The following is a 57,671-nucleotide window of genomic DNA, read 5'->3' on the forward strand; positions in this document are numbered from 1 at the left end:
TTTGTAATGCATTTCAGAAAATGCACTCTTCATTTGTGTAGTAACTTGAGGATGTTAATCGTGTCAGAAAGTTGAGTAAGTGTAGTTGCGGTGTTATTTTTAAATGGTGTACCCCGCAGCTTCTACCTCCTATCTTTAGGAGCGCAAGAGACCTTAAGCATTTGCGATTAGTTACAAATTAACCATTACCTTCACACGTTGAACTCATATTTTCATTAAATTGCATCTCATAGAGACGTTTATATAGGGAACACGTTTGTAAAAGCTCATCGTGGGTACCCTCACCGATGATTTTTCCCTTGAACATGACAATGATCCTGTCCGCTGAAAGGACAGTTGACAACCGGTGGGCAATAACTATGCTTGTCCGCTTGCGCATGAGATTGTCCAGTGCCTTTTGTACTATGCGTTCAGACTCTGTATCCAGGGCGCTGGTGGCTTCGTCCAGAATAAGCAGCGGAGGATTTTTTAAAAGAGCTCTAGCTATGGTGAGCCTTTGTTTTTGTCCACCAGAGAGTTTGACTCCTCTCTCGCCAATAACAGTGTCATATTTTTCAGGCAGTTCCATAATAAAATCGTGTGCGTAGGCTGCTTTGGCCGCAGCAATAATCTTGTCTTCCGTCACCCCGGCAAGTCCATAGGCGATGTTTTCTCTAATGCTGCAGTTGAATAAAAAGTTGTCTTGTGAGACTATGCCCATAAATAGGCGCAAGCTTGCCAGGGTATATCTTTCTATGGGATGGCCGTTAAGAATTATTTCTCCCTGTTGATGGCAGTAAAAGCGGGGCAAAAGATGAACCAAGGTAGTTTTTCCTGAACCGCTCGGGCCGACAATAGCGACCTTTTCGCCTTGTTTAATTTTTAGGCTTACGTTGTCCACAGCTGGGGTGCTACATCCGTTGTAACTAAAGGTGACATTTTTAAGGATTAATTCTTGGAAAGGCGGTTTAAGGGTTAAATTGCCGGATTTTTCTGTTTGAAGCTCTTTGCTGTCAAGAACTTGAAAGACTCTTTCTGCTCCTGCCAGAGCTTTCTGGATGTTCAGGTTGGCGCTGTTCAATTTTTTTATGGGATCATAGAGCATAATGAGGGCTGTCATGAATGAAAAAAAGGTACCTGGGGTGGATTTTCCGGCAATGACCAGGCTGCCTCCGTACCAGACAACGATCCCAGCGCCTAATGCTCCGATTAGCTCCATAACAGGGGAGGACAACTCATTATATTTTATTTCCTTGATAGCAATTTTAACCAGCCTTGAATTTTCCTGATTAAACTTTTTTTCTTCCTTTTTTTCCGTGGCAAAGGCTTTGACCACTTTTATACCACTAAAAATTTCCTGCAAGAAAGAAGCAATATCAGACACTTTACTCTGGTTCTTGCGCCCCAGTTTGCGTAATTTTTTACCAAAATAGATAAATGGATAAATAGCCAGAGGCAGGACCAGGATAGAGATAGAAGCCAGGTAAGGGTCGCGGTAAAAGACAACAAATAACAGGCCCAGCATGGTCAAAATTTGCCTGGTAAGCATGACTATACTAGGCAGACTGGTTCGGATTAAGGTAACATCACTAAGGATTCTGGACATGAGCATGCCGGTTTGGTTGTCGTCAAAGAAGTTTACAGGCAGGGAGATAATTTTGGAATGCAGTTCATTGCGAAGGCGTTCCAGCACTTTTAAACCACAATAATTCATCTCATAATTTTGTAAAAATCTGAACACTCCCTTGACGATAAAGACGATAATTAAAAGAATGGGGATGTACATAAGAGCTTGTTTGTCTTTTTTGATAAAAATGTCGTCCAGGGCAGGTTTGACCAGAAAGGCTGCAGCAGCTGAACATGCAGCCACTATGGACATGGAGACAATTGATATGAAGATTCTCAGCTTATATGGTTTAAAGTAGCCTAGACATCTCTTGAGTAATTTAAGGCTGTTTACGTTAGACCAGTCAGATTTTAGCTTCATTTTCCCCTCATTTATGATCTTTTTTGCGGAAAAATTTGAAAAAGATTCTGGAGCCCAGCGCATTGGCGTGCATATACAATCTTGTTTTAAGCCATTTGTGGTCTTTTTTGCGACCTATTCCTATCCTGTGGATTCTGAATGGATCTGTGCCTGGACCATTGTAATATCTTTCCAGACTAAAAGCGCCGGCAAATCCAGTCTCTTTAAGGGCGGTCAAGGATAATTTATCGTAGTGTCCCCAAGGCCAGCAAAATAGTTGCAGGTTGGATTTATTGATTTCCCTGATTGTTTCATAAGAGCGCTTAAAATCACTCAGGCAAAATTTATATCTCTCTTCGTCTGAGCGTGGTCTAAAATGCATTCCGCCTGCCTGAAAAATTTTGCCTTTTTGATGCAAATTAAAATGATCATCCGTTGAATTTTGAACGTTGAACCTTGAACGTTGAACTTTGAATGTTGAACCTTGAACATTTTCTACGGGCCAGTAGCCATTGTAAACATAGGCGCTACCAATTTCGAAGACAGGGTACTCTGGTCGGGGTTCTTTATAGATGCCATAGATGGACCAGTGTCCACCCTGGCTTAATGTACTCACCAGCTTTGTGTTTTTAAAGCATCCCTGATGTCTTGCTGAATGAGCATAAATTTCCATCCCAAAGTCTTGCATAGCTGATTTTAATTCACCTAAATTCATAAATTGAGAGTAATCTTTGTCTCTCAATGCCTTGCGAAAGGAGTCGGATAATTTGTCTAGTTTTGTAATGTTATTAGGGTCTCTGGCTGGCCCCTCATCAATAAAGTCTGTTATTGTGAAAAATACACCTCGCATATTTTCTTTGGCCAGAAGCGGGATGGTGTGCACCCAATTACTGATATGGCAATCATCAAAAGTAAGGACAATATATTTGCCATCCAGTTTTTTTTGGCCCGTCAAAATGGCATACAAATGACTCGCAGTAATGGTTTGAAAGCCAAGTTCTTTGATAGTTGCCAGATGTTTTTTAAATGTCTCCAGGTTATGTCCACCAGGAGTACCCATGTCATGGTAGCATAAAACAGGTATGCTGCGGATTATTCTATCCAACATGTGTATTGTCTCTTTTTGAGATCAGGTTTCGGTATAAATTTTCCAGGGCCCTTGCTTTTGTTTGGGGCAAAAAAAGTTTTTTTAACGACAAACTTTTTTGTCGCAAAGAGTTCCTGAGAGCTGGAGAGGAGATAAGTTGTTTAAGGTGATGGGTCAATTGTTTGCTATCCCCCGCGGGGAATAAAAGCCCATTGCCTTCCAGAACCTCCGGGATACCTCCTACATTTGACGCCACAATTGGAAGCCCGAAATGGGTTGCCTCCAAAAGTGTGTTGGGCATGCTTTCACTAAAAGATGGTATGCAAAAAATATCAAAGAGTTGTAAATAATCAGCGATGTTTTCTTGATGCCCCAGGATATGAGTGAAGGTATGGATATTTAATTGATGACAAACAGGAAGCCATTTTTTTGTAGTTCCCCCAATAATTATCAGCTCAAAATTGGTGTCATCTAATCTTGCTATAGCCTGTAAGAGTACATCAATTCCCTTGTTTGGTGAGTCTCCACTTATTGTGCCTATGATCACCTTTTTTTTGTTAATTCCAAGTTTTTTTAGAATAACATCAGGTGGGTTGGCCGGAAGGACTCTTTGAGGAGGTAGACAATTATAAATAACTTTGACTTTTTTTCTTGGCACACCAATGCTGGTCAGCTTTTTAGCACAAGCGTGTGAATTGGCAGTAAAACAATCAATGCCTGGTGACCAGTAGGGAAGTGGGTTGTTTGGCCTGAATACAACCCCTCGATGAGCAAGGGATAGGAAATGATATTTTTTTTTAAAGAGCAAGCTCCACCAGGAAATTTTTTTTACGGCCTTATTGTGGAAGGCATGGACAATGTCTGGTTGAAATTTTTGTACAGTGTCTAAAAAGGTTTTTTTCCACAAATTTGCCTTACCAGGAAGTTCTATCCAGTCTATATCAGGACCTTTATCAATGATACTCGACTTGGATGGGACAACAAAAATAATTTCATGGCCCAACTTTTGAAGTTCCTGGGCACTGTATAATGCTTGCCTTGTGCCGCCACTGCTTGTTTGAGATGATGAAAAAAATATTATTTTCACTGTTTCTTAACTTTTATTCTTATGCAAAATCTTTTTTGTCCCGTTGTTTTTTAAGACAATCTTACTTTTTTATTGGTTTATATCCAGATCTCGCAAGATGCATATCAGGAATTTTTTTGGTATCTGTTAGTATATTTTAGTCGTTTTATTTTTCTTGTTGCTACAGACTTAAAATTAGACGCTTCTTGCTTTGTAGTTTTGATTAGAATTTTTTTTAATTTTAAATATGAATTATAAAGAGAATATTTTTTTGATTTTTTTTATTGCGTTTAGTGAAATATTAGTTAAATCAATTCTTCCAGAAAAAATATTAGTTATAATAGATTTTAGGTCGTCGTTATCTTTACAAAGAAATCCATCATAACCATCAGATATTAATTCATTGTTAAACCCGACATTACTCGCGATTCCAATTAATCCGTTCGCCATATATTGGATTAACTTGAATCCGCACTTGCCTTTCGTGTATTCATTGTTTGGTAAAGGCATTAAACCAATATGACATTCTTTTAGAAGTTTTTCTTCCGTAATAATAGACCATTTATGGTATAAAAACTTAAATTTAAAATAATCATTGTTTATATTGTCTAAGTTTGAACATATTATTATATTAAAATTAAATTTGCATTGTAATTTAGCTAAACTGTTCTCCCATATTTTTAGATAATTTAAGTTGTATTTAGTACCTATCCATAATATATTAATTTTACTTAACGTGAATTCTTTTTTGTCGCGGTTCAGTGTGGGTGGTTCATAAGGAGTAGGAAGTATTTTAATCTTCGTCTTGGTATACTTTTTTAAAAAACTATAAAGATAGCTATTTCCACATAACACCAAGTCGATATTATCAGCCAGTCTTTTTATTTTGGCAATTTTTTTTTGTTTAATTTTTTCGCCCAGGTTTAAGTTTGTTTTGGTCCAAATAGCGTCATCAAAGTCAAATACAATTGTTTTGAAGAAGCTTTTAAATAAAATAATGTCAAACATACTTGGTATTTTTTTTTGTATAAAAAGTATATCTGCATTAAAATTGCGAATACAAATTTTTAGCTTTTGAAAAAATTTTTTAGGATAACGCACTGCAAAAATATCAATACCATCCCGGTTGAATAAATCTAGGTATTGGAAAACTCTAAATCTTGAGCTAGGATGATTCCTATCGCCTTGTGTTAAAAAAACTATTTTCATGATACATACAGGAAAATACCGTGATAATATTAATTATTTCATTTTTTTACAAAATGACACGGACCATTTTATAAGCGTGTATTTTTTTTTTTTTTTTTTTTTTTTTTTATCTAATACCCATATTTTTATTATTGTTGTTCAGCCTGATTTATTTAAGGAGCGATGTTTTTGCAGAATGGTAGCTCATAGTGAATGTTACTCTCACTACTTGAATTAATTCATTAAGATTGTTAAGGTTTATTTACATAAAAAATCCATGGATAATATTAATTTCCATTTTCTTCTCGTTGAATTAAAGTACATCCTCCCAAAACAACCCCTATAATCGACATGGCCATGCCAAGCCACCATGTTCTAAAGTAGTTATGGGCGCTGAATGCCGTCATTAGGTAACCAGCATAGGAAGACCAGAAAAAAATAATTAAAAAATAATTATGATAGTCATATTCTAATAATAATCTTATCTTTTTTAAAGACCAGAGGAGGTTTCCAAACAAAAATAACATGAGCAATGTGAAGCCTATGATGCCACCTTCTGCAAGAAATTGGCAATAAATATTATGAGGATGCGGTATCTGGTTAGAGTTTTTTTGGTGTATGATACCAAGTTTATTGAATGCATTTGGATAAGTATTAAAGCCTGAACCAAATACAGGATAGTGAGTAAAGATCTTCAGGGCAGTATGCCACAACTCGAGTCTGGGAGCCGAAGATAGAGTTTTAATGTTAATTCTGTCAGGCCCAAAGATTAGTATTGAGGCTACAAATAATAATAACACGATGGTTTTTTTGAAATTCCAGCCATATCTTATATAAATAAAAGCGATAATGGCGATGAAGAAACCAAACCAACCACTTCTTGCTTTTGCTCCATGTAATAAAAAAATCGGAGGAATTAGCAAAATTAGATAGATAATAAAGGCAACAGTTATGCGACAATAGTTTTTAATGATAAAATAAGAGCCTGCTGCAATGGGCACGATTAAAGACATCAAATTTCCAACTCTAGGTGTGGAAAGTGAGCCAGTTAATCTCCCCCAATCGGACAATTTGGTTCCTTGAACTAGATCATAACCCAGGATAGCTTGAAAGACGCCATCTAGACCTTCATAAAATCCCATTATGGCAAATGCTACTACAAGTACTTGTAAATCTTTAGGAGAGCGTATAAATTCTATACCTGCGAAGATTAATATAAAACCTTTATACAAATTGTGAGATATAGCATACCATGATTCGTGGACATTTATGCTGACAAAAAAAGAGTTTACGATTAAGTATAATATAAATATAAAGTATATCCATTTAAGTTTCCACTTTTTTAGGTTGCTTGTTCTATAATTTGTTGAGTAGTAAAAAAATAAGCCTATGGCAGCTCCACATGATCCAATTTCTCTAAATGCTATGCCCAATGGAAAAAAAAGTATATAAAATACAAAAAAGAATCGCATTAAGCGATATGAAATTGTGGCAATGTTATCCTTAACAGAAAGATTATTATACATGATCATTTTTTAAAGACTCTCTGGATTTTGATTGCGTGTTTAATCATAGTGTTACGAAGGTATATAATTCTCAAGTTCAGTTATCTTTATTTGAAAGTTAATTTTTTTATAAGATGTATCCCAAACTATTTTTTTGATTTTTAAAATGTCATAATCTGTCATTTTTAAGACTGTTCTGATAATCTGCTCAAATTCTTTTTTTCTGGCTGAATAGGGGAGTAGAAATTCTTGCATTCCATCAGGCCACACCTCTTTCACTCCCCCAACATCCCTGGCAATGGGAACCAGCCTCTCGGCCATCGCTTCCAGTAAAGAGTTAGGCAGACCCTCACTGTATGATGGCAAAAGAAAAATATCTGTCTGTCTTAAAAGTTTACGCACGTCCTTTTGAAATCCATGCCAGGTAATTCTATCTTGCAGACCAAGGGTTTGGGCGAGTTGTTTTAATTCATTTTCTATTTTGCCTGTGCCAACAATATGATAATGAAAATCATACCCTCGTTTTTTTAATCTACTAAACGCATATAAAACATCTTTATGTCCTTTATCCGGATTGAGTTGGCTTGTAGAAATAAACTGGAGAGGCCGATGTACTTTGTTTGGCGGCTCTGGTGATGGTTCTTTGCCCGTGAGGATCACTGTTATCTCTTCTGGTTTGAGAAATGGCAGGTTTTTGAGTAGGCCATTTTTAATATACTCACAGGGCACAAGGATTCTGGGTTTAATCCAGAAATGCATAAGTTTGACATTCCACTTATTTTTCATGTCTCCGGGAAGGCCTACCCTGTGGATTACCGGAATATTCAGAAGCCTTGCTGCTACTCCGGCAGTGCGCATATCCTTGCCAACATTAACTAAAACCCTTTCTATTTTATTTTTTTTAAAAAAACTGCAAAATTTATATATAGTTATGGGGTTAAAATCCGGGCCAAAATTTATAGCCCATGTATTTAGACCTAAATCAGCAGCCTTTTCCACAAACGGGCCTTTTCGGGCGATAATCGTAGAGTTATGGCCTAGCTTCTTTAACCCCAGAGCGACTTCCAGAGTCCAGGTTTTCACTCCTCCCCATTTATGTGTTGAATTTACAAAGGCCAAATTCATTGGGCTAATGAACTATATAAATTTAATGTTTTATTGAGCATATTCTCAATGGAGAATTCATTGCCGAATTTTTCTAAACTGCAAGGCGGTAGAAAAATGGCTGCATTAAGGTTGTCCGCAGGATTTTTTTGGTCATCAATAAATTTAATTCGTGAATAATATTCATTAATTTCCTTTATTGGTTCACTTGGTCTTGCTAATACTGGCAGACCAAAAGCGCATGCCTCTAAAACAACTCCTGGCATACCTTCAGCAAAAGGTTCAGAAGTAAACAATAAGCAATCAAGAATCCGATAATAGTCGGAAATATTCTTCTTTTCTCCTAAAAAAAGAATGTGTTTAGTTAATTTGTTTTCGCGAACATATTTTTGCCAGGGCTCTAGATTCCCTCCTCCAATGATGAGAAATTTGAACTGCTCTTTATTTTGTTTTAGGGTTTCCTGGGCAAACTTGATAAAGAAGTTTACCCCCTTTCCCTTGGCTATGCGACCAATGAAGCCAACAAGTTTTTGGTTTGCATGGTCAAGATACTTCTTTTTTAAGTGGATTTTGACATCTGTAGAAGTCGGCAACTCAAAGCCATTATGGATGATCACGAGTTTATTTTTAGGCAGTTTTGTGTTTTTTTGGAAGTAATTTAAAGATTGTTTCGACACAAAGATTATTTTATGGGTGAATAGTTTATGAATTATTTTTTCCTCAAAAATTTGTTTTTTTCTATGTAATTTTTTTCGGGCATACCAGTGTAGGTGGCATAAATGTACCTGTCCAATCCGCACCGGTACCTTAGCTAAAGCCGCTGCTAATATCCCGGAAATGTTCCCTCCTAAAGAATGAGTATGCACTATTTTTGCGTTATACTTTTTGAATAAGCGGGACATTTTATAAATTCCAACCGGGTCCCATTTTCCTTTTAAGGGGATAAAATGGGTCTTAACCCCCAGAGAGGCTAACTCGTCAAAAAATATACCCTTATCTTTATAAGTAACTACATGGACGTCATAATAGGGCAAAAGACGGGGTAGAAGGGAACGCAGTCTTCTTTGGACTCCTCCAATATTTAAGTTGTTTGTTACTCTAAAAAGAACTGGTTTCGTCATTGGTTTTTAATTATTTTTTTTGCTAAACAGGCGGCCCCAAAACCATTATCAATATTAACTATGGCTAGACCTGGGGTACAGCTGTTGAGCATAGCAAGCATCGGTGCCAGGCCGTTAAAATTGGTTCCATATCCTACGGATGTGGGCACGCCTATAATTGGTTTATCTGTAAGTCCACCCAAAACAGAAGGCAGGGCCCCTTCCATCCCGGCAACTACGATTAAAATTTTGGCCTGATTTATTTGGGGCATAAAAGAGACTACCCTGTGCAGTCCGGCCACGCCTACATCGGAAATGAGGCCAACATTTAAGTCCAAGAATTTTGCCGTTGCATAGGCCTCCAGGGCAATAGACAGGTCAGCCCCTCCGGCGGAAATGATCAATAAGTCGCCTTCCTCTGGCCATGGTTCATCTAATTCAATCTCTTTACCCAGGATAAATATACGGGGCAGGTCAAAATATTTACTGCCCGCAAATTTTTTCGCAAGTTTATGTCCGTGCTCTTTGGAGACCTTGGTAGCCAGGGCTGGTTTTTTTTTCGTGGCCAAGGCGGTTATGGCTGTCTCAAGCTGAAGCAGGTTTTTCCCCTGGCCAAAAATTGCTTCGCCAATACCTGTACGCAAGCCCCGTTGATGATCGATTTTCAGGCCATGACTTAAGGTTTCGTATGGCTGTAAAGAAATTTCAGTGCAAGCCTCTGAAATTGATTTTTGGCCGGAGGCCACTTGCTTAAGAAGTGATAAGAGGTCTGATTTTAACATTTTTCCAATTTTTTGCCATTCAACCCTTCATGGGGAAGCGTATTTAATTTGCTGCTTCGCCAAGAATTTTTATTTAGCCGCAAACATACACAGACAAACGCAGAGTTTAACAAGGAGGGGTCAGCATTGCAGCATTTCAATTTCTATATTAAATGTCGAGTCAAGAAGTGTTTATGTAGGGTCCAAGGCTATCTCATCTAATTTTAAAGAATAATCTCGCGCAAAGACGCCAAGGAAAAGACATTTTTGTTCGGCTTGAGTTCCAAGCCGAACAAAAACCCCTCGGCCCGAAGGGCCGAAAGGCTTTGATCTGGGTTTAGTCTAAAGCCAGATCAAAAAACTTTGCACCTTGGCGGCTTGGCGCGAGGTTTTCTCTTAAACCTGATGTCGGAGCACTATTAACAGGCGCTTCTTTGATGGGCAAGTCTTAAACAGCAACAAAACTCCATCCTGAACCCAACAAACTCAAAATGCCGGGATTGCAATTGTCCTTCAATAAGTTTATGGGCAAAGGCTATGGCCGAGAAAACTATTTTGTTTATTTCCCGTGCAGATCAGGTCACGCCGCTGTTCGCTCAATTTAAGGAACATGGCCTGGGAGTTATTATGAGCGACTCCTTGTCTAGCGCACTCAAGGTTATTGAACAGAAGAAACCGGTTTTGATTTTTTCTCAAGTGAGACTGCCAGGATACAGGATTGAGGACTTGCTGCATAAAATATCAGGGCTAAATTATAAAGTTGATGTAGTTGCATTTACCGAACAAGGCTCGGCGAGTGAAGCCAAGAGGATTTTGGAGTTAGGGGCCAAGGATTATTGGCTTACTCCTTTAATCTGGGATAAGATAAAGGCCATTTTACCTCAGAAAAAGTCTCGAGCGACAAAAGATATTCGTCCAAAAAGTACGGCAAAATTTGAAATAATCGGCGAACATCCAAGCATAAAAAATGTTTTGGCCTTGGCCCGTAGAGTTGCTAACTCGAAGGCGACCGTGCTTATTTCTGGAGAGTCCGGCACAGGTAAAGAGTTGTTTGCCCGGTACCTGCATTATCAAAGTTCCAGGGCAGAGATGCCATTTGTAGCCATAAATTGCGCGGCCCTGCCTGAACATCTTTTGGAAAGTGAGCTTTTTGGGCATGAAAAGGGAGCCTTTACTGGCGCCATTAGCCGTAAGCTGGGGAAGTTTGAGCTGGCCAGTGGAGGAACCATCCTTTTGGATGAGATTACAGAAATGGACATGTCTTTGCAGGCAAAGTTGCTTAGAGTTTTGCAGGAAAATGAAATCGACCGGGTGGGAGGAACAGAGACTATCAAGGTAGATGTACGTGTGCTAGCCACTACCAATAGAGATGTAGAGGAATGCGTGCAAAAAAAAGAGTTCAGGCAGGATCTTTTTTATCGTTTAAATGTGATCCCGTTGAAGCTTCCTCCTCTAAGGGAGAGAGGCAGTGATGTTTTGTTGTTAGCCGAATATTTTGTGCGTAAATTTTGTCGAGAGTATGGCGTGTCTCCTCTAGAGTTTTCTGAACAGGCCAAAAAATGGCTCATGGATTATGATTGGCCGGGCAATGTGCGTGAATTGCAAAATCTTATGGAAAGGGCGGTACTTTTGGCCGGAAAAGGAAAGATTGAAGTCAAGCACTTTCTGCTGGAAGGCGAAGAGTGGCCTGATGAGATATGTTTAGAGGAAAAGAAACCACCTATAGAGAAACAAGATTTTTCAGAAAAAAATGATGAAGTTTTGCCTTTGCACGAGATGGAAAAGAGGATGATTCTAAAAAGCTTGCAAAAAACCGGTGGAAACAGGACGCAGGCCTCGGAACTACTCGGTATTTCAGTGCGCACATTACGTAATAAGCTGAATGAATATCGCAAACAGGGCTTGGTTATCCCTTAACTCTCTTGATTAGCAAAATGCTCGATGCTTCTAAACCTCATGACAAGTCACTTTTTCTGGAGAAGGAGATAGATTCTTCTTTTGTGGCCCGGAAAAGGCTTTTTATCGGCCTGATTACAGGCACATCCATTTTAATCTGTATATCTTTGGTCCTACTTTGGATTATTCCCTATGTAGGCTTAAAGAATATTCACCCTTTGGCCCCTTGGATTTTAGGTTTTCTGGTTTTAGGCCTGATTGTCTTTATTGCCTGGGCCTCTTTGGGGCTGATCATAAATATCCTCCTGGGTAAAAATATTTTCTTTTCGCAAAAATTGCGCGGCTTATCCATAAAGTTTTTTTTACCTTTGATGACATTACTTGGTCGGCTGCTCGGTATCCCGAAACAAAAAGTGCGCGCTTCTTTTATCAAGGTAAATAACGAACTGGTAAGCGCTGAGCATAAACAATACGCTTCAAATGATGTGCTCATGCTCATGCCTCATTGCTTGCAAAGCAGTTCGTGCAAGATCAGGCTGACCTACGATATCTTCAACTGTAAACGTTGCGGTAAATGTCCCATTGCCGGATTGTTGGATTTAAGTGAAAAATATGGGGTCAAGCTGGCTATTGCTACCGGCGGGACCATTGCCAGGCGAATAGTTGTTCAGGCCAGGCCAAAATTTATTATTGCTGTGGCCTGTGAACGGGATTTGGCCAGTGGTATTCAAGATACTTATCCTATCCCTGTTTATGGCATCCTCAATCTAAGACCCAGTGGCCCGTGCATAGATACACTGGTCCTTCTTGACCATGTGCAGTGGGTTTTAAACAAGTTTGTCCTGCCCTTGTCTAAAAGATGAAGCCAACAAACGCACGCCAGCTGGCCCTAAAAATCCTGTCTCAAGTACTAAACAGTCGCAGGGAACTGCAAGCTAGCCTGGATGAACATTTGAGAAAAGTAGCCAGAGATGAAGACAAGGGGCTGATAACTGAGCTTTGTTATGGATACTTGCGTTTGAAAGGTCGTGTTGACCATCTCCTTTCCCTCTATCTTAAGACTCCGGAAAAGTTGCCCCCAAAAGTAAGGTTAATTTTGGGGCTGGCTGGTTATGAACTCTTGTTTTTAAAAATCCCTGCTTATGCGTCCGTGTCCTGGGCTGTGGCAGCTGTAAAAAAAGGTTTCGGGCAGGGACTGGCTAATGTGGCCAATGCGGTACTACGCAAGCTATCCAGGTTGGATGCTCATGATGAGAGGCTGTTTAGGCAGGATAATCCACCAAGAAATATTTTTTTGTCCAGATATTACTCTTGTCCGGAGTGGATTGTTAATCTGTGGCTGAAAGCCTATGGTCAGGAATTTACCCGGAATATTCTGGAGCAAAGTATTGCCAAACCGCCTCTGGGTATCAGGATTGACGCTGACGCCAGTGAATTCTTTTCCTGGAGTGAATTTCTCACAGAGGCAGCAGACGTGATTTTAGCTCATCACCCTCCTATTGTAGCCTTGCGCCAACTCAACCATTCAACCAATCAACTACTCAACCACATAACTTATTCCAGGCAAAGTTATGCTGGCCAGGAGGTTATTTTAGAGCTTGATCCCAAAAGCTGGCCAGAGCCCATCTGGGATGCCTGTGCAGGTCGGGGAGGAAAAACATTTCTCTTGCATAGGCTGGGGCGCAAGGTGCTAGCCAGTGATGTGCATTTGGGCCGGATCAAAGGATTAAAGGGTGAAGCCAGGCGTTTAAAGTCAACTTTCCCCTATTTTGTGGGGTCTAGTTTTTATCCTCCACTGAAGATACGCCCGTCAACAATTTTGCTCGATGTGCCTTGCTCAGGTCTTGGGGTCTTAAGCCGTCGGCCAGATATTAAGTGGAAAAGAAAGCCAAAAGATATTCAAAAGGTTATATCGGTTCAGTCCAGAATGCTTAAATGTGCTGCCAGCCTTCTACCTCGAGGTGGAGAGCTTATCTATGTTACCTGTACCTTGAATCCAGATGAAAACGAGGAACAAATCAAAAGGCTGGTTAAAGAAAACAAATCCTTGCAACTTATACGGACCTTTCAAACCGATGAGCAAAAGGGGCTAAAGGAGTTCTTTTTTGGAGCAAGGCTTAGGAAGAAGAAGTTAGGAGATTAGGAAGTTGGGAAGTTAGGAAGGTAACTGCCTAAGCTCCCAGCAAAGAGTAAATTTTATCCAGGTCTAAATTCTGGCGGACGATATCTGCCAGGCGTTCTAAAGCAGGCTCCAGATCATAGTGGCTCTGGATGTGTTTTAGAGGGGAGAGTCCTTTTTGGGCTCTTACTTTGTCCAGCCAAAACCGCCGAAATGCATCACTGTCAAAGATGCCATGAACATAAGTGCCCCAGATACTTCTGTTTTTTAAACCATAACCTAATGGTTTCTGCTCGTTACTAACGATGACAGGATTCAGATTGGCTAGGGGGTGGCTTTTTCCGTGATGGATTTCATAGCCTTTGATGGGGATTTTATTTTCGTACCATACGCCTTGGACCTGAGAGAGGGTTTTTTCCGGTGACAGGACAGTTATAATTGGAAGTAAGTTTAGTCCAGGTATTTCAGCTTTGTCAGACTCAATCTTGTGCGGATCTTTAATCTTTGTCCCCAGCATTTGAAAACCACCGCAAATACCGACCAGCTCTTTTTTCTCATCAAGAGTGAAATCTAAAATAGCCTGCACAAACCCCTTGTCCTGTAAGAATTTAAGATCAGCAAAGACATTTTTGCTGCCCGGCAGGATAAGGGCGTCCATCTGTTTTATATCTGTTGCAGATTTTAAAATGATTACCTCTGAGTCAGGTTCAAGGTAGAGGGGATCAATATCATTGAAATTAGAAATGTGTGGAAGGTCCACGACTCCTATGACTACTTTGTCTGCACACTTTGTCCTGCCTTGTCGGGAAAGGCTGAGCTTATCTTTGAAGCTTACGGAATCTTCCTCCGGCAGACCCAGCCTGTCAATATAAGGGACAATGCCCAGGAAAGGCTTGCCTGTTGATAGTGAGCAAAAGTCCAATGCGTGCTTCAGCAAGTCTTTTTGCCCGCGAAATTTATTGATGACCAGGCCACAGATTAAATCCTGCTCCCATTTGTCAAGAAGGGCCAGAGTGCCCACAAAAGAGGCAAATATACCTCCTCTGTCTATATCTCCGACAAGCAAGACCTTGGCCTCAGCGTATCTGGCCATACACATGTTTACTATGTCGTGGCTTTTTAAGTTAATTTCAGCCGGGCTTCCCGCTCCTTCTAAAATTATAATTTCAAATTCGCTGGCCAGTTGGTCAAATGCGTCTTGTGCTGCCCGGAAGGCTTTTGGCTTGAACCGGATATATTCGTTGACATTCATATTGCCTACAGGCTTGCCCATGACAATAATCTGGGACCCTGTTTCAGAATTGGGTTTGAGCAAAACAGGGTTCATGCGCACATCCGGGTCCAGGCGACAGGCCTGTGCCTGGACTACCTGGGCTCTGCCCATCTCCAACCCTTCCCGGGTGACAAACGAATTCAGAGACATGTTTTGGGCCTTAAACGGGGCAACTTTAAAGCCATCCTGAAGAAAAATTCGTCCCAGGGCAGCAGCAAGGATACTTTTGCCGGCATTGGAACTGGTCCCCTGGACCATGATCGCTTTTGCTTTTCTTTTTTGGTGACGGATCCGTTGTGAAGTCGGGAAGTTGGGAAGGTTGGAGGTTGGGAAGATGAGAGCATGAGAAGATGAGAGATCAGATAAGATAGATTTCAAGCTTTTGACCAGGGCCTGGTTTTGTTCAGGCGTTTTTATTGCCAGGCGGAAAAATTTAGAGCCCAACCCCTTAAAGTTGGTACATGTGCGGATAAGAATTTTTTGAGGCAGTAATTTTTCGGCCAGGTAGGTAGAGGCAAGGTTCTTTTTATTGAGTTTGACCAGGATAAAATTGGCTTGGCCAGGGAAAATCGTCAGTTCTGGGAGCTCTTTTAGATCCGAGATAAATTTTTCCTTGAATTCGGGCAGAGTTTTATGGGTCTGGCGAACGAAGTTTTGGTCATTCAAGGCACCAGCAGCAATTTTTTGGGCCAGGAAGTTAACCGACCAGGGTGGAAGAAAATTTTCTATTTTTCGGGCAAGTGGTTTGCGGGCGATGGCCAGTCCAACCCTTAGACCTGGTAGCGCAAAAAATTTGGTCAAAGAGATAATCGTGACTACATTGGGCAGGGAGAATAAAAACATGCGCGAAATGGACGGCGCAAAATCTGCAAAGGCCTCGTCGACAACAAAAAAACTTTGGGGATGATTTTGGGCCAGGCTGGCTAGCTTTTGGGCAGGGATTGTCTGCCCTGTGGGATTGTTGGGTTGCCCAAGGAAGACCAGGGCCGGCTCTTTTAGAGATTGTTCCAGCTCCTGCAAATCCAGTTGAAAATCATTTTCCTCTTTCAGGTAGATATATTTTATCCCTAGTCCATATATATCTGCTATACGTTCATATTCTACGTAAGAAGGTACCGGGATAACGGCCTGGCGTACAGGGAATAATCTGGGTACCACAGAGAGTATCTCTGATGCCCCATTACCTACAACAATTTCTTCTGGGCTAACCCCGTAAAAACTAGCTGCGCTTTGTTTGAGTTCCAGGTTGTGGGGGTCTGGATAATGGGCGATTTGCCATAAATTTTCAGCCATCATCTGGCCAACCCATTCTGGCGGGCCAAGAGGATTGATGCTGGCGGAAAAGTCTAAAATTTCCTGAGGCGAACAACCAATCCGCTTGGCTGCCGCCCAGATATTTCCTCCGTGCATAGAAATACAGTGTAGGGCTTAAAGGTTAGGGTATCAAGTCAAACTCGTTTCGATTTAAACACAACAATTCGTTTGACGCAACTTTAGAGCCAGTGGCTGAACCCTATGCTTATCCGCTGGTTGAAAGTGTTGGTTTCTGAAATGCATTACAAAAGGCTTGGGTAAACCATCTAATGCACTTTTTAACCGCAGACCCACGCAGACTAACGCAGACATTCTTGTTCGGCAGACGTTGCCGAACAAAAACCTGACGGCCTTTCAGGCCGTGGTTAAGGTTAGTAACTATTAGTTTCCAGGTGTGCTGATAGCCGTATCCGATACGACAAGAATCGAAACTCAAATATCCTTCCCGGCCTTTCAGGCCGGGACAGCAGCGCGACCGGCAAGTCGCAGGACGCGCTTGTCTGCGTCCATCTGCGTGGGTCTGCGGTTAAAATATGAGCTTTTATAAATAAAAAGGCCGGAACTTGTCCGGCCTTTTTCGGTATCTTTGTTTATTTTGTTTATATAGTTTTATATTAGTACATGCCGCCCATTCCGCCGCCAGGCATTGGAGGCATATCTTTCTTTTCTTCAGGTTTTTCAGCAATGGCTGCCTCAGTTGTCAGGAGCAAGGAAGCTACAGAAGCAGCGTTCTGGAGAGCGATACGAGTTACCTTCTTAGGATCAATTACACCGGCTTTGATGAGATCCTCAAACTCTCCAGTGGCAGCATTAAAGCCTTCGCCATCCTTGCCTTCTTTAACCTTTTCGATGATTACTGCGCCTTCAAAGCCAGCATTGCGGCAGATTTGACGCAGAGGAGCCTGGATAGCCTTGCGGACAACTTCTACACCTGCGGCTTCGTCATCATCTGCAGGCTTTACGTCGTCCAGGCAGTTCATAGACCTGATCAAGGCAACGCCACCGCCAGGTACAATACCTTCTTCTACTGCAGCCCGAGTTGCATTCAAGGCATCCTCGACGCGAGCTTTCTTCTCTTTCATCTCGGTCTCGGTGGCTGCGCCAACATTGATTACAGCTACGCCGCCAACGATTTTGGCCAAGCGCTCCTGCAATTTTTCACGATCGTAGTCAGAGGTGGTCTCTTCAATTTCAGCCCGGATCTGTTTAACCCTGGCCTTGATATCTTCAGGCTTACCAGCGCCGTCAACAATGGTGGTGTTCTCTTTGTCGATGACAACGCGTTTGGCCTGACCCAGATCATTGATGGTGATGTTTTCCAGCTTGATGCCAAGGTCTTCAGAAACAACCTGACCACCGGTTAAGATGGCAATGTCCTGCAACATGGCTTTGCGGCGTTCACCAAAGCCAGGAGCCTTAACAGCAGCTACCTGCAAGGTGCCGCGCAGTTTGTTTACTACCAGTGTGGCCAGTGCTTCGCCTTCTACATCCTCAGCAATAATGACCAGAGGCTTGCCCATCTTGGCTACCTGCTCGAGGACAGGCAAGAGATCTTTCATGTTGGAGATCTTTTTCTCATTGATGAGAATCAGAGGCTCATCCAGCTCGCAGACCATCTTTTCTGGGTCGGTAACAAAGTATGGGGAAAGATATCCGCGATCAAACTGCATACCCTCAACCACATCCAGGGTGGTCTCCAGGCCTTTGGCCTCTTCAACAGTAATAACGCCTTCTTTACCAACCTTGTTCATGGCCTCGGCAATAATGTTACCGATGGTGGCGTCATTGTTGGCTGAAATGGTTCCAACCTGGGCGATTTCTTTTTGATCGCGGGTAGGTTTGGCAATCTTTTCCAGCTCAGCAACAACTGCATCAACGGCCTTGTCAATACCGCGCTTAATAGCCATGGGATTGCGGCCAGCAGCTACGAGTTTCAGGCCTTCGGTGAAGATAGCTTGGGCGAGAACAGTTGCTGTGGTGGTACCGTCACCAGCAACATCACTTGTCTTGCTGGCTACTTCTTTAACCATCTGGGCTCCCATGTTCTCGAACTTGTCTTCGAGCTCGATTTCTTTGGCTACGGTAACACCATCCTTAGTAATTAATGGAGAGCCAAAAGACTTTTCAATTACTACGTTGCGGCCTTTGGGGCCCAGTGTTACTTTTACAGCTTCAGCTAGGGCGTCTACACCTTTTTTAAGTTTTTCCCGTGCCTTAGCATCAAACTTTATAATTTTTGCAGACATATTTTCTCCTCCTTAATATTTTGTTGTTGCTTTAGCTTTCGATGATAGCCAAAATATCGTCTTCGCGCATTACCAGATGTTCAACACCATCAATTTTGACTTCAGTGCCGGCATATTTGTTGAATAAGATTTTATCCCCTGCCTTGACGCTCATAGGGATGGTTTTGCCATCATCGGCTATTTTGCCAGGGCCTACAGCAACAACTTCACCCTTGATGGGCTTTTCTTTTGCAGTATCAGGAATGATGATTCCACCTTTGGTTACTTCCTCTTCTTCCAAACGTTTAACCAGAACACGATCGTGTAAAGGTTTTAAGTTCATGCTATTCACCTCCATTTGAGTTTTAAAATTTCCTGTTCCTCAAAGTCGTCCCGCCATATAAACATCGTATTAGCACTCGTCAAGAGTGAGTGCTAATAAAATTTTAAAATTTTTTCTTGATGAGAAAAATTGCCAAAGTTATTAGGTGGTTATGTAATTGGGAGTTTGAGTAGACAAGCAAGGAACGTGGGAGGAATGGCGTTAAAAAGAATAGTTTTCAAGCTCCGGGAAATAACGATTTTTCGCAAAATTTTGACAAAACCTAAAGTTTTGGGCAGCTAGTTTGGTTGGGTACTAAATAATAACGAGATGATGCACAAGGAAAAGTTTTGTTTTTGTAAAAAATTATTCATTCTTACAGGGTCTGTGGCCAAACCCTTTTACTGATTAGGTTCTTTCAGTCTTGGTTTCTTTCATGCTGGTGCAAAGGCTTGGACATGTTCTCAAAACTTGCTTGCGGCCAGAGTATAATGGGATACTTTGGGTTATCGAATATTCTTTTAATGAAGGATAGTCTATGTAAAATTTCGCAAAATGTTTAACCCATTCCCCCGATGCTCTGTTTTTTCCGCAAGCTTCATCAAGATGGGTTACCCAAGCCATTTGCAATGCACTTCACAAACCAAGACTTTCAATTAGGGGGTAGGATGTGGGTTGGCCACAGGCTCTATAGTCAAGAGTCTTTTTGACCCACCTTTAGTCCTCGGCACTAAGAAATTAAGGCAGGAGATATAATTATGCTGGATATTAGGTTTATTCGGAAAAATTTTGATTTGGTTGTGAAAGCACTACAACAGAGAAATTCCAGTCTGGACCTTGCAGAGTATCAAGATCTGGATAATAAGCGCAGGACTCTGCTGCAAGAGGTTGAAGCCTTAAAAATGGAGCGTAACAGGGCTTCGGAGCAGGTGGCCAGGATGAAAAAGCAGGGCCAGGACCCCGGTGATCTTTTTGCCGAACTTGGCCGCTTGTCGCAGAAGATCAAAGAGTTGGACAAGCAACTAAAGCAGGTTGAAGAAGAAGTTCAGGAGTGGATTTTGTCCATTCCGAATATACCCCACGAAAGTGTGCCCGTGGGCAAAGATGAGCAGGACAATAAAGAGGAGAAAAAATGGGGAGACAAGCCCTCGTTTGATTTTGCGCCCAAAGAACACTGGGAAATCGGGGTCAGTTTGGGCGGGCTGGATTTTGATCGCGCAGCCAAGATAACCGGCTCTAGATTTGCCCTTTATTGGGGCTGGGCAGCTCGTTTAGAGCGGGCATTGATTAATTTTATGCTTGATGTGCAGACTAATGAAAACGGTTACACAGAAGTCTTGCCTCCTGTTATTGTTAATCGTGCAAGCATGACAGCAACCGGGCAGTTGCCTAAATTTGAGCAGGACTTGTTCAAACTAGAAAACTGGGATTATTATTTAATTCCTACGGCTGAAGTGCCTGTGACCAATATCCATCGAAATGAAGTTTTGGAGGAAAAGGATCTACCCTTGGCCTATGTCGCCTATACTCCCTGTTTTCGTTCTGAGGCCGGTTCATATGGCAAGGACACCAAAGGTATTATCAGACAGCATCAATTTAACAAGATAGAGTTGGTCCGCTTTGTCCATCCTGATAACTCCTATCAGGAATTAGAAACTTTGCTCGGACATGCGGAAAGTATTTTGCAGAAACTGAAACTACATTATCGGGTGGTCACGCTATGTACCGGAGACTTAGGCTTTTCCGCTGCCAAGACCTACGACATAGAAGTCTGGCTGCCCGGCCAGGGCAAGTATAGAGAGATATCTTCATGTTCCAATTTTGAAGATTTTCAGGCCAGGCGGGCCAATATCAAGTTTAAACCCAAGAACAGTAAAAAAGCCCGTTTTGTCCACACCTTAAATGGCTCTGGATTGGCTGTGGGCAGGACCATGGTGGCAATCCTTGAAAATTATCAGCAAGCCGATGGTAGCGTGCTTGTTCCGGAAGTGCTACGGCCATATTTGGGTGGATTGGAAAAAATTGAGCCCAAAAAAGAAAAATAATCTTGACATTTTCATTGGAGAGCAATAAAGAGGTTTCTTCTTTGGTTGGGCCGTTAACTCAGTCGGTAGAGTATCTGCCTTTTAAGCAGAGAGTCGCAGGTTCGATCCCTGCACGGCCCACCATTTTTTATGTCCCCCTTTTAATGTCCCCATCGTCTAGTGGCCTAGGACGCCGGCCTCTCACGCCGGTAACGGGGGTTCAAATCCCCCTGGGGACGCCAAGAAAATCAAATAGATAGAAGATAATCCAAAAAGGCCAAAGTAAAAGTTGGCACTTTTGGTTGGAAAATAATTCTAAGCCTCTAACCACCAGGTTAGAGGCTTTTTTATGTCAAATAAGAGCTTACACCTACTTTTAATCTAGCCATTAAACCCCTTTTCCTGAGCATAGTCCGGGAGCTTTCTTGGTATTGTATAGCCCAACTCCCAACTCGGGCGGCCAGCAAGAACCTCTGTGCCTCAGGGCCATCTCATCTAACTTTAAAGAATAATTTCGCGCCAAGCCGCAAAGACGCCAAGGAAAAGAGATTTTTTGTTCAGCTTGAGTTCCAAGCCGAACAAAAGCCCCTCGGCCCGAAGGGCCGAAAGCCCTTGAGCTGGGTTTAATCTAAAGCCAGCTCAAAAAAACTTTGCGTCTTTGCGGCATGGCGCGAGGTAGTATTTTTTAACATATTGAAAGTATAGCACAGTTAGATGAGATAGCCCTTCTGTGTCTCCGCGTCTATTGCGACCAACGTGAGCGGGCAAGAGATTCAAAAATTAGCTGGGAAAGCGTCAGTGCTCCTAGTCGGATACGCCCGGCTAAATTTCTATTCACCTACTCAACCTCTCACCTACTCCCCTTACTAAACCAAAGTGCAGCCATCGGCTGCGCCCACGAATGCATCTCCCATGCCCTGAGTCTTTAGAGTCGACTCCCTCTCTTCCTTCCATTTGGGTTTGAGTATTTCATTTCGCTTTTTGCCAGTATGAAGAGAGCAAATTAGTTTTGGCCTGACAATCGCTGAATTTTACAAAAAAAGATGCAAAATCGAGTTATTTTTCAAATGAAACAAGCTAAATTTAAAATTTAATAATTTTTCAGACAGGACAATGAAAGTAGTGTTTGCTCAATTTTTTTTCAAGTTGATCGCCTAATATTTTATCAATTTTTTTAAAGCTTCAAGAACAAATTTATCTTAAATTGCAAGGCATATTTTTTTTAGTTTGATTTTATCAATTTATGACTATGTAGTTGATATTCATTATAAAAATGTGATAAAAAGGCTAAGATAAATTCCAAAAAAATAATTTTATTTAATTTTTTAAAAAATTATTATTGAATTAGGCGTTGTTATTAATACACTATTAGTGTAGTCTTAATTTTTTAAAATATACTTGCTTGTATTGAAATAATTTATAATGCATTAACTGCACATAATTTATCATATTTTTTGACGAAAGGAGAGGGCTTTAATAGTCGGAGACTCCACTTGTTTCTTAGGCCCGCTAATGTCTCGCTGTTAAATAGTGAAGGAGAGAACTATATGACAAAATATTTTTTTGGTTTGTGTTGCCTTGTTTATTATTCGCTGGCAGGGGGGTTGTACGCCTTTCAAACTCCTGGAACGGTTGTTTTAGACGGAAGCGGATCTGTCCTCCGGGCAGGAGTGCAGCAGGCAAGTGCTTCCATGCAAGGGCCTTCTGGCTCTCTTCCTCTTACAGGGCAGCAACTCCTTGGAACCTTTACTCCTGCTCAGCAGCAGGTCATTAAGCAGAAAGTGCAAGAACAAGGTGGGGGACTTACCCCAGAGGCTGTAGATGCAATAAAAAATAATCCTGAATTTAAGGGATTAAAGCCGGCCGAAGTTGAAGAAGGGAAAAGATTGATTGAGTCTCTGGAGAAGAAAGGTCAAAAACAGCAACCCTCACAAACTCCGGATGTGAATGGAAAAAAGATCGATGATGTTGTTTCTCTTTTTCGACAATATCTAACGAACAAGACAGGTGTCTTAAAGGTCAGCACCGAGTTAAGGCCATTTGGGTACAATCTTTTTCAGCATGGCCTTGCCAAGCCTATACCTGCCCAGCCTGTGGCCCCTGATTATATTATAGGTCCCGGAGATGAGGTCCAGGTTTTTGTCTGGGGACGGATCAACACGCAATACACCCTGCGTGTTGGCGCGGATGGACGAATTATGTTTCCACAAATCGGTCCGTTAACAGTTGCCGGCATGCGTTATGAGCAGATGGAAAAATTTCTTGTCAAGCAGGCTACCAGGATTACCGGGACAGACGTGGCTATTACTCTCTCCAGGCTGCATCAATTTCAGGTTTTTGTACTGGGTGAAGTACAAAGGCCCGGTCCATATAATCTTACAGCTATGACCACTATGCTGGATGCCCTGATAGCGGCTGGCGGGTCAACAGGGCGCGGCTCCCTGAGAAAAATTTCTTTAAAAAGGGAAAATGAAACCATAAGTGTGTTAGACTTATATGATTTGCTCCTTGATGGAGATAAAAGCAAGGATAGGCGACTTAGAAATGGAGACATTGTTTTTGTGCCCTTGGCTGGCCCTCTGGTGGGTATTGCTGGCAATGTCAGAAGGCCCGGCATTTATGAACTCAAGCAAGAGACAAACCTGGTCGAGGCTTTAGAGTTGGCCGGTGCCTTAACGCCTGTGGCCTGGAAACAGATGATTCAGGTGGAAAGGGCTGAGAAGCACGCATGGAAAAAGGTAGTGGATATAAATGCCAGGGATTTGAAAAATTTAAAAGAACTTTCCATGCAGGATGGGGATTTGATTAAAGTATTTTCCATTATTCCTGAGACAGCCAACAGGGTTGAGCTCTATGGCAATGTTTTGCGGCCCGGCACATATGCCTGGCATCCAGGCCTGACCTTACGTGAGATAATCAAAGGTCCTGAGAGCCTGCAGCCTGACAGCTGTTTTGATTATGCGTTGATTAAAAGGGCTGTTCAGCCAACAGGAGGAGTAAAGCTTGTCCCTTTTAATCTGGCCCGGATTGTTCTGGCAAAGGGGGCGGATTTAGAGCTCCAGCCCCTTGACCGGATATATGTTTTTTCCAAGTGGTTTTTTGAATCCAAGCCAACTGTTGTCATCAAAGGTAAGGTGCGAAAGCCAGGAACATATCAAATCCCTGAAAAGGGTTTTCGCATCAAGGATTTGATTTTGCAGTCAGGTGGGTTGGCAAAAGATGCCTACTTAGAAAAGGCAGAGCTTTATCGTATAGACAAAAAACAAAGAAAAAAATCGTTAGTATTATTTGATTTAAAAAAGGCATTACTGGGCGTCCAAGAACATAATCTACTTTTAAAGGACGGGGATCAGATTGTTGTTCACTCTATATCAGAGTATATGCCAGAACAGACAGTGACTATTTATGGGGAAGTGAACAAGCCTGGCACATATCCTTTTGTGGAGGGGATGACAGTTAAAGACCTGGTTTTTGCCGGGGGCAATGTTAAAGATTCTGCTTACTTAAAGGAAGGAGAAGTATTTTCTTATAAAATCATCAACAATACCCTGGCAGAGTATGAGCATCGGGTTATAAATCTTGAGCTGGCATTTAGTGATGAACCTCAGCACAATATTCTACTTCATCCGTATGATAAGATTTTTATCAAAAAGATAGCTGATTGGGGCAGAGAAAAATACGTAGAGATTGAAGGGGAAGTTATTTTTCCTGGCAAATATTTAATTAAAAAAGGCGAAAGGTTGTCATCTTTAATCAAGCGTGCAGGTGGTTTCACCAAAAACGCTTACCTGAGAGGCGCTCTTTTTACTAGAGAACGGGTGCGTAAGTTGCAGCAAAAACGCCTCAATGAGATGGTCGATAAGCTGGAACAGGAATTATTATCCGCGGGCAGTGCTAAAACTTCCACTGCTCTTACGGGTGATGAGTCAAAGATTTATCTGCAAGAGAGCAAAATAAATGAGAAATTTCTGGCCAGGCTCAGGGAAGTAAAGGCCAAAGGTAGGCTGGTTATAGACATAAAACCTTTAGCAGAATTTAAAGATTACTCGGATGATGTGGAACTAGAAGACGGAGATAAGCTCAATATTCCACAAAATCCGGCGACCGTGCAGGTTCTTGGCGCGGTGTATAATCAAACAGCTTTTATCTTCCGGCATGGGAAAAAGATATCCGGTTATATTGATTTGGCAGGAGGATACTCCCAAAACGCGGACAAAGACGCGACTTATATTCTCAAAGCAGATGGCAGCGCTGTAAGACCGCATAAAGGCCTCACCTGGGGATTCCAGTGGAATGAACGCTTAAATCGCTGGGAGCGCTCGCATCGTTTCAACATTGAACCGGGAGATACCATTATAGTGCCGGAAAAATTGGACCGCATCGCCTGGCTCAGATCAACAAAAGACATTACACAAATCCTCTTTCAGCTCGCCGTAACAACAGGTGTGATTATGACGACATTATTTTAAACTGTTCGACGTGAAGATACCTCTGCGAAAAATTCAAATTTTGTGATTATGAATTCCAAAGCGGAAAATCGAAATTTTAGGGTGTTAAATGCGGAATGCTGGATGTTTCAGAGTACGATTGGTTACGGTTCTGTTAAACAACTTTAAATCGAAAGATAACGTCGAACTTCGAAGGTTGAGCGTTGAACTTATAATTTTGATAACTTTATTTTTGTTAACTTTTAACAGAGCTGAGCTAAAGGCAGAGGAACTTCCTCTGTATCTCACTTATGCAGCAGATGATTTTCCTGCCTCAATGGTTTTGCCAAAAGGCCAGTTGGAATTAGACCTGCGGTATGCTTTTTTCAATGATGCTGTAGATGTGTTCGGTTTTAGAGAAAAGGAGAAGGATAAGCTGGCAGTGAGCAGCAATTTTTCCTTTGGGGATTATAGAGCATTAAGCCTTGGCGTACATTATGGCTTGACTCACCATTTGATGCTCTCTTTTGACTATGATTATCGTACCCTTGGTTATCAGGGCGTGGACTTAAATTTCTCCGGCTTAAAGTTTTCAGCCAGATATTCTTTGAATGGCTGTTTTGCCGTGGATATAGGGGTAAAATATGATCAGACAAAGGACACCTCTGTCACAAATGTTGAATATATCAATTACTATTTGCATAAGTTCAAATCAAATTTAAATCTGGAAGTAGATAGTCAATATGTGTGGTATGTTTTAACGTATCCTGATATGGTAGTTCGTTATGGCCTGCCTAAAACAGCAGAACCTGAATTGAGGATGGAAGATTTGCAGGACTATACAGGATACCTACGCTTTACGCTGGGCAAAGCGTGGGAAAAGTTTTATCCGAATATTTTTTTTGAATTTGGTTATACGCATATAGATACTAAAATGGATACTAATTTAAAGGATATGATTCCGGATGGTTACAGGTCATATTTGCCTGACTTTCCTTTGGATATGTCAAGAGAGGAGAAATATATAAGTGCTGGTTTTTCTTTGTTCTTTCAGACTCCTTATGATACCATAACTCATATTGAATATACTTACATGTATCTTTTTAGGGATGCAGACATCAATTATGCTCCGAAAAATCAAATAATTAGAGCGGGAATTGCTTATCTTTTGACCCAAAATATCATCCTGCATGTAGGTGGAACTTATCTTCACAGTCAATTTAACGGAGTTGTTCCGTTTTTATATAATAAATATACACAAACAACCTTTGATCATCCTTATGGTTGGGCAGAGGTGGGTGTGAGTTATCTTTTTTAGGCCTCATGTTAAGAGAATTTGACTTCGAGGAAATTGGAGAACTGCTAAGGTCGAAACGAATTTTTATATAGTTGGTGCTGGGTCGGCATATTTCAAAGAAACAACCTACGAAAGTCGAATAGGATATAAGTGGCTAATCTGTTTAAAAAGGGGTTTTTAAGATGAAAGGCTTGAAATTTTTGGCTTGGCTTTGTGCATGTGGTCTTATCTCTTTAACTGCTGCTTGCGGCGGGGGAGGTGGGGGCGAAGATGGCATAACGACTTCAACTCTAAGCGGTGGTCAGGTTATAGACGGCTATCTAAGTGGAGCAACTGTATGTGTTGATTATGATAATGATGGTCAGTGTGATTCAGACACTCAAACAACCGACCAGAATGGAACTTATAATAGTTTTACTATTCCAACTACTTATTATGCAAATGCAACATTATTGGCATTTGGCGGTTTCGATACCTCGACCAATCAAACTTTTGAGGGCGTACTGATGGCCCAGCCGGGTTCAAACAATATCACACCGTTGACCACACTTATTGCGGTAAATCCAGAAATTGAACAGTCTCTAACGGACTTGGGAGTTACTGCGGATGCTGATTATGTTTCAGGAAGTATTAATGGAGCTTATGTTCAGTTAGCCTTGATGGTTGCTTCGTCATTACAGGTCATGGCAACTACAACTAACATTAGCGATTCAGCAATTTTGGCTAAAGGTACTGAACAACTGGCGAACGCGCTCAATGATAGTCTTAAAACTATATTTTCTAATAATAATGAACTGGCAGACATTAGTGATAGTGAAATGGGGGGTATTTTCGCCAATGCAACAAGAGATGGGCTTCAAGGATTAAATACTGCTACAGAAAATAATGAAGACTATAACACTCTCCTCAATATGAATGCAACATCGATTGCCAATTTAGACCTGACCTCCCAGTTTACAAATATAGCTAACGCCGTTGATCAAAATTCCACTGCCTTACTGGATACGCTCGTAACTAATTCTACAGCAATAACACAAGCTACTGAAAATGCTACAGGTACAGTTGAAGAACAATCAGTAACATCATTTAGCTTTGATGCTGGTTCTGTTTCGTTGGCAGGAGCGTCGTTAGTATTAGATAACAGCACAGGAAAGTGGACCAGTACTATTTCAAGTGCAACATTATCATCGAATAAACAGTTTGCAATTGATTTCTTACTTCAAGAATCTGCTGGGGCATTAAAAGATTTTACCAATGTACGGTTTATTCTTCATATAAATGATACTGGTTCTAGCAGAGAGGCTACCGTGACATTGAGTGGGGTAAGTATAAGTGTAGATGGTGAAAATATTACATCTCTTACAGTGGCAGGTGATGCTGGTTTACGTGTTCAAGGTACTGATTCTAATGGAAACCAGATTGATGTCACTTTTACAAATATTGAAGGAGATCAGTTGATACTAACAACCAGTACTCAGGTTACATACGATCTTTCAAAGATTGAGGACAAGATCGTCAATGAAACTCAAAGTAATGATGCGTTGCATCAAATCTCTTACCCAGGCACTTATAATTTAATCATTTACTCGCCTGATTTGCCCATGGATACTATTGAGGCTAGTGTAACTGTAAATTAGCTACTTTGATTAAATAATTAGTTTTTTATTTAAAAGAACAATCTTTCTCGGTTTTAACCGCAGACGCACGCAGACTGACGCAGACAAGTGCGCCCGGCGACTTGCCGGTCGCACTGCTGTCCCGGCCTTTCAGGCCGGGAAGGATAAAGAATATTAGAGTTTCGGCTCTTATTGTATCGGATACGGCTATCATCATACCCGGAAAGTAATTGTTATTAAGCTTAACCACGGCCTGAAAGGCCGTCAGGTTTTTGTTCGGCAAAGTCTGCCGAACAAGAATTTCTGCGTGAGTCTGCGTGGGTCTGCGGTTAAAAATAAAATTTGGATTAAGGTTTAATAGGGTAAATGGGTAGATGAGAGAAAGTGTAGAAGGGGGTAGATGGCTATAGAGGTAAGTAAAGTGGCTTCTGCCCATTCTCCTTTCTACTCATCCTCTCATTCACTATAAAAATGATTGTTTCTGCGGTAAAATAAAGAAAATAAGAAAAAGGTAGGAAAAATAGTGCCGGAAAATCACAATGAACATACATCCTCTGGTGGACAAATGTCTTGCCCATACAATACCGGGGGGGCTTTTATGCCGCCTGTCCCGCCCGAGGAGACAGATTTTTATAGTTATTTTTTGATCTTGAAAAAAAGAAAACTAAGTATTTTCATTATTACCTTTTTAGGTCTTTTACTGGGTCTATATGTGGCTGTTTTCTCGCCCAATATTTATCGCTCCACTGCCATTATCATTCCAACAGGAAATGGAAAAGGTTCGAATTTAGGGCCTCTGAGCGCATTGCGCGGTCTAGCTGGATTGAACATGCCCGGCTCTGCAGGTACGTCAGAGATCATCACACTTTTGCAGACCAGACAATTGCGAGAAGTTTTAATCAAAGAATATGAGCTTTTGCCAGTGCTTTTTTTTGAAAGGTGGGATGAGGAAAAAAAAAGCTGGAAAAAGGGTGAAGAGGGTTTTTTATTGGACAATGTTCTGAAATTTCCTCGCCAATTCTTATCATATCTTGTGCAGAGGGCACGCTCTTTGCCTGCTGAGGCTGGAAAAGATAAAAAGAAAAATGATGGGCCTTCAGTAAATGATGGGATCAGGGCACTGAATAGTATTTATAGTATTACTGAAGATAAGAGAGTTGGAACTATAAAAATATCTGCAGATTTCCATGACCCGGCAAAGGCAGCCTGGTTATCAAAAATACTTTTGCAGACACTTAAGGACTACATGAGTTCAGAGGCTATAGTCACGGCCGAGAAAAATTTAGCTAACCTTCACCAAGAATTGCCCAGCACTACAGACCCACTTTTGCGTCAGAAATTGCAGACATTGATAGCGCAAAACTTGGAGCGCAAAGTCATGGCCAAGGTCAATCGTGAATTTGCCTTTAAAATCCTTGATCCTCCCTATGTGCCAGATCGTAAATTCAAACCAAAACGCAGTCAAATAGTCATGGTTAGATTGGTGGGCTCTCTTATTTTTGGCATATTTTTAGCTTTTTTCAGGGAATATTTGCAATCAGTCCGTGAGCAACATTAAAGCGCATTTTGATAGGAGCTGCGATTATTTGCATCCGATAACTGCACCTGCCATCAGTCCCCCCGCTCTTTTTAACCGCAGACTCATGCAGACGGAGGCAGACTATCGCTGCCAGCGACTTGCTGACAGCTCTGCTGTCCAGTCTTTTTAGGCAGAGAAGGATTTTTGAATTTCGACTCTGATCATATCGGATACGACTATCATCACGCCCGGAAAGCGATAGTTATTGATTCTAACCGGCCTTTTAGGCCGTCAGGTTTTTGTTCGGCAAAGTCTGCCGAACAAAAATGTCAGCGTTAGTCTGCGTGGGTCTGCGGTTAAAAATAAAAGAGGATTAAGGTTTAAGGGTTAAGCAGGGGTAATTGAAATGTGCTGGAAAGAGTAGAGGGTATGATATTTTTGCATTTAGCACAGGATTTAGATTAGTTGTCGGATGTTGATTGTAGGCATCTAGAAGTAAATTACCCCTACCCCTTACTCCCTAATTCTTACCCCTTAAAAAGAGGTCTGCGGTTAAAAATAAAATATGAAATTAGTGTTTTGAACCTGAATGATAATTCACATGACTACTATTAATGCTAATGAATATAGGTTGTTATATTATAAGATATAAATATAAAGCCATAAAAGATAGCTGTATGAAAATAATAATGTTTACAATTTTAAAAAAATGATTGACACGGGTAGTTTATTTAAATAGCTTTTGATGTGAAAATGAAAAAAAATTGTGATACATGGTGATTTATTAGTTATTTTTTGGGTTAACATAAAAAATAATTGTATTAATATATATATCTTATAAAGTTTATAATTAGTACTAATTAGATATTAAATTAAATAATAGGAAATAAATAATTACAATTGTTATATGTATATTGAGTCAAATAAATTTAAGACCAAGCTCTTATTTGATGAAATTGTCAGTATCATGGGGTTTTGACAAGCATAGTAAAGACAAGAAAAGAAAATGAAAGATAATTCAATATCCAAAATTCAGCATTCAACATTACTATATTGGTATGATGGCTATATTAAGCGTGCAGAGAGAAATCGTTTGAACAATCACAAAAGTGGCTTGATTTGGTTTACTGGCCTATCAGCCTCTGGCAAATCTACCGTTGCCCATCTGGTGGAAAAAAAACTTTGGCAGCAAGGAATAAGAACATATGTGCTTGATGGCGATAATGTCCGCCATGGTCTTAATATTGATCTGGGGTTTGGTCGGGAGGATAGAAAGGAAAATCTTCGGCGGATTGTTGAAGTGTGCAAGCTTATGGTTGATGCAGGGCTTGTAGTCTTAACGGCCTTTATTTCTCCATATAAAGAAGACCGGTCGTATGTGAAGAGTAAGTTAAAGGATGATTACATAGAAATATATGTCAAATGTTCTGTTGAAGAGTGTGAACGCCGCGATCCAAAAGGGCTGTATAAAAAAGCCAGGGACGGAATTATAAAAAATTATACAGGAATTTCTGCTCCTTACGAGGATCCAGGAGCTCCGGACTTAGTTTTAGAAACAGAAAAGTTGGATATTGGGACGACGGTTGAAGTAGTCTTAGACTTTTTGAAAGGAAAAGACTTTTTGATTGATGAGTTTTATAGATGATTGGTGATCGAGTTTCTGGGCAAGATAGAGGTGTCAGCACCCCCAAGACACACAATGCACAATGAAAATTAAATATCAAATGGTCAAAGTTAGTTATTCAACCATCAAAAGTTTTTTGAAAATTTTCAAATTCATTCTATTTTCGAGAGGCTTAAGTGGTTTTAATCCCAAAAAAATACTTGTTTTCAGAACGGGCAATTTTGGAGATACAATTTGTGCTATCCCAGCCTTGATAGCCATTAGGGAGAACTTTCCAGATTCAAAGATCCATCTCCTTACTAGTCCTGGGCATAAAAATCTGGTGACTGCTAAAGATTTAATTGTGGAAGGTGACCTCGTTGATCGTATCATCATATATTATATAGGAGACGATAAAAAAGGACTTTTTAAAATTTTAAGAAAGGGAAAATATGAACTCTATATTGAACTTCCTCAGAATCTTGCAACATTAAAAGTTCTTTTTAGAAATATGATATTTGCCAAATTATTGGGTGTAAGATATGGTTTTGGGTGGCATTTAAATACCTTAAGGTATTTTGAAAAATCACAAGCTAAATATATGATAATAGATAATGAAAATGTAAGACTTCTAAAAATTTTAGAAGTTGAGAGATTAAAAGTCGACTTAAAAAGTCTTAAATATCGTTTCCCCACAAGTCAGGATATAATATCTAAGGTAAAAAATTTGCTGTCCTCGTTAAATGGTTATTCCAAAATTGCCTTTGTCCCAGGCGCTAAGAGAGAAGCCAATCGTTGGCCTAAGGAGTATTTTGTTCAGGTCGGGAAATATTTAATAAAAAATGATTATATGATAGTACTTCTTGGAGGGAATGGTGACAGAGAAGCCTGTGAAATGATTGGTCAGCAATTGGGTAAAGGTGCTTTGTCTTTGGCCGGAAGAATTTCAGTTTTAGAATGTGCTGAAGTACTGAAAAGATGTGAGTTAACGATAAGTAATGATACAGGAACAATGCATTTATCCTATGCTGTAGGGACAGCAGTAGTTGCTATATTTAGTGCTCGTGATTTTCCTTATAAATGGTATCCCCCGAATGAGAAGGGGGTTGTTTTACGTAAAGAAGTAGATTGTGCTATCTGTTTTAAAGAAAAATGCCAAGACCATAAATGTATGAAGTTAATAACACCTGAAGAGGTTATCGAAAAAGTTAACTTATTGCTACCGTGAGTTGTCGGTACAATATTATATCTGTAGGTATGTTAACTTTCCACTTTTATTTTGTTTAGTTTTCAAATGAAGTGACATAATTTAATAGATAACGATAAGATTATCATGACCATAGCAAGATTAAAAAAACAGAGGGATATGAGGGGTAATATAAGGTTTTGGATGCCTTTCCTGATATCGTAAAGAAGGTTCCAGAGACTAGGTATATTCTTATTGGATCAGGGGATGATTTAGGAAATATCCAACAGATATGTAAAAGAAAAGAATCTCGAAAAGATAGTAATCTATACAGGTTATGTCTACGATAAAGAATTACCAGATTACTATAATCCCTGTGATGTATGAGTCGTAGAGGTTAGTTGAGGATAAGCTGCGGAGGATGATTGAATGGTATTGACCCATGACATACGGCGAAGGTTGAGAACATGAGCACCCAAGTATTTTCTATCCCTGAGGAGGTTTCTTCTCTCCCGGGGGAACGTGTCCTTGTTCTTGAGTCTGGCCGGACCGAAAAGAACTATTGGGCTGATCTCTGGCGCTATCGGGAACTGTTCCTGATTCTGGCCTGGCGCGATGTTGCGGTGCGTTACAAGCAGACGGTTATTGGGCTGGTCTGGGCCCTCCTGAGGCCTTTCTTGACCATGGTGGTATTCACTGTGATCTTTGGCCAAGTGGCCAGGCTGCCCAGCGATGGGAACTCGCCCTATGCCCTGATGGTTTTCGCCGCTATGCTGCCGTGGTCTTTCTTCTCAACATCGCTGAGTGAAGCCTCCAACAGCTTGATCGGTAACGAGAGGCTGATCAGCAAGGTCTACTTTCCCAGGCTGATTATACCTACAGCCACTGTGGTAACAGCCTTTGTCGATTTTCTGATCAGCTTCGTCATCCTGGTTGGGCTGATGTTCTATTACCGGTTCGCTCCGGGTTGGAACATGCTGCTATTGCCGTTCTTTATGCTGCTGGCCGTGATGGCCAGCCTAGGACCTGGCCTCTGGATCACCGCGTTGAATGTCAAGTACCGGGATTTTCGTTACATCATTCCTTTTATCGTACAGTTTGGCCTGTATGTCTCCCCGGTGGGTTTCAGCAGTAATGTGATTCCAGAACAATGGCGGCTGGTGTATAGCCTCAATCCCATGGTTGGAGTGATCGATGGCTTCCGCTGGTGCATCCTTGGCGGTGAGAGCCCGATCTACTGGCCCGGCTTCGCACTCAGTCTCGCCATCGTCGCCTTCTTTCTCTGGCTGGGTGTCTCCCGGTTCAGGAGGATGGAGAAGACGTTTGCGGACCTGATATAGGAGACGGAAGGCGTGAGCAATATTGTCATCAAAGCCGAAAACCTGGGCAAAAAATATATCATTGGCCATCAGGCCGAAAACGGGCGCTACATGGCCCTGCGGGATGTATTGATGCAGAACGTCCGCAGCTTCTGGTACAAGACCAAAGACCTGGTCCGAGGCAGGCCCATCATAAAGGGCGACACGCAGGAGGAGGTGTGGGCGCTCAAGGATGTGAGTTTTGAGATCCGGCAGGGAGAAGTGGTGGGTATCATCGGTCGCAACGGGGCCGGGAAAAGTACCCTTCTGAAGGTTCTGAGCCGCATCACTGAGCCTTCGGCGGGTCGGGTGACCATCAAGGGCCGGTTGGCCAGCCTTTTGGAGGTGGGTACCGGCTTTCATCCTGAGTTAACAGGTCGGGAGAACATTTACCTGAACGGCGCCATCTTAGGCATGACACGCCAGGATAGTAAACGCAAATTCGACGAGATCGTAGCCTTCGCCGAGGTGGAAAAATTCCTGGACACGCCGGTGAAGCGTTACTCCAGCGGTATGTATGTCCGCCTCGCCTTTGCTGTTGCCGCCCACCTGGAGCCGGAGATTCTGCTGGTGGATGAAGTGCTGGCGGTGGGAGATGCTGCGTTTCAGAAGAAGTGTCTGGGGAAGATGGGCGATGTAGCCAAGGAAGGGCGGACGGTATTATTTGTGAGCCATAATATGGGCATGATTACCTCGCTGTGTCCGAAGGCAATACTACTTGAGTCAGGGAGGCTTGTTACTCAAGGACCCGCGTCCGAGACCGTGCTAAATTACTACAACCGTGGACGTTTCTCGCCTCATGCCATGGATGACACCCGTGATGGTCGGAAGGTGGGCGACCATCTAGCCACGTTGCTCGAAGCGTGGGTGGAAGACATGGACGGCAACCCGACGTCGGAGGTGGACATTCGTTACCCGTTTAAAATCAAGATGCGTTATGCGTTGCATGAAAAAGTCCCCAAGCCGCCATATCCCAATTTTCATTTTTTTGACGCACGCGGTGAATATGCGTTTGTGACCAGCGGTAACAAGTTTGCGAGTTCTGGTACCGACGTGGGCACCTATGTGGCGGAATGTATCGTACCTGGACATCTGCTTAACAACGGCACATATTTCATCGGTCTTGCGGTGACCTTTACCCATCAAGGAATACACGTGAGCTTTTATGAGAAGGATGCGTTGTCAGTGAACGTGCGCGATCTTATCGACGAAACCCTTGATGACATTCGGAGTGGATACAGCGGTCCGATCCCAGGTCCTGTACGCCCAAAGTTGGAGTGGAGGATAAAAAAAGTTTCATGAAAGTCGTCATCCTTTGCGGCGGACTAGGCACCCGCCTTCGCGAAGAAACTGAGTTTCGACCAAAGTCAATGGTAAGCATTGGGAACCGTCCCATCCTATGGCATATTATGAAGAGCTACGCTCAATATGGACTTACTGAATTTATTCTTGCTCTGGGTTACAAAGGTGAAATAATTAAGGAGTATTTTTATCATTACGAAATTATGAACAACGATGTGACCATTGAGCTTGGTAGGCCCGAGCATCTTTGCCTTCATGACCGCCATAGTGAAATTGGATGGAAGATTACCCTCGCCAATACAGGAGAAAGAGCCTTAAAAGGGGCTCGTTTAAAGAAGGTTGAAAAATACATCTCTGATGAAACTTTCATGCTAACTTATGGAGATGGCTTGGCTAATATAGACCTTAACACTCTCCTATCTTTTCACAAGAGTCACGGTAAGATTGCCACTGTAACGGGAGTAAACCCGGCGGCCCGATTCGGAGAATTGAAGATCAGTTGTAACCAGGTAACTGCCTTTTTTGAGAAGCCTAAAAACTCCGACAAGAATCTCATAAACGGAGGTTTTTTTGTCTTTAACAGGAAAATTTTCGATTATCTAACCACTGACGAAAACTGTGACTTGGAACATGGACCCCTTGAGGAAATCGCCCAAGAGGGACAACTCATGGTTTATAAACACACAGGTTTTTGGGCCTGTATGGATACCGTGAGGGATATGGAATACTTAAATAAGATGTGGACAGAGGGCAAGGCTGCATGGAAGAACTGGTGAACCTGGGCAGCTTTTACAAAGGCAGACGTGTTTTCATCACAGGCCACACGGGCTTTAAGGGATCGTGGCTTTGTTTGTGGCTCCATAAACTTGGGGCCGAAGTTGTCGGCTATGCACTTGATCCACCTACGGACCCAAGCCTGTTTGAATTGTGCGGTGTTGATAAGCTTGTCCATTCCATCATCAGCGATGTCCGCGACCTTAAAGCCTTAAAACTAGCCATTTCGGAGGCGCGGCCTGAAATCGTCATCCATATGGCCGCCCAGCCCCTGGTTCGCGACTCATACGCAAATCCAGTGGAAACCTATGAGATTAATGTCATGGGTACAGTGAACTTGCTTGAGGCAGTCAGAACGTGCCCTGAAATTCGAGCAGTTGTAAACATTACTACGGACAAGTGCTACGAAAACCGCGAGTGGAACTGGGGCTACCGGGAGAACGAGCCTCTTGGCGGCTACGACCCCTATTCCAGCAGCAAGGCCTGTTCAGAACTTGTTACTTCTGCCTATCGCGACTCCTTTTTTAATCTTGAAAAGTTTGCTGTACACGGTGTGGCGCTTGCCTCGGCCCGGGCTGGTAACGTCATTGGAGGAGGAGACTGGGGGAAAGACCGTCTGCTTCCCGACTGTTTTCGTTCACTCCTTAGTGGGCGCAAAATACTGATAAGAAATCCTGAGGCAATAAGACCCTGGCAGCATGTTCTTGAGCCCCTCAGCGGATATCTTCTACTGGCAAAAAGGCTCTATGAGAAGGGGCCGCTTTATGTGGGTGCTTGGAATTATGGTCCTTTCGATGATGATGCCAAACAGGTTGAGTGGCTTGTTCAAAGGATCTGCGATAAATGGGGGGATTCGGCAGGCTATGAGGTCACGCATGGGAACCATTCCCACGAAGCGCATTATTTGAAGTTGGATTGTTCAAAGGCCAAAGCGGTTCTTGATTGGCATCCGTGCTGGCGTTTGGAGACAGCCATAGATAAAGTTATGGAGTGGTATAAAGCTTATGGGGCCGGTGAGAACATAGAAGGTCTCAGGAATATCTGTTTTCAGCAGATTGAAGAATACTTAGCTTTACGCAGTAAAAGATAAATATACATGGTATAAAGTATAACATTGGGGGGCAGAAATGTGGAAAGTGACCTTCCTCGAGATTTCGGATGAGGAAAAGACGCATGCGATCTAAGGGCATGGCAAGGGAAAATAACCGTTTTCATTTCCACCCTACACTTCTTGAAGGCCTCTATGTTGTGGAACTTATGCCCATCAAGGACCAAAGGGGTTTCTTCTGCCGTTTTTTTTGCGCAGAGGAATCTAAGGAGGTCGGATTTAACAAGTGTGTTGCCCAGATCAACCACAGCCATACCCTCAGGAAGGGCGCTGTTCGCGGTCTGCATTTTCAGTACCCGCCACATGTTGAAGCCAAGATTGTGAGTTGCCTCCGGGGCGAGGTCTTCGATGTCGCGGTGGATATCCGGAAGGGTTCCCCGACCTTTTTGCGCTGGCACGGCGAAATTCTTTCCTTGGATAATAGAAAAAACCTTCTTATCCCCGAAGGGTTTGCCCATGGCTTCCAGGCGCTTACAGAGAATTGCGAAATGATTTACCTTCACTCCGAACCGTTCCACGCGCAGGCTGAGGGTGGCCTCCATGTCAACGACCCAAGCCTTGGGATTGTATGGCCTGTTGAATTGACGGAGATCTCTGAACGGGATTGCACTCATCCTTTCATCAGCCAGAATTTTGAGGGAATCACATTATGAAGTGCCGCCACTGCCATGCGTCACTCAAGCAGATCTTTTTGGACCTGGCTTTTGCGCCACCCTCCAATGCGTATCTTCAGGCCAGCGACCTGAGGAGGCCGGAGTTTTACTACCCGCTCAAAGTTTACGTTTGTTCCCGGTGCTGGCTGGTTCAGACCGAAGACTGGGCCAGGCCCGAAGAGCTTTTCAGACCGGATTATGCCTATTTTTCGTCAATCTCGAGTAGCTGGCTGGCCCATGCCTCCCGCTATGCCAATATGATTATTCGCCGTCTGGGGTTGGGGCCCGAAAGCTTAGTCATCGAAGTGGGGGCAAACGACGGCTATCTGCTCAATAGTTTCGTGGCTTCAGGCATACCCTGTCTTGGCATCGAGCCAACAGAGGGCACTGCAGCAACTGCTGAAGCGCAAGGCGTACCTATACTCCGGGAATTCTTTGGCGAGGCCCTGGGCAAACGGCTTGCTTCGGAGAGAAGGCCGGCAGACCTGATTATCGGTAACAACGTGTATGCTCACGTTCCGGATATCAACGACTTTACCGCCGGCCTCAAAGCCGCGCTTAAACCAGGCGGCACCATCACCCTGGAATTCCCGCACCTTATGCGGCTTATCGAACTCACTCAGTTCGATACCATATACCACGAACATTTCTCGTATCTCTCGCTTTATACAGTCTGCCGTATTTTCTCCGGGGCCGGGTTACGGATCTTGGACGTGGAGGAGCTGCCCACGCACGGCGGCAGCCTGCGGGTGTACGGCTGTCATGAAGATGACCAGCGCGAAGATTCGGCCGACGTGGCAAGGGTTTTGGCCGAAGAGAAGAAACAGGGTCTCCGCGAGCTATGTACCTATCAGGGGTTCCAGGCCCGCACCGACCGCGTCAAGGACGATTTTTTGGTCTTCCTCATTGAGCAGAAACGTCGCGGCAGACTGGTTGTCGCTTACGGCGCTGCAGCCAAGGGCAACACCCTGCTCAACTATGCAGGCGTCAAGCAGGACCTTCTTCCCTACGTCTGCGATGCTGCTCCGTCCAAGCAGGGCAAGTTCCTTCCCGGGAGCCATATTCCAATCCTGCCGCCTGAAGCCCTAAAGGAGCACAAACCGGATGTCCTGCTCATTCTGCCCTGGAATATAGCGCAAGAGGTCATGCAACAGAATGCCTTCATTCGCGAGTGGGATGGAAAGTTTGTGACGGCGGTGCCGAGTTTGAGAGAGATGTAATGAAAATCGTGGTTACTGGAGCAACAGGATTTGTCGGCCGGCATCTTGTTCCGGAGTTGCTGGCTCATGGGCATAGCGTATTGGCCGTGGCCAAAGATATGGAAAGGGGGAAATCGATGCCATGGTTTGAGCAGGTAGAGTTTATCTCAATGGATTTGCATGATCCATTGCTTGAGCCAGAGAGCTTCTTGAGGGTTCCAGATGCTCTTGTCCACTTAGCCTGGCCAGGGTTACCCAACTATAAAGACCTCTTTCACTACGAGCAGAACCTGCCGGCAGCGTATCGTTTTATCAAAAAGATGGTAGCCGCCGGGGTCCAACAGGTTCTGGTAACCGGAACCTGTTTTGAATACGGCATGCAAAGTGGACCGCTATCCGAGGATTTGCCAACTCTGCCGGAAACTTCATACGGATTAGCGAAGGACACATTGCGCAAGTTCCTTCAAGAATTGCAAAAAGATTATCCGTTTACTCTACAGTGGGTTCGGCTATTTTACATGTATGGTGAGGGTCAAAATCCAAATAGCCTGTTGGCGCAACTGGCTCATGCCATTGAGCAAGGCCACGAGGTCTTCAATATGTCCAGTGGCGAGCAGTTGCGTGACTATCTACCTGTGGAAGAAGTTGTCAGACGTTTGGCTCTTCTTGTAGAAGAGCCAGACATTAATGGGATTATTAATTGTTGTAGCGGGAAACCCATTTCCGTTCGCAGGTTGGTTGAAGAAAGTGTCAAGAAAAGAAAATCAAGCATCAGGCTTAATTTGGGTTATTATCCTTACCCTGATTACGAACCGATGGCCTTCTGGGGCGATGCCCCAAAACTCAACACTCTTTTGGAAAAGGCATGAACGCGAACTATCTCGAAGAAGTACGTTTGCAGGCGGTGGTCCCAAGGTCACGTATCCACACGGTGGAACAAAAAACGGCTTGAGCATAACGGCGAATGGAGACATCTGAAGACAACTTCATGTAATCAATTTCGGAGGTAGAATTTAAAAATGGCGGACGATCCAATCCAACTCTTTTTTGAAGAATGGCGGCAACAAGTGCTTTCATATGCTGGCAGCGATCTACAAAAGGCAGCTGACACATTTATGCAAGCCAGCGTGCAGCCAAAATATTCCTACAACTTTTCTTGGCTTGGTCGCCCGATTATCCAATACCCTCAAGACATCATTGCCATGCAGGAAATTATCTGGCGGGTAAAGCCGGATTTGATTATTGAAACAGGCATTGCCCACGGCGGATCGTTGATTTTCCATTCATCCATGCTGGAACTGAACGCGAACTGTGGCGGCCCCGAGGATGCGCAAGTGATTGGCATAGACATTGAAATCCGTCCGCACAATCGCAAGGCCATTGAGGCGCACCCCATGTTCCGGCGGATTTCAATGATTGAGGGATCGTCAACTGACAAAGGGACTGTCAATCAAGTGTATGATTTTGCAAAAAGCAAAAAAAATATTCTAGTCTGTCTGGACTCCATGCACACACACGACCATGTGCTCAAAGAGCTTGAGTTGTATTCCCGCCTGGTGACAAAAGGAAGCTACCTTGTCGTTTTTGATACCATCATCGAAGACATGCCTGCCGGTTTCTTCCCCGACCGCCCTTGGGACAAAGACAATAACCCCAAAATCGCTGTCTGGGAATTTTTGGAAACCAATAATCGCTTCGAAATCGATAAGGAGATTGAGAATAAATTACTCATTACTGTGGCTCCAGATGGCTATCTGAGATGTATAAAAGATTAATCATGAGACGTATTCATATATTAGCTCTTTGGATTACACAATAATCCTTTACAGCCATATTTATTACCACCTTCTTTGGATGACAGGCTTCTTGAGGGGCGCATTCGTTATGCTGCACCTACCCCGTCAAATGTGGGAAAATTGCGCAGTAATTTGATAAAATTTTAGCATGAAAAGGTAAGCTAGGCATATTTAATAGAAAAAATATGGGTCATGTGGGAGAAAGTTTGGTAGCGGTACAGACAGTGAATGCACCCCTTCTTGAGAATCATTTAGCTCGGTTTATATCTGAGACTAGTAGACACACTGGACAACGTCAGTTTTTGAGGAGTTGCCGAGCAAATGGCCAAGACAACGCTGCCTACCATCCTGTGATGATGGTTAAGGTGCGAATATGCATGTGTAGGTATCCTTTCAAGTCGCAAGATAGCCGCGATGTTGGATGATGTGACCTTCAGGTGGCTTGGTGCTGGGAATTTTTCTGAGTTCAGAACAATTTCTTAATTTCGGCGTAGACATCTTGATGCGTTCTAGGGTCTTTTTACCCAGATGTTTTTATTGTGTAAGAGCTCTGGTTTGGTGAAGGCTTGGGTGGTTGCCTTAGACGGCACCAACCAAGGTAAGAAGACAATGCCAGTATATCCAGGAATCGGACCTACAATCGTCTATGCCAGAAAGAGGATGACATTTATGGTGACATGCGTGATGACCTTCCACCAGAGCTTTCAGGCCGTAAATCCAGATTGAAGAAGGTTTAGGAGGTCAAGGCAAGGCTTGAAGTCGAAGCGGCGAAGCAAAAACAAAGAAAGAAATGGTAATGAACTTAAAAAGATAATTTTAAGACATATTCAATCAGTAGAGGAATAATCTGAATCTCAGGGCGATGTCCGCTCTCAAATGGAGAAACAGTAAGTTATGCTTGATAAGCTATTAGTCAGTATTGGTATGCCAGTCTATAATGGTGAACGATATATCAGACGGGCCTTGGATTCGTTGTTAGCGCAGGATTATAAGAATTTTGAGCTGATTATTTCGGATAACGCTTCAGAGGATGCAACTCAGGAGATCTGCCTAGATTGTGCGGCAACGGATAGGAGAATTCGGTTCTATCGGAATGAAAAGAATATGGGGGCGGTGTGGAACTTCAATCGGGTATTCAAGTTGTCAAATGGTAAGTATTTTATGTGGGCAGGAGATCATGACCTGTGGGATAAAACATTCATCAGCCAATGTGTAGAAATTTTGGAACGTGAGCCATCTGTTGTTCTGTGTTACTCACAGGCATTGTGGATGGATCTTAATGGTAAGCTGTTAGAAACCATACCTACACGTCTTGATACAAGGGGTTTGGATTGGATATCCCGGTTTCATGTTGTCCTTTGGGGCATTGGTTATGCTTACCAAATTTATGGTCTCATAAGATCAAGTGCATTAAGTCAGACATACCTTCATAGGAATACAATAGGGGCAGATGTCATTCTTCTGTCTGAGCTTTCCCTGTTAGGAGAATTTGCCTATGTGCCTGAGCCACTATTTCATGTTCGTAAGCTTGCGGACTTTGGAAGTTGGAATAAACTTGTTGAAAAGTTATTTGTAAATAAGCCTCTAACTAGATGGGCAGTCTATTCTTTAATTTGGCGACGATTTTATAAACAGGTACGTATTGCTGTAAGACATTCCAACACTCTACTTGCGAGAATTGTTTTGATGTTATCTATATCTACTTGGATACTTGCAAAATATCGTGGGAGAATACGCGGACTTTTGAAGGCATCGAGAAAGTGATTACGATGAAACTTTCGCTGTGCCCTTGGCCTCATACCTAATTCTCGTGTAAAATAGGAGGCTTCTATTCGATAATGCAAGCAGGAGGTGGTTCTATTTATATTGGGTCCCAAAAACTGGACAGTTTTACTTAGATGGAAGAGAGAATGGTGAACATGAATTCATACTTTAGGTTTAAAGAGAGATTAAGGGGAGTAAAGCGAAAGTTGGAGCATGGGTTATTAGCGCTTTTATCGCCTGACCTTCTCTTCTATATCATTTCCCATGAGCGATCTGGAACTCATTTTGTGATCAACACCATTCTAAGAAATATATATATTAGACAAGGTTGGCATAATATCGGTGAATGGTTTGGCTCTGATGATCCTACGAACAGGTTTGCACACATTGATGAATTCAATCGCAAATGGGAGCAGACTTACAAACAAGCAGCGATTATTAAGAGTCACTGTGAACGGGATTTGTTCGAGGCCAGATACAGGAGAGCCAAAGTGATTTATGTGCTCCGTAATCCGAGGGACACATTGACATCATGGTTTTATTACCTAAATCGAGTTGAGTTTTACCAGTACAACCCACAAGTGCCTGATCACCGCTGCAAATCCTTTTCAGAATTCCTTCGAAGACCCATATCATCTTTCCTGAAGCACAGCTATTCGTTGCATGCCGATTTTTCTAATGTGGCGGAACGGTGGGCTTCTCATGTTAGTGGCTGGCTCAAAGTAGCCGGCTCTGAACCCGATGTATTAGTGGTGCGTTATGAAGAATTGCATAGGGACTACAAGCCCGTCTTGAAAGAGGTGGCAAGTTTTCTCGGATTGCGATTGAGATTGCGGACACGACCAGTAAGTTTAAATGATGCATCTGCTATCTTACCGCGCAAGGGTATCATAGGGGATTGGCTGAATGTGTTTTCGGAAGCCGATGAAGCATTCCTGCGGGAGGCGGTTGAAAAAGCAGGTATTAAGTGGGATAGGGTGATAGATAATGGTGGCTGAAGCTGGTGGCCTGGTGAGTGAATGATGATAGCATTATCTAAATCCGCCTTTCGAAGGGTAATATGTCAGCTTACTTTATCCATCGGGGAGCCTTTCTTCTGGCTAATGGGCATGCGCCGAAAGGGGCGAGAGATTGACCTGACGCAGGTCAAGCGGGTGCTGGTAGTGCGTCTTGATGAGATAGGCGATGTGGTGATGATGACGCCTTTTCTGAGGGAATTGAGGCGGAATTTGCCAGATGCCTGGATCACGTTGGTCGTAAAGCCTGGGGTTTACAATCTTACAGAGCACTGTCCTTACGTCAACGAGGTGCTGACATTTCACTGGCAGACATCCAGGTTATGGCGCCGTTTGGCATATCTTCGAATGGCGTTTCGAGATCTGTGGAGACGGCGCTTTCATCTGGTCATCCTTCCGCGATGGGGTGGTGGTTATTACCATGGTAGTGTAATCGCTTATCTAAGCGGTGCACCCTGGCGGATGGGCTACTCAGAGAATGTCAGTGCACACAAGAAGCAGAACAACAGGGGCTTTGATCGGTTGCTGACCCATGGTCTGAAGGATACTAGTGTTAAGCACGAGGTGGAACATAACCTAGATGTGATTCGCTTCTTAGGCGGCAAAGTTCAAGACGATAGGCTGGAGTTGTGGTTTGGAGAGGAAGACGAGTTTTTTGCCGAGGAACTTTTGAGGAAGCATGGGGTGGAACTCAACGACCTGTTGGTCAGTCTGGCCCCAGGAGCAGGTGCGTCAAAGCGGCGTTGGCCTCTTTCTCGCTTTGCCGAGGTAGGCGTGTGTTTACAGGAAGAATACCATGCTCAATTTCTTATTGTTGGTGGACCAGAAGAGGAAGCTCTTGGAAGAGAGTTGCAGCAAGAACTGGGGGATGCTGTTATCAACACGGTTGGGCATACAACACTGCACCAGACTGCAGCGCTCTTAAAGCGCTGTAGGCTCTTTATTGGCAATGATGCCGGGCCGATGCACATTGCAGCCGCAGTGGGCGTCCCTGTGGTTGAGATGTCCTGCCACCCTGAGACTGGGTCACTTCTCAGTGCAAATTCGCCTAAACGTTTTGGGCCATGGTCTGGAAAGCATATGGTCATTCAACCCAAAGCCCCTCTCCCTCCCTGCGTGGACGAATGTGTCTCCGACCGCCCCCATTGCATTCTGGGCATCACGGTGGAGCAGGTCAAACAGGCCGTGGCCGAGCAGCTTGCCCGCCAGGGTGTTAAACCGTGCGTCAAAGCGTTAAACCCAAAGTTTACTACCCACAATTCGCCATGACTATGCGCTGCCCAACCCTTAAAGAACTTCCTTCACCCCCGCCAGGCAAAACCGGCTGGCCGTGGACGGAAGAAAGTTCGCAATTGCCAGATACAATGCCCGATGGCCGACTTTGGCCAAAGGTGAGTATTGTCACTCCAACTTTTAGTCAGGGTCAATTCCTTGAGGAAACGATTCGTTCCGTGCTTCTCCAGGGCTATCCAAACCTGGAATACATTATCATTGACGGCAGCAGTAGCGATAACTCTGTCGAGATCATTGAGAAGTACGACAGGTATCTGGCCTACTGGGTGAGCGAATCTGACAGGGGGCAGGGCCATGCAATAAGCAAAGGAATGCACCGGTTCAATGGTCAGATTGAAGCGTGGTTAAACTCCGATGACCGATATTTACCTGGATGCCTGCACCGCGTAGCGGCCAAGTTTGCGGCAAGACACGATTTCATTTATGGGAACCGCGTAGTATGGAATTCTGATGGAAAGGTCATTGGTCTTGAACGCCTCCCGAGATTCCATCCATATGCGTATGTGATTTACACTCAGCGGTCTCTCTTCCAGGAAGCCTGTTTTTGGAGTAAAAACCTGCGGCAATTAGTTGGATGGATTAACAAAGACCTGCGCTATAACCTAGACACGGATTGGTTTCGTCGACTTACGGAAAAATGTTCTAGACCATGCCATATCCCTGAATATATCGCGGGTTGCATAGAGCATGAGGGCAGGAAATCTGTGGAATGTGACGCTACAGGCAGGGCATTAAACCATGAAGAAGGAGAAAACCTCCTAAAGGAGTTTCTCAGAGAAAGAGGAATCTCACGGCTTCGTCATCTAGCTGGCTGGATTTGGTACGTGCCCTTGATGAGAATACAAATTGGGCAGTTTCCGTTGTCTTTCCCGAGGATAGAGACGATCAAAAAAATTATAATGGACCCCAAAATTTGAATCAGTAGTTATAAGCAAAAAAACTCATGTTATTTTAAGCCTGACCAAGGGGCGACAAAGGGCACAGGGTTTATCCTTACCTGTTGAGGTATACGATTTCATTTATGGGAACCGCGTAGTATGGATTTCTGATGGAAAGGTCGTTGGTCTTGAACTCCTACCGAGATTCCACCCGTATGAGAAAATTTAGGTGTGTAACGTGAATGACCACAAGCCTAATCAAGATATAAATGAGATAAAGCGGATTTATTCTAATAGCGGCAATTTACCGCTTGTAAAGCTTCTTGATGACAATTCTGCAAGCATACTAGATGTAGGGTGTGGAGCTGGTGATAATGCCGCACTGATAAAAGCATACCATCCTAATTGTAAAATATTTGGGATAACTCACTCGCTGCTAGAGGCAAGGTTGGCACTGGCCCATTTGGAACATTGCTGGGTGTTCGATATTGAAAAAATAGTCCCAGATGATTTGGCGGCGAAGTGTTTTGATGTAATGATCTTTTCGCATGTTTTGGAGCATCTTCGTGATCCGGCTACAGTTTTTGCCGTTTTCACTCAGATGTTGGTCAATGGAGGTACCGTATTAATAGCAGTGCCTAATGTGCTTTTCTGGCGCCAGAGAGTTAAGTTTATCATTGGGCAATTTGATTATGAATCAACAGGAACTATGGATGAGACACATCTTCGCTTTTTCACCTATTGGACGGCTGATCGCTTTCTCTTAGGAAAAGGTTCGAATTTATATGTAGAATATAAAGGTGCAAGTGGAAGTGTACCATTGTGGTTCTTGCGAAGATATCTTTTCCCCAAGAGCTTAAGTGAACGTATTGATAAGTGGGGATGCAAACATTGGCCAAATCTTTTCGGGGGGCAGATTTTAATTAAAGCGGTTAAAAAATGAACGCAAATCTGGGAAAGGAAATAATGGAATAAAGTGTTCAGATTATATCCAAGGGAAGTATAAATAATATGAATATTCCTCTTCACATAAGTGTTGCATCCCACACACGATTTCATATGTTTGACCTTGCCGACCAGTTGGTCAGGCTTAAACAGGATGTGAGGCTCTATACAGGTTATCCAAGATGGAAAATACAGTCAGGACTGAGGGCCTTCGCTACTACTCATCCTCTCCTGACACTGGTTCAAGCTGGCCTGCAGCGCATAGGCTTTCAGGACAAACGGACCAGGATAGCGGATTTTGTCCTGCGTGATTTCGGCCACTGGCTTGGTCAAGTTATTAAGAGGTGTGATATCTTAGATGTCATTTCCGGGTGTGGGTTGGAAGGAGGACGATGGATTCAGCAAGAAGATGGTGCCTGGGTCTGTAACCGTGGATCGTCCCATATCCTTTTCCAAAAGACGAATCTGGAGGAAGAGCATACCAGATGGGGAGCTCCTCTCCCTTACTTTTCGCAGCGTGGCATAGAGAGGGAATTGACAGAGTATCACGAGGCTGATGCTATCGCAGTGCCTTCAGAATTTGCTAAACGTACTTTCATTGAGCAGGGGATACAACCTGAGAAGATTTTTAAACTTCCCTATGGCGTAGACCTTTCCCTCTTTGCGCCAAAGCCTAAGCAGGATAGTAAATTTCGAGTCCTTTTTGTCGGTAGCTTTTCGATTAGGAAAGGAATCGGGTATCTTTTTGAGGCGATGAAGCCATTGGTGGAAAAAGGACACGCAGAACTCTGGCTGATCGGGAAGCCAGAGCCCGCTGCCAACAAAATTTTGGCCAGATATAAGGACATCTTTACAGATATGGGAGCTCATCCACGAAAACATCTGGCGGATCTGTATAGCCAGGGCTCAGTTCTGGTACTCCCTTCCGTGGAGGAAGGTTTGGCACTTGTTCAAATACAAGCCATGGCATGCGGGGTTCCTGTAATCGCTACATATAATACAGGAGCAGAGGATTTGTTTGAGGATGGAAAGGAAGGATTTATTGTACCTCCTCGTGAACCGATAGCTATTAAAGAACTGATTGAACGCTTGATTTGCAATCCAGAGCTTCAAAGGGGGATGGCGAAAGCTGCCTTGAATAGGGTAAAGTTTATGGGCGGGTGGGATACATATGGCAAGAAATGTTTGGCCATGTATAGGAAAGTATTAAGTTGTAAATGGGGTCACACGGACTGTTGTCGAGCGCATATTGATCCAGGCCCAAAAATCCCAAATTCAAATTAATGTGATCAGCCCACTTGGCCATCAAAAACAGTTCATGCCAAAAATTTTACTCACGATGTTATTGTGTAGCCAACTTAAATATTTATACACTTTTCGTAAGCCATGAAGGGTTATTTTTGCCTGGATTGTTGCAACATTGAGAGCTGTTTTTTCTGTTTAGTGCTTCGTGAGATCAATAACTGAATATTCTGCACTCCAGCATATTGCAAACTAGTTGAAGAGCAGAATGACTGCAAGATCAAAGGACGACATGACTCCATTAATATCAGTCGTACTTGTAACCTATAATAGGGCACATGTGCTACCAATTACTATAGAAAGTATTTTAGCACAAACGCAGCATGATTTTGAGTTAATTATCTGTGATGATTGTTCATCAGACGGTACTCAAAAGATATGTGAGGAATACGCTGTTCAGGACAGGAGAATTCGCTACTTCCGCCAGCCCAGAAATCTTAATATGCCAGCAAATCTCAATTTTGGGATCACTAAGGCGCGATCGGACTATGTAGCTAACCTCCATGATGGAGATATGTATCGAGAAGACCTGCTTGAAAAATGGTACGGGGCACTTAGGAAATACCCAAAAGCGGCCTTTGTCTTTAACGAATATCTAACGATTGATGCCAGCGGTAATATTGTCTGTCATTATCGAGAACCCTTGTCTGAACTGCTAAATGGGAGATATTTCCTTGAGAAAATAATGTTTAGTCGGTGGCAATTTGATTCTCCCGTCTGGGGAACAGTTATGGGAAGGAAATCTATGTATGAAAGTGTGGGCTTGTTTGATGAGCGCTTTGGTATGCTGGCTGATGTGGATATGTGGATGAAATTAGCATATAAGTATGACGTATGTTATGTGAAAGAACCACTGATTCAACTACCATCACGTGATACTTTGCCAAGTGGTAATCCATTTTCTTATTTTAAAACCATGCAAACAATTGATCAGATTTTTCTCGAGAATAGGAAACGACTGTATGCAAACGATCTCAGGCTGTTGTCGCTTGAGCTTTGCAGACATTATGTTTTCCGGGTGTTGAAAGGAATCTATAGTATGTTCATATTTGCAAAGCGAGGCAATTTAAACGGGGCATTGGATTCACTATTGACATGTATAGGGCGTTTTTAATTTTTCTAACTATCAACTAATAGTTATGGTTATGGAGAGTTTGTGGTTCCTATGATTTCCAGTACCAGGATTAAAAATAAGATATTAGAAGCTTGGACTGCCAGTTGTGCGGTAGTAACCACAACTTTTGGTGCCGAAGCTCTAGAAATCTAAAAAATCTAAACAAGGTAAAAATATTCTGATTGCCGCCTCTCCGGCTGATTTGCCTGAACAACTGATTAAACTGCTGACAGATAGAGAGCTCAAAGATCGTCTAGGGCAGAGGGGCGTAAAACGGTACTTGACCGTTATAGTTGGGCAAGCAAAAGTCTTCTCCTGAAACAATACCTGAGAGAATTTTCATGACAGTACTCCAAAACAGCCAGTCAAGACGGACTGATACTAAATACTTACATATCGCAGTCGGGGCGTTCGGACTTGTCTTGGTCATGGTTTTAATGAGCAGTACAACGGTGGATCTAAACTCTACCGATTTGGCCGCCTGGTTCGGCTTTCTGGCTATATTGGCGATGACTCTGTGGGCTGTTTGGCGTGCACGTGGGCGAAGAGAAAACATCTGGGTGGAGCCATCTTCGCTGTTCATGCTTTTTTATTTCTTTCGCTACGGGATAGGATGTCTAACTATCAACTATTGGGATCAGATTCCTTTTAATACTCCCGGGTTGGATAAGGCCATGCTGGTCAGCAAGCATAACCTAGTTTATGGATCGTTCCTCACCGTAGTAGGTGGGCTTGGATTGCTTGCTGGAACTTTAATCCCTGCCTTGCCTACGCGCTCTATCCTTCCCGCAATTCGTTGGCAAATTAGCTGGCCGAGGTTTTGGCAGCATTCGCTCATTTTTTTGCCTGTCACTATAGTATTACTGCTTATGGTTTCCCTCAGGCCACATTTGATTCCATTATCAGTTCGTTATATCGTCCTCCTCATAGCGGAGGTGGGCGGAATCGTGGCCTGTGTCGGCATAATCAGGTATCTTGATTCTGGTAGTTCTATGCAACGTAAGTGGCTATTATTATCTTTGACTTTCATTTTTTTGAGCGCACTTATCGGTGTTCCGGTAGGAATGCGTGGAAATGTGCTAAAGCCATTCTTCTTGTTATTTATTGCTTACACAGCCTTGCGTGGTCGGCTGCCCAAGAAAGCTCTGTTACTGCTTCTTCCTCTGGTAGTGTTTATTGTCTTTCCGTGGCTAACCCTGGTAAAAGAAGCACGCTTTTCTCCAAATCCGGTCAGTAGAGTTGAATATGCTACCCAAGAATTAGGCCAAATGAGCACCAGAGATAAGCTGGAATTGGCCTCTTGGACATTTGTAGGCCGATTTATGGCGGGACCCTCCCTTATTTCAAGATTCAGCAACTTTTACCCTCAGGTTATTCCCTATGCTGGCTGGAAACCCTTGCGAATCAGTTTAGAAATGAATCTTCCCCGCTTGTTGTTTCCTTCTAAAGGGAATCCTGGCGCACTCCTTAACGAATATTCCCGTCGCGTGGGCATAATTGGAGAACGAGACTATGTTACATCTGCGGTTTTTGACGCAATATCCGGGTATTACATCATGTTCGGACCTATAAGTTTGTTTCTCTTTTGCGTCTTACAAGGGTACCTGTTTCGAGTATTGTATGATTGGCTGGTGGTGCGTTCATTTTGGGTATTCGGCGTTGTTATTTATCTCTATTTTTTCTGGTCTTCGCCTGATTTTTCGGCAATATTCGTACAAGTGCCCAGTCTCATACGATATCTGATGATTTCCATTCCCATCTGCTACTTCTTGTCCAGAAGCAACGCTGGAGGGGTATCTGGTCACCCTTCGACTCCTAATATAACTTAAGATCGTTTCTTTGCTCGGATTATTTATAATAACGATCCCAAAACCAGCAATGGCAGGGCTGTCTAGCATGAAAATAATTTTTTTGGCGAATTTAGCGCATGGCAGTACCTCCATGCAACGGATGAAGGCTCTACAGAGATTGGGGCATTCTGTTATACCTTTGGATACTAAATATACAGGGCATTGGATATCGCGATATTTGCAACATCAGATCAACCGCATAGATTATCATCTTACCGATTGGCGTATTGATCCATGGCGTGTCAACAGTCGTCTGCTGACATTGCTCGATAGAGAGCAAGACTATCAGGCTCTTTGGCTTGAACGTGCTTTGATGGTTCGGCCTGCCACGCTCAAAAAAATAGCCCAGAGGTGGCCTCATTTGGTGATTGCCGGCTATAGCCCTGATGATCAAATGAATCCGGCCAACCATAGCCGTATTTATTTGAAAAGCATACCACTTTATGATGTTCTCTTTACCAATAAAACTTTTAATGTATCCGATTTATATGATATTGGAGCGCGAAGTGTAGTATTTGTCAAAAATGGTTTTGACCCGGACACCCATCGCCCCGTACCACTAACCTCAGAAGAGCGGGAGAGATTTGGTGCTCAGGTTAGCTTTGTAGGAACCTTTGAACGTGAACGAGCGGAATACTTACGCATTATTGCCGAGATGAAGATTTGCACAATTAAGGTATGGGGAAATGACTGGAACAAGATGAAGAATCCGGGAGCGCTTAAGTCATGCATCCAGGGGATAGCTGTTTATGGAGACGACTATGCCCGGGTTATTTGCGCCAGCAACATTAATCTCTGTTTCCTGCGTAAAGCTAACCGTGATCAAGTAACGACCCGTTCTGTAGAAATTCCTGCCTGTGGAGGCTTTATGCTGGCCGAGCGTACCGATGAGCACTTGGCCTTATTTGCTGAAGACCGTGAGGCAGCCTACTTTGTTTTTGTTGAAGAGATGAACGCAAAGGTAAAATATTATTTGGAACATCCCAAAAAACGTCACGAAATCGCCAAGGCCGGTCGGCAACGTTGTCTCAATGCTGGATATAGCAACCTGGAGCTTATGAAGGGCATGGTAGAGATTCTCCAAGACGAGGCTAACCGAAAAAATGGGTCTTCTGTCAAAACCTTAAATCTAAATTGATCACTCAAGGAGAAGTCTGTTTATGATGGCCGATGCCAACCGAAAATCAATTAGGATGGCTGTTCTGACCAGCCATCCCATTCAATATCAGGCTCCTTTATTTCGCCGCTTGAGCCAAGTGCCGGGGTTGGCACTGCGTGTTTTTTTCTGCTGGGACTTCGGGGTACGGGAAGGACGTGATCCCCAGTTCGGTCGCGCGTTCAAGTGGGACATTCCACTGCTGGAAGGGTATGATTATGAATTTCTAAAAAATGTCTCCTCAGATCCCGGCACGCATTGGTACTACGGCTTAAAGAATATCGACGCTGTTGAACGTATATTGGCATATATGCCCGATGTTTGTTGGATCAATGGTTACTGCCATTGGACAGAACGACAAGTCCTTAAGCACCTTAAACGGCGAGGTGTACAGATACTTTTTCGCGGGGAGTCGAATTTTCTGGTGTCGCCTCCTTTGTGGAAGCGTATGATCAAATGGTTCTACTTAAGGTGGTGGTTTGCCAACGTAGATCGCTTTTTATGCATTGGCAGCCTTAATCGGGAATTTTACCTACATTATGGAGTAAGCGAAGAACATTTATTCCTGGCCCCTTACGCGGTGGACAACGATTTTTTTAGCGGGTGTTCCGAAACAGCTCAAATTGAGGCTAGGAGATGGCGAGTTGATCTGGGGATAGCACCGGACACCACTGTAGTGCTATTTGCCGCCAAACTCATTCCTAAGAAAAGGCCACTTGACCTGTTACGGGCTTTTGCCGGCTGCAGACATGTTAAACATGCGGTGCTTGTTTTTGTGGGCGATGGTGAGTTGAGAGATGACCTGATAAAAGAGGTGGAACGTTTGCGACTGACAGACAGGGTATACTTGTTGGGCTTTCAGAACCAGTCACGTATGCCCACCTGTTATGCGCTGGGAGACATAATGGTACTGCCATCTATGATAGAACCTTGGGGGCTGGCAGTCAACGAGGCCATGAACCTTGCTCGTCCCATCATCGTTTCAACAAGGGTTGGAGCAGCTCCGGATCTGGTAGCTCCGGGAAAGGCGGGATGGATTTTCCCGGCTGGTGATTCAGAGGCACTTACACGGTGTCTTGACGAGGCCCTAGAGGACCGAAGGCGGTTGGTCTATATGGGCATAGAGGCTAGGGAAAGAATTAAGCAGTGGGGAATTGACCAAACAGTCGAAGGCATCCTAAACGCTGTCAGATCCTTGTAGGATTGTCTTCAAGGGGTAACCATGAGGGTTTCTCGCCAGGCTCTTGACCGATGGATGGAACGCCATCAGATCGGTCCATTTGACCTTAGTTATGTTAACACTACTCTTGCCTTCTTGGAAGCTGTTGAGGCAGTTCTTCCTAAAGGCGCTGTTGTGCTTGATTTAGGGTGTGGCTGCCACGACCAACATGACAGGCGTGGGCGCTTTGCCCATCTGGTGAGCACGTTTTATGGTATTGATATAGAGCCTGGGGTCTACAGGAACAAAGGACTTGATTTAGCTTGTCGCGGTGATGTGTGTCATATCCCATTTAGAGACAAAATGTTTGATGTGGTTTACGCTGACTATGTAATGGAACACGTAGAGCGGCCGGATAAGGCTTTTTCGGAGGTATACCGTGTTCTTAAGCCAGGTGGCCATTTTGTCTTTCGCACCCCTAATTTTAAACACTATGTTCCCTTGGTGGCGAAAATGGCGCAAGGACGAATTTACAGAGCACTGTTGCGCCTGAGCGGTCGGGATGAGCAGGATTCTTTTCCGACCTATTTTCGAGCTAATACGCACCATCGTTTAGTTAAGTTGGCATACGATAGTGGTTTTAGAGTCGTTGGTATTCAATTTGCCGATGGAGGACCTTTTTATCTTAAAAATTTTCTACCACTCTACACCCTTGGAATCTTGCATCAATGGTGTGTAAATAAGATCTCTTGTTTGAATCAATTTTGCGGGAATATCATAGGAACTTTCGTACGACCAGGGATAAAAGAAGAGGGACTATAGGTTTGAAGTAGTGTTGTTAAATCAGAAATTTTATAGTCTCTATCTAAGTCGCCTGAGCTAAGGAACTCTAACGTGGTCAAATCTGCCAAACAAAAAATCATTGAGAATTACTATGAAACAACCTCAGCGAGGTCCGGAAGTGGAAACACAGCCTATTATGAGCGTTGTGCCTCTCATCTGGCTCGCCGCTTGCAGAGGTGGCTTCCGAAAGATCCGGAGTGCACGGTCTTGGACCTCGGATGTGGCCGTGGAGAATTGCTATACTTGTTGGAAAAACGCGGTTTTAATAATCTGACCGGTGTAAATCTCAGCAAAAAGGAACTTGAGCAAACCCGAAGATATACGAAAGCGGCGTACTATTGCCAAGACATATTGACCTTTTTACACGAGACGAAACTGACATTTGATTGGATTGGAGTCCTAAACATCTTAGAGCACCTGGATAGAGACACCCTGCTAAACGTTCTACAGGCCTCGGCCGCCCGATTACGGCCTGGAGGCGTGATTGTCGCCATGGTCCCGAATGCGATATCCCCGTTTGCAGCCGTAACGCGGTTTTGGGACATTACCCATGAATTGTCATTTACTCCTAATAATTTTCGTCAGTTGGCGCATCTATCCGGCCTCTCTCCGTGCATAGAGTTTAGAGAATGCAGCCCAAAGCCCCATGGGTTAAAAAGCCTTATTAGATGGATGGGTTGGCAATGTATAAGGGGTCTGATCCGATCCTATTTGCTGATTGAAACGGGAGATTCCAAAGGAGGCATTTATACAATGGATATGCTTGTGCGTTTGCATGTAGCCGAAGACTATGCGGTAGGCAAATGCACTACACTAAGTTAGCAACTATCGTGTCTCAAAATCACTTAAAAATCATTGACAAGTATGGAGCAAAGGGCGTTAGAAAAAAAATCAAGCTAATGCCTTTTTTACTCTCGACTTGTCTAATAATGATACAAAGTAAATGAAACTTCTCTGTATAGTTCCAAGTTACTGGCCAGCTTTTCAGTTTGGTGGTCCAATATACTCTGTGCATGGCTTGAATAAAGCTTTAGTTAAAAAGGGGGTTGATGTAACCGTCTATACGACGAATGTTGGTTTAAATGGAAAGGTTCCGGTTAATCAGGAAGTTGATGTTGATGAGGTAAAGATCACTTACTTTGCATTTACAAAGTCTTTTGAGTTTATGGGTGCAACAGGATGGCAGTTTACTTGGCAGATGACGAGGGCTTTGAGAAATAATCTGAATAAGTTCGATTTAGTTCATATTGTAGCTGTGTGGAATTATCCTATAACGGCTGCAGCTCATTATTGCAAGAGATATAAAAAACCTTACCTCATTTCTCCAAGAGGTCTTCTATATCCTTACACTACTGGCAAAAAATCTTGGAAAAAATGGCCATATTATCATCTTATGATAAAAAAGACCCTTAGGTGTGCCTCTGCCATTCACTACACCACAGAGGATGAAAAAGAGCTGTGTCACAGGTTTTTAGGGCTTAATAATCAAGCCGTTGTTGTGCCTAATGGACTGGAACTGCTGAAATTTGAAGCTCTCCCTCCAGGGGATGAATTTTTTAATACATATCCTCATCTTTCCGACAAAAGGCTTTTGCTTTATCTTGGCAGGATTAATTGGAAAAAGGGACTTGATATATTGATAGAGGCTTTCTCTTATTTAGTAAAAAATCGTAAAGATGCTCACCTTGTTTTGGTAGGAGGGGACGACGGCGACGGATATAAAGAGAAAATAGAAAGGCTGGTAAAAAAGTATGGAATTGAAAAGTATGTAACTTTTACAGGCATTCTCTCCGGGAGTAAGAAGCTGGCCGCATATAGGGCGGTTGAAATTTTTATTCTTCCCTCCTATTCTGAAAATTTTGGCATGGTCGTTGTTGAGGCGATGGCCTGCGGATGTCCTGTAATAATAAGCAACAGGGTGGGGATATACAGGGAAGTACAGCAGAGAGAGGCGGGCATGGTGATTGAACCTGAAGTGTCTGAGATTGTTAAGGCAGTTGAGCTTTTACTTGATAATAAAGGCCTGAAAGAGCGAATAAGTGCTAATGGGTATGATTTAGTGAAAAGTCAATATGATATTGATAAGGTGGCAGAAAAGATGATTGGAGTTTATGAATCTATGTGATGAGTAAGTAATGTGGTTAAAGGATTTGGGTGGATCGAAATGAGACTAGAAGTACATGATTATTTGATGCTGGCTATGCGGAGTTTAATGTTAATAAAGAAGCTTGCATCCTTGATTAAAAGTCAAAATTTGTTGATAGTAGAATTTTATAAGGATGGCTATTAACTGAGAGCGGCATAAACTTGGCTAAGAAAAATATAATGTTCGCTTTTTCCATCATGATTCCTATGATAAGAGATTATCGCGTCTATTATCCTACGTGTCTCCTCAGGATATGATTAACTTAGTCGACTAAAAAGTCTTTCTTTGAGTAATTTTTCATTAAATTTTTGGTGAACCAGCCTAAAAAACTCAGAAATTTGAGCCTTGTTTTTTTTGAAATTATAAGCGGCTGATGGCATTAACGGGTTATAGTATCCCCCAGACTGCCTTTGAGAAAGTTTCTGGCTAAACGAAAATCAGACTTTAGATGCCCTATTACAGACTCAATTCCTGCCCTTCTTCTAAATCTCTTTCGGGCTTTCTGCTTCTGGTAGGCTGTATCAGTTTCTTTGGGTAGCTTGGGAGTAAGGATTCTGGTTCCTTCTACTATTGTTTTACCTTTAGCTACGGTCACAAATAGCCACTTTAGGGGCTCTGCCCACAAGATTCTTTAATTGGGACAATAAGTTGGGTAAGGTGTGACCACCATAGGTATTTTCTTTAAAACTTATAGCACCAAATATGATTCCTGTAGTCTTGGTCATAGCCAGACATGTTTTGGAGCCAAATTTATATTTCTTATGCTCTTTGCCTTTGCTTATACAATAAACTTCGGGCTCATGGAGGATATAGATTTTATTCTTGTTTTTTCTTTTTTGATGATAAACCTTTTCAAAAAGCTCAATTTGTTCCTTGTATTTTGGGTAAACTTCTTAAGGCAGCTTATGTTTGATTTATCGAACTAGAATTCCGGTTATGGTCTTAATCCGTTCCCAGGGGATTTTTTTAGACAAAATAATCAAAGGATGTTTGGGATTAAGCTGATCCATTAAATCTGGATATAAAAAAACACGTTGTTTAATTTTAGGCATAGTAGTTTGCATAAAATCACCTGCCTGATAATTAAAATTTCCGATCAGTTTTTTACATCAATTAACTATTTCCCGGTCGAGTATGTTATATTAAATTTAACATTTTCCCAATAATTATCAGACAGTTAAATACTCTTTAAATGTCGATTAACTTAAAGAAAGCTTTCAGTTGTTAGGTGCTATATGCTTGAAGATATTACAATTATTGTTTTAACTTTTAATGAGGAGAAAAATGCCCAGGCATGTTTAGATAGTATAAAAGGTGTTACCTCTAATATTTTTGTTGTTGATTCATTTTCCACAGATAAGACTCTGGAGATTTTGCATAATTACGACATAAAATATGTACAACATGAGTTTATAAGTTATTCTCAACAAAGAAATTG

At 42.8% G+C, this 57,671-nt stretch carries 46 protein-coding genes and 2 tRNA genes (1 of these 48 running past the window's edge); 34 read left to right on the plus strand and 14 right to left on the minus strand.

The annotated features are described in order from the left end of the window. Positions 1–178 precede the first annotated feature (178 nt). The 8 genes from KFV02_RS05210 to larB form a co-directional block, all read right to left on the minus strand. Entirely contained in the window at positions 179–1,966 is a 1,788-nt protein-coding gene (locus KFV02_RS05210; protein ID WP_252380481.1) for an ABC transporter ATP-binding protein, read from the minus strand. Positions 1,967–1,973: 7 nt separating this feature from the next. Beyond that, positions 1,974–3,053, minus strand: coding sequence for a polysaccharide deacetylase family protein (locus tag KFV02_RS05215; RefSeq protein WP_252380482.1), 1,080 nt, complete (start codon positions 3,051–3,053; stop codon positions 1,974–1,976). Continuing rightward, positions 3,043–4,119 (minus strand): glycosyltransferase family 4 protein, encoded by a 1,077-nt coding sequence (locus KFV02_RS05220; protein ID WP_252380483.1) that lies wholly within the window; start codon positions 4,117–4,119, stop codon positions 3,043–3,045. The genes KFV02_RS05215 and KFV02_RS05220 overlap by 11 nt, the downstream gene beginning before the upstream one ends. 231 nt (positions 4,120–4,350) lie before the next feature. After that, on the minus strand, positions 4,351–5,307 hold the full coding sequence (locus KFV02_RS05225; protein ID WP_252380484.1) for a glycosyltransferase: 957 nt from the start codon (positions 5,305–5,307) through the stop codon (positions 4,351–4,353). A 266-nt stretch (positions 5,308–5,573) separates the two neighbouring features. Then, positions 5,574–6,818 carry an O-antigen ligase family protein gene (locus tag KFV02_RS05230; RefSeq protein ID WP_252380485.1) on the minus strand — a complete coding sequence of 415 codons (1,245 nt, stop codon included), beginning with the start codon at positions 6,816–6,818 and terminating at the stop codon, positions 5,574–5,576. Positions 6,819–6,863: 45 nt separating this feature from the next. Next, complete coding sequence (locus tag KFV02_RS05235; protein ID WP_252380486.1) at positions 6,864–7,874, minus strand: glycosyltransferase; 1,011 nt, start codon at positions 7,872–7,874, stop codon at positions 6,864–6,866. 38 nt (positions 7,875–7,912) lie between these two features. Then, positions 7,913–9,016 carry a glycosyltransferase gene (locus tag KFV02_RS05240; protein WP_252380487.1) on the minus strand — a complete coding sequence of 368 codons (1,104 nt, stop codon included), beginning with the start codon at positions 9,014–9,016 and terminating at the stop codon, positions 7,913–7,915. Next, complete coding sequence (larB, locus tag KFV02_RS05245) at positions 9,013–9,777, minus strand: nickel pincer cofactor biosynthesis protein LarB (RefSeq protein WP_252380488.1); 765 nt, start codon at positions 9,775–9,777, stop codon at positions 9,013–9,015. Before larB ends, KFV02_RS05240 begins: the two co-directional genes overlap by 4 nt. A 516-nt stretch (positions 9,778–10,293) precedes the next feature. Here larB and KFV02_RS05250 point away from each other — a divergent pair. Genes KFV02_RS05250 through KFV02_RS05260 form a run of 3 tightly spaced genes read left to right on the plus strand, consistent with a single transcriptional unit; the run spans position 10,294 to position 13,795 of the window. Continuing rightward, positions 10,294–11,673, plus strand: coding sequence for a sigma-54-dependent transcriptional regulator (locus KFV02_RS05250; RefSeq protein WP_252380489.1), 1,380 nt, complete (start codon positions 10,294–10,296; stop codon positions 11,671–11,673). Positions 11,674–11,690: 17 nt separating this feature from the next. Continuing rightward, the gene (locus KFV02_RS05255) at positions 11,691–12,515 is read left to right on the plus strand and encodes a DUF116 domain-containing protein (RefSeq protein ID WP_252380490.1); all 825 of its coding nucleotides are present in this window, start codon (positions 11,691–11,693) and stop codon (positions 12,513–12,515) included. After that, the gene (locus KFV02_RS05260; RefSeq protein WP_252380491.1) at positions 12,512–13,795 is read left to right on the plus strand and encodes a transcription antitermination factor NusB; all 1,284 of its coding nucleotides are present in this window, start codon (positions 12,512–12,514) and stop codon (positions 13,793–13,795) included. The genes KFV02_RS05255 and KFV02_RS05260 overlap by 4 nt, the downstream gene beginning before the upstream one ends. A gap of 28 nt (positions 13,796–13,823) precedes the next feature. On the opposite strand, the gene KFV02_RS05265 is transcribed toward KFV02_RS05260, so the two are convergent. From KFV02_RS05265 to groES, 3 genes are all read right to left on the minus strand, one after another. Then, positions 13,824–16,454: a cobyric acid synthase gene (locus tag KFV02_RS05265; RefSeq protein ID WP_252380492.1), complete on the minus strand. Its 2,631-nt coding sequence runs from the start codon at positions 16,452–16,454 to the stop codon at positions 13,824–13,826. 518 nt (positions 16,455–16,972) lie between these two features. Further along, positions 16,973–18,604, minus strand: a complete 1,632-nt coding sequence (groL, locus tag KFV02_RS05270) for a chaperonin GroEL (RefSeq protein WP_252380493.1) — start codon at positions 18,602–18,604, stop codon at positions 16,973–16,975. A gap of 31 nt (positions 18,605–18,635) precedes the next feature. Beyond that, positions 18,636–18,926, minus strand: a complete 291-nt coding sequence (gene groES / locus KFV02_RS05275; RefSeq protein WP_252380494.1) for a co-chaperone GroES — start codon at positions 18,924–18,926, stop codon at positions 18,636–18,638. 737 nt (positions 18,927–19,663) lie between these two features. Here groES and serS point away from each other — a divergent pair. From serS to KFV02_RS05305, 6 genes are all read left to right on the plus strand, one after another. Then, entirely contained in the window at positions 19,664–20,950 is a 1,287-nt protein-coding gene (gene serS / locus KFV02_RS05280) for a serine--tRNA ligase (protein ID WP_252380495.1), read from the plus strand. Positions 20,951–20,997: 47 nt separating this feature from the next. Further along, a tRNA-Lys gene (locus KFV02_RS05285) sits at positions 20,998–21,073 on the plus strand. A gap of 22 nt (positions 21,074–21,095) precedes the next feature. Beyond that, positions 21,096–21,171, plus strand: a tRNA-Glu gene (locus KFV02_RS05290). Positions 21,172–22,476: 1,305 nt separating this feature from the next. After that, the gene (locus KFV02_RS05295; protein WP_252380496.1) at positions 22,477–25,398 is read left to right on the plus strand and encodes an SLBB domain-containing protein; all 2,922 of its coding nucleotides are present in this window, start codon (positions 22,477–22,479) and stop codon (positions 25,396–25,398) included. Positions 25,399–25,486: 88 nt separating this feature from the next. After that, positions 25,487–26,674 carry a hypothetical protein gene (locus KFV02_RS05300; protein WP_252380497.1) on the plus strand — a complete coding sequence of 396 codons (1,188 nt, stop codon included), beginning with the start codon at positions 25,487–25,489 and terminating at the stop codon, positions 26,672–26,674. A 161-nt stretch (positions 26,675–26,835) separates the two neighbouring features. Further along, positions 26,836–28,290 carry an autotransporter outer membrane beta-barrel domain-containing protein gene (locus KFV02_RS05305; protein ID WP_252380498.1) on the plus strand — a complete coding sequence of 485 codons (1,455 nt, stop codon included), beginning with the start codon at positions 26,836–26,838 and terminating at the stop codon, positions 28,288–28,290. A 25-nt stretch (positions 28,291–28,315) separates the two neighbouring features. Here the strand turns inward: KFV02_RS05305 and KFV02_RS05310 are convergent, their stop codons facing one another. Next, on the minus strand, positions 28,316–28,705 hold the full coding sequence (locus KFV02_RS05310; protein WP_252380499.1) for a hypothetical protein: 390 nt from the start codon (positions 28,703–28,705) through the stop codon (positions 28,316–28,318). 87 nt (positions 28,706–28,792) lie between these two features. Between KFV02_RS05310 and KFV02_RS05315 the strand changes: the two genes are divergently transcribed. The 24 genes from KFV02_RS05315 to KFV02_RS05430 all read left to right on the plus strand — a co-directional run bounded on the left by KFV02_RS05315 (position 28,793) and on the right by KFV02_RS05430 (position 56,212). Beyond that, positions 28,793–29,827, plus strand: a complete 1,035-nt coding sequence (locus tag KFV02_RS05315) for a Wzz/FepE/Etk N-terminal domain-containing protein (protein WP_252380500.1) — start codon at positions 28,793–28,795, stop codon at positions 29,825–29,827. 967 nt (positions 29,828–30,794) lie between these two features. After that, positions 30,795–31,433: an adenylyl-sulfate kinase gene (gene cysC / locus KFV02_RS05320; RefSeq protein ID WP_289510087.1), complete on the plus strand. Its 639-nt coding sequence runs from the start codon at positions 30,795–30,797 to the stop codon at positions 31,431–31,433. Positions 31,434–31,494: 61 nt separating this feature from the next. Continuing rightward, a complete protein-coding gene (locus tag KFV02_RS05325) occupies positions 31,495–32,619 on the plus strand; it encodes a glycosyltransferase family 9 protein (RefSeq protein ID WP_252380502.1) in 1,125 nt (374 codons plus the stop codon). Positions 32,620–33,044: 425 nt separating this feature from the next. Further along, positions 33,045–33,917, plus strand: a complete 873-nt coding sequence (locus KFV02_RS05330) for an ABC transporter permease (RefSeq protein WP_252380503.1) — start codon at positions 33,045–33,047, stop codon at positions 33,915–33,917. Between the two features lie 12 nt (positions 33,918–33,929). Continuing rightward, positions 33,930–35,237, plus strand: coding sequence for an ABC transporter ATP-binding protein (locus KFV02_RS05335; RefSeq protein ID WP_252380504.1), 1,308 nt, complete (start codon positions 33,930–33,932; stop codon positions 35,235–35,237). After that, positions 35,234–36,013: a glucose-1-phosphate cytidylyltransferase gene (gene rfbF, locus KFV02_RS05340; RefSeq protein WP_252380505.1), complete on the plus strand. Its 780-nt coding sequence runs from the start codon at positions 35,234–35,236 to the stop codon at positions 36,011–36,013. The genes KFV02_RS05335 and rfbF overlap by 4 nt, the downstream gene beginning before the upstream one ends. Next, positions 35,998–37,101: a CDP-glucose 4,6-dehydratase gene (gene rfbG / locus KFV02_RS05345; protein ID WP_252380506.1), complete on the plus strand. Its 1,104-nt coding sequence runs from the start codon at positions 35,998–36,000 to the stop codon at positions 37,099–37,101. Before rfbF ends, rfbG begins: the two co-directional genes overlap by 16 nt. Positions 37,102–37,268: 167 nt before the next feature. Continuing rightward, on the plus strand, positions 37,269–37,772 hold the full coding sequence (gene rfbC, locus KFV02_RS11500; protein WP_353617301.1) for a dTDP-4-dehydrorhamnose 3,5-epimerase: 504 nt from the start codon (positions 37,269–37,271) through the stop codon (positions 37,770–37,772). Continuing rightward, positions 37,769–38,992, plus strand: coding sequence for a class I SAM-dependent methyltransferase (locus KFV02_RS05355; protein WP_252380508.1), 1,224 nt, complete (start codon positions 37,769–37,771; stop codon positions 38,990–38,992). Before rfbC ends, KFV02_RS05355 begins: the two co-directional genes overlap by 4 nt. Beyond that, positions 38,992–39,840, plus strand: a complete 849-nt coding sequence (locus KFV02_RS05360) for an NAD-dependent epimerase/dehydratase family protein (protein WP_252380509.1) — start codon at positions 38,992–38,994, stop codon at positions 39,838–39,840. Before KFV02_RS05355 ends, KFV02_RS05360 begins: the two co-directional genes overlap by 1 nt. Positions 39,841–39,990: 150 nt before the next feature. Beyond that, complete coding sequence (locus tag KFV02_RS05365; RefSeq protein WP_252380510.1) at positions 39,991–40,746, plus strand: cephalosporin hydroxylase family protein; 756 nt, start codon at positions 39,991–39,993, stop codon at positions 40,744–40,746. Positions 40,747–41,661: 915 nt separating this feature from the next. Continuing rightward, positions 41,662–42,531 (plus strand): glycosyltransferase family A protein, encoded by an 870-nt coding sequence (locus KFV02_RS05370; RefSeq protein ID WP_252380511.1) that lies wholly within the window; start codon positions 41,662–41,664, stop codon positions 42,529–42,531. A gap of 134 nt (positions 42,532–42,665) precedes the next feature. Further along, positions 42,666–43,529, plus strand: coding sequence for a sulfotransferase domain-containing protein (locus KFV02_RS05375; protein ID WP_252380512.1), 864 nt, complete (start codon positions 42,666–42,668; stop codon positions 43,527–43,529). A gap of 21 nt (positions 43,530–43,550) precedes the next feature. Then, on the plus strand, positions 43,551–44,816 hold the full coding sequence (locus KFV02_RS05380) for a glycosyltransferase family 9 protein (protein ID WP_252380513.1): 1,266 nt from the start codon (positions 43,551–43,553) through the stop codon (positions 44,814–44,816). Continuing rightward, positions 44,768–45,757, plus strand: coding sequence for a glycosyltransferase family 2 protein (locus tag KFV02_RS05385; protein WP_252380514.1), 990 nt, complete (start codon positions 44,768–44,770; stop codon positions 45,755–45,757). The genes KFV02_RS05380 and KFV02_RS05385 overlap by 49 nt, the downstream gene beginning before the upstream one ends. Positions 45,758–45,956: 199 nt before the next feature. Then, positions 45,957–46,661 (plus strand): class I SAM-dependent methyltransferase, encoded by a 705-nt coding sequence (locus KFV02_RS05390; protein ID WP_252380515.1) that lies wholly within the window; start codon positions 45,957–45,959, stop codon positions 46,659–46,661. A 68-nt stretch (positions 46,662–46,729) separates the two neighbouring features. Beyond that, positions 46,730–47,947: a glycosyltransferase family 4 protein gene (locus KFV02_RS05395; RefSeq protein ID WP_252380516.1), complete on the plus strand. Its 1,218-nt coding sequence runs from the start codon at positions 46,730–46,732 to the stop codon at positions 47,945–47,947. Between the two features lie 226 nt (positions 47,948–48,173). Further along, a complete protein-coding gene (locus KFV02_RS05400; protein WP_252380517.1) occupies positions 48,174–49,079 on the plus strand; it encodes a glycosyltransferase family 2 protein in 906 nt (301 codons plus the stop codon). Positions 49,080–49,420: 341 nt separating this feature from the next. Next, a complete protein-coding gene (locus tag KFV02_RS05405; RefSeq protein ID WP_252380518.1) occupies positions 49,421–50,908 on the plus strand; it encodes a DUF8712 domain-containing protein in 1,488 nt (495 codons plus the stop codon). Positions 50,909–50,975: 67 nt separating this feature from the next. After that, complete coding sequence (locus tag KFV02_RS05410) at positions 50,976–52,067, plus strand: CgeB family protein (protein ID WP_252380519.1); 1,092 nt, start codon at positions 50,976–50,978, stop codon at positions 52,065–52,067. 22 nt (positions 52,068–52,089) lie between these two features. Further along, the gene (locus KFV02_RS05415) at positions 52,090–53,286 is read left to right on the plus strand and encodes a glycosyltransferase family 4 protein (protein WP_252380520.1); all 1,197 of its coding nucleotides are present in this window, start codon (positions 52,090–52,092) and stop codon (positions 53,284–53,286) included. A gap of 21 nt (positions 53,287–53,307) precedes the next feature. Beyond that, a complete protein-coding gene (locus KFV02_RS05420) occupies positions 53,308–54,066 on the plus strand; it encodes a class I SAM-dependent methyltransferase (RefSeq protein ID WP_252380521.1) in 759 nt (252 codons plus the stop codon). Positions 54,067–54,138: 72 nt separating this feature from the next. Beyond that, positions 54,139–54,909, plus strand: a complete 771-nt coding sequence (locus KFV02_RS05425) for a class I SAM-dependent methyltransferase (RefSeq protein WP_252380522.1) — start codon at positions 54,139–54,141, stop codon at positions 54,907–54,909. Positions 54,910–55,030: 121 nt separating this feature from the next. After that, complete coding sequence (locus KFV02_RS05430) at positions 55,031–56,212, plus strand: glycosyltransferase (protein WP_252380523.1); 1,182 nt, start codon at positions 55,031–55,033, stop codon at positions 56,210–56,212. 400 nt (positions 56,213–56,612) lie between these two features. On the opposite strand, the gene KFV02_RS05435 is transcribed toward KFV02_RS05430, so the two are convergent. Together KFV02_RS05435 and KFV02_RS05440 are read right to left on the minus strand one after the other, a co-directional pair. Next, on the minus strand, positions 56,613–56,828 hold the full coding sequence (locus KFV02_RS05435) for a hypothetical protein (RefSeq protein ID WP_252380524.1): 216 nt from the start codon (positions 56,826–56,828) through the stop codon (positions 56,613–56,615). 319 nt (positions 56,829–57,147) lie between these two features. Further along, on the minus strand, positions 57,148–57,297 hold the full coding sequence (locus KFV02_RS05440) for a hypothetical protein (protein ID WP_252380525.1): 150 nt from the start codon (positions 57,295–57,297) through the stop codon (positions 57,148–57,150). A gap of 171 nt (positions 57,298–57,468) precedes the next feature. Between KFV02_RS05440 and KFV02_RS05445 the strand changes: the two genes are divergently transcribed. Then, positions 57,469–57,671 carry the 5' end (the start) of a glycosyltransferase family 2 protein gene (locus tag KFV02_RS05445; protein ID WP_252380526.1) on the plus strand. 721 nt of this gene lie beyond the right edge of the window, so the window shows 203 of its 924 coding nt (coding positions 1–203); its start codon is at positions 57,469–57,471; the stop codon falls past the right edge of the window.

Origin of the sequence: Desulfovulcanus ferrireducens (assembly GCF_018704065.1) — a bacterium.
Taxonomy (GTDB): domain Bacteria; phylum Desulfobacterota; class Desulfovibrionia; order Desulfovibrionales; family Desulfonatronovibrionaceae; genus Desulfovulcanus; species Desulfovulcanus ferrireducens.

Excerpts from the sequence above, each read along its gene's own strand:
- KFV02_RS05310 (WP_252380499.1), bottom strand. The coding sequence starts at position 28,705 with ATGGGCAGAAGCCACTTTACTTACCTCTATAGCCATCTACCCCCTTCT.
- KFV02_RS05295 (WP_252380496.1), top strand. The coding sequence starts at position 22,477 with ATGACAAAATATTTTTTTGGTTTGTGTTGCCTTGTTTATTATTCGCTG.
- rfbF (WP_252380505.1), top strand. The coding sequence starts at position 35,234 with ATGAAAGTCGTCATCCTTTGCGGCGGACTAGGCACCCGCCTTCGCGAA.
- rfbG (WP_252380506.1), top strand. The coding sequence starts at position 35,998 with ATGGAAGAACTGGTGAACCTGGGCAGCTTTTACAAAGGCAGACGTGTT.
- rfbC (WP_353617301.1), top strand. The coding sequence starts at position 37,269 with ATGCCCATCAAGGACCAAAGGGGTTTCTTCTGCCGTTTTTTTTGCGCA.
- KFV02_RS05210 (WP_252380481.1), bottom strand. The coding sequence starts at position 1,966 with ATGAAGCTAAAATCTGACTGGTCTAACGTAAACAGCCTTAAATTACTC.
- KFV02_RS05300 (WP_252380497.1), top strand. The coding sequence starts at position 25,487 with ATGCGGAATGCTGGATGTTTCAGAGTACGATTGGTTACGGTTCTGTTA.
- KFV02_RS05415 (WP_252380520.1), top strand. The coding sequence starts at position 52,090 with ATGATGGCCGATGCCAACCGAAAATCAATTAGGATGGCTGTTCTGACC.
- KFV02_RS05410 (WP_252380519.1), top strand. The coding sequence starts at position 50,976 with ATGAAAATAATTTTTTTGGCGAATTTAGCGCATGGCAGTACCTCCATG.
- KFV02_RS05255 (WP_252380490.1), top strand. The coding sequence starts at position 11,691 with ATGCTCGATGCTTCTAAACCTCATGACAAGTCACTTTTTCTGGAGAAG.
- KFV02_RS05360 (WP_252380509.1), top strand. The coding sequence starts at position 38,992 with ATGAAAATCGTGGTTACTGGAGCAACAGGATTTGTCGGCCGGCATCTT.
- KFV02_RS05330 (WP_252380503.1), top strand. The coding sequence starts at position 33,045 with ATGAGCACCCAAGTATTTTCTATCCCTGAGGAGGTTTCTTCTCTCCCG.
- larB (WP_252380488.1), bottom strand. The coding sequence starts at position 9,777 with ATGTTAAAATCAGACCTCTTATCACTTCTTAAGCAAGTGGCCTCCGGC.
- cysC (WP_289510087.1), top strand. The coding sequence starts at position 30,795 with ATGAAAGATAATTCAATATCCAAAATTCAGCATTCAACATTACTATAT.
- KFV02_RS05325 (WP_252380502.1), top strand. The coding sequence starts at position 31,495 with ATGAAAATTAAATATCAAATGGTCAAAGTTAGTTATTCAACCATCAAA.
- KFV02_RS05405 (WP_252380518.1), top strand. The coding sequence starts at position 49,421 with ATGACAGTACTCCAAAACAGCCAGTCAAGACGGACTGATACTAAATAC.
- KFV02_RS05365 (WP_252380510.1), top strand. The coding sequence starts at position 39,991 with ATGGCGGACGATCCAATCCAACTCTTTTTTGAAGAATGGCGGCAACAA.
- serS (WP_252380495.1), top strand. The coding sequence starts at position 19,664 with ATGCTGGATATTAGGTTTATTCGGAAAAATTTTGATTTGGTTGTGAAA.
- KFV02_RS05215 (WP_252380482.1), bottom strand. The coding sequence starts at position 3,053 with ATGTTGGATAGAATAATCCGCAGCATACCTGTTTTATGCTACCATGAC.
- KFV02_RS05305 (WP_252380498.1), top strand. The coding sequence starts at position 26,836 with ATGAAAGGCTTGAAATTTTTGGCTTGGCTTTGTGCATGTGGTCTTATC.
- KFV02_RS05380 (WP_252380513.1), top strand. The coding sequence starts at position 43,551 with ATGATGATAGCATTATCTAAATCCGCCTTTCGAAGGGTAATATGTCAG.
- KFV02_RS05400 (WP_252380517.1), top strand. The coding sequence starts at position 48,174 with ATGACTGCAAGATCAAAGGACGACATGACTCCATTAATATCAGTCGTA.
- KFV02_RS05440 (WP_252380525.1), bottom strand. The coding sequence starts at position 57,297 with ATGCAAACTACTATGCCTAAAATTAAACAACGTGTTTTTTTATATCCA.
- groL (WP_252380493.1), bottom strand. The coding sequence starts at position 18,604 with ATGTCTGCAAAAATTATAAAGTTTGATGCTAAGGCACGGGAAAAACTT.
- KFV02_RS05395 (WP_252380516.1), top strand. The coding sequence starts at position 46,730 with ATGAATATTCCTCTTCACATAAGTGTTGCATCCCACACACGATTTCAT.
- KFV02_RS05370 (WP_252380511.1), top strand. The coding sequence starts at position 41,662 with ATGCTTGATAAGCTATTAGTCAGTATTGGTATGCCAGTCTATAATGGT.
- KFV02_RS05375 (WP_252380512.1), top strand. The coding sequence starts at position 42,666 with ATGGAAGAGAGAATGGTGAACATGAATTCATACTTTAGGTTTAAAGAG.
- KFV02_RS05355 (WP_252380508.1), top strand. The coding sequence starts at position 37,769 with ATGAAGTGCCGCCACTGCCATGCGTCACTCAAGCAGATCTTTTTGGAC.
- KFV02_RS05240 (WP_252380487.1), bottom strand. The coding sequence starts at position 9,016 with ATGACGAAACCAGTTCTTTTTAGAGTAACAAACAACTTAAATATTGGA.
- groES (WP_252380494.1), bottom strand. The coding sequence starts at position 18,926 with ATGAACTTAAAACCTTTACACGATCGTGTTCTGGTTAAACGTTTGGAA.
- KFV02_RS05260 (WP_252380491.1), top strand. The coding sequence starts at position 12,512 with ATGAAGCCAACAAACGCACGCCAGCTGGCCCTAAAAATCCTGTCTCAA.
- KFV02_RS05225 (WP_252380484.1), bottom strand. The coding sequence starts at position 5,307 with ATGAAAATAGTTTTTTTAACACAAGGCGATAGGAATCATCCTAGCTCA.
- KFV02_RS05430 (WP_252380523.1), top strand. The coding sequence starts at position 55,031 with ATGAAACTTCTCTGTATAGTTCCAAGTTACTGGCCAGCTTTTCAGTTT.
- KFV02_RS05265 (WP_252380492.1), bottom strand. The coding sequence starts at position 16,454 with ATGCACGGAGGAAATATCTGGGCGGCAGCCAAGCGGATTGGTTGTTCG.
- KFV02_RS05250 (WP_252380489.1), top strand. The coding sequence starts at position 10,294 with ATGGCCGAGAAAACTATTTTGTTTATTTCCCGTGCAGATCAGGTCACG.
- KFV02_RS05420 (WP_252380521.1), top strand. The coding sequence starts at position 53,308 with ATGAGGGTTTCTCGCCAGGCTCTTGACCGATGGATGGAACGCCATCAG.
- KFV02_RS05230 (WP_252380485.1), bottom strand. The coding sequence starts at position 6,818 with ATGATCATGTATAATAATCTTTCTGTTAAGGATAACATTGCCACAATT.